Raw genomic sequence first — 57,671 nt, forward strand, 5'->3', positions numbered from 1 at the left:
GGGTCACTTTTTTAAGTGTCCATCTTACGGGTCACAGTTCACCTAAGGGTTAGTTGATGGCATTTATTCAACAAATCATTCGATATCAATTTCATGGGTAAGGGTCATATCTATGATATATCCATCTCGATCAGTGAAGAATCCCTTTTCTCATAAAATTGTGTCCTTTACACCTTCATACGCCTGTCTAGCTGTTCAAGCACAAGCGGCCAAGCTTGTTCGTGCCTGTTCTTCGATTCCTCATCTGGAAACCCCGCATGCGTAAGACGCAGTTGTGTTCCGTTGTCATTAGATTCAAGTTCAATTGTAACAACCGTTTCAGCTCCCTTTGTTCCCTTAGGCCCATTTACCCACGTGATTTCGATGAGACGGTCTTGATCAAGCCTCAAAAACCGTCCGTAATGAGGATGGCGTTCTTCCTCGAATACAGTCTCAAAGAAAAAGGCCGTGTTGACTTCTCCCTGCATGATTACGCTCCCAGGTGCCGCAAACCAGTGGTCGATTTTTTTCGTCCATGCTTGGAAAATCACATCGGGCGGTGCATCCATTATGCGCTCAACGGTCAGATTAAACTGTCTTGTTGAAAGGTCGGGTATAGTAATCGGTTTCAAATAAAGTCCTCCAATTCTATTGTGGATTAAATGGCATCATAGCAGCAATATCTCCTGATTCTTGTCAAATTAAAAACCTCATCGAAAATGATGAGGTCCTTTAGAATACCTGTTTTACATCCATTTCTCTCGTTATACCAATCAGTAAAGTCGATTCTTGTAACTTTCATTTAATTCCATTGCCACTTGTTCAGCTGTAACTTTAGGGATTTTACAATGATCTACATACATTTGCGGGACGGAAGGCAGCAAATCCTTAGACAGCCATGAATCTGAATTCCACAGGTCTGAACGTATGAAGGCTTTGGCACAATGTGCATAGCACTCCTCGACCTCTACGCCAATCCCAAATAAGGGGGTACGACCGTTTACAGCGCTTTTTTCAAGAAGCTCCGGATCACGACATACAAAAGCTTTTCCATTTACTCTCAAAGTCTCTCCTAACCCCGGAATAAAGAATAGAAGCCCCACATTAGGGTTTGTAATAATGTTTTGAATGGAGTCAAGTCTTCGATTCCCCAGACGTTCTGGAATAAAAAGACGATGGTCATCAAGAACGAGTACAAATCCCGGCTTATCTCCCCGTGGCGAAACATCACAATGCCCACTGGAATTAGAGGTAGCCAGGGATAAAAACGGTGACTTAGAAATAAACTCACGGCAATGCTGATCGAGAGAAGAAATTACTTTGTTTACAGCTCTTTCACCCGGATATCCATAAACCGAACGTAACTCTTCAAATTGTTCTTTTGTTGTAATGATTTCCTGAAAATTCGCACCCATCCTATCACCCTTACAATTTGGAATATATATCCATACTACTACATGTCACTGAATGCCACCATCTTATTAATGCGGTAAGCTGTTTCTCTATTAGCTGACGGATGCCTTCCCATGAGTTTAAGCCATCATGTACTCAATCTAAAACGTTATTTCCATGGAATACCTGTTGAGTAACTGCCTTTAACCGAATGGACAGGATAAAAGCAATCAAAAGAAAAGCCAGTATGAACCCTACTACCCCACTCCAGCCTAGTCCTGACCAAAAAAGTCCGCCAACTGTCCCCCCCACACTCGATCCTGCGTAATAGCAGAATAAATAGAGGGAGGAGGCTTGGGCTTTATCATGGGTGGCCAATTGTCCTACCCATCCACTGGCAACGGAATGCCCTCCAAAGAAACCAAAAGTAAAGATGGCAATCCCTGCAATTTTAACGAGGAGATATCCATCCAGCGTAAGACATACCCCCAGAAACATAATGATAAGAGCGCTCCAGATCATTTTTATGCGTCCGTATTGATCAGCCAATCTCCCCATCCAGGCAGAACTAAACGTTCCTACCAAATATACAATGAAAATCCAGCCTACAATTGTTTGGCTCAATGAATACGGGGGAGCGAGCAATTGATAACCAATATAATTGTACAGCGTAACGAAACTACCCATGAATAAAAAGCTTAGTCCAAATAAATATAGCATCCGCTCGTCCTTGCAATGACTCCATAGTGATTTTGCCAAGGTTTTACCCTCTAATTTGCGTGGTGTAAAATTTTTCGAAGCAGGTAGCATCGTCCAAAACAGAATCGTACAGACCAAGCTGAGTACTCCAATTCCCGCCAGAGCTACGTGCCAATTAAAATGGTCTGCTAACGTCCCCGTAATGATGCGTCCACCCATTCCACCGACTGAGTTCCCACTAATATACAAGCCCATTGCTACGCCTAAACTTCGCGCTTCAATCTCTTCTCCTAAATACGCCATGGCGATAGACGGCAATCCAGCTAATACGATCCCCGTCAGAACACGTAATCCTAGTAATACGGGAAAATGTGAGCTGAACGCCGTACAAAAGGCAAATACCGAGGCAGTACATAATGAAATCATCATGATTTTTTTACGCCCCCATGCTTCCGATAGAGAACCCACGAAAAGCATGCTGATTGCCAGAGTAATTGTCGTAAAAGATAATGAGAGGCTAGCTACTGCAGGCGAGATATGAAATTCGGCCGAAAATTCAGGCAATAAAGGTTGCGTACAATACAGGATGGCAAAGGTATTTAATCCTCCTGCAAACAACGCAATATTTGCCCGATGATACTCTTTTGTTCCCTGTTTGATCGACCCCATGATGTAAATCCTCTTTTCACTTAGCTCTGATTTTTCACGTAAGCTATAAATCGTTTTGCCACTGGTGACAAATATCTATCACTTCTCCACGCCAGTCCAATTGTTCGTTCACATATTGGATGCGTCACGCGCAGTAACGAAACATTAGATTTATCCAATACATACGCATTTGGTACGAGACCTACACCAAGTTTTGCGGCAACTAATCCCGCCACAGTAGCAATTTCTTCTCCTTCAAACATAATCTGAGGTTTGAAGCCTGCTTCGTTACATAGCGAATCGGCGATGGTGCGTAAACCGTAACCTTTTTTTAAGGAGATGAATGGTTCGTTCTCAATTTCCTTTAATTGAATCTCTCTTCGCTTGGCGAGGGGATGCTCCTTGGATACAATCAGGAATAATTCCTCGGTTACAAGCGGCTCCCAGTGTACTTTTTCCAATGGCTCTTGCTGTGCAAAGAAAGCGATATCTATCATGCCGTCCTGTATATACTCTACAATTTTATCGGTAGCCGCCTGATGCAAGTGGTATGTAACATCCGGATACTTGGTTCGGAAGGAACTTATTAACTCAGGAACATAGGAAATCCCTAACGAATGAAGAAATGCGATCGAAATGGTACCTCTATCCGGATGAATTAAATCCTGGATTTCTCGTTTTGCTTCTTCCATTTCGGTTAATGCTCGCTCCACTCTTTCCAAAAAAAGCTTACCGTACTGGTTCAGAACAATATTTCTGCCCTTCCTCTCAAAAAGTGGTGTTCCCAATTCTTCCTCCAGCCGTGAGATGGATCGACTAAGTGCAGATTGGGATACATCTAACATTTCTGCGGATCGCGTAATATGCTCTTGTTTAGCTACCATACGAAAATAAGTAATCTGTTGCCATTCCATCTGTTTGCTCCCTCACCTTTTGTGATTACCCTGTATTCTGTATCATACTGTAACCGATTTATTACATCAATTCTCGTAATTGCATCATATTCATGCATAACAGTAATGAATGTACGTAATGGTTTTGCCAAGCCGATTCTTCTATAACAGAAAACCGCTAAGACAAAAATCTTAGCGGCTTTCATATATATTTTTTCCTTGTTGTATCGAACTTCGTAACAAATGAGAACGTCAGCTATTCAATATAACCACTTCAGAAACGACCAACCGTTTACGAGGCTTAACATTTTCAATAATAATGTCAGCAATATCGTCTGGGTCCATTAAGCCTTGTGTCCGTTCTTCTGAAAAAATCCCGTCCCAAAACTCGGTTCTCATACCACCCATATAAACTCCCAGAACTTGTAGAGGGGTATCTTTCAATTCCAAATGAAGACTTTCCGTGAAGCCTCTCACACCAAACTTGCTGGCACAATAAACAGACTCGTTTACCTTACCTACCTTACCCGCTGTAGAAATTATATTGACGATACATCCTTGGTTCGATTTTTTCATGGGTTTAAGTACTTCCTGCGTGCAAAAAATAGTCCCTTTTAAGTTACTATCTATCATGATATGTACATCTTCTTCACTTAGGTTCTCCGCTAAATCGAAGGAGCCAGTTCCCGCATTATTTATCCACAGATCGATCGAGCCACGGGCTGCTACAATCTCCTGGACAACTCTTTCGACATCTTGTTTCTTTGATACATCTACCTCATAGATGGAAAAGCTGTCGAATAACTGATTAGCGGTTCGCTGCAATCGATCTTTTTTTCGTCCCAATAAGCAGATATGACTGCCTTGTGCTGAGTATTTTCTAGCAAGCGATTCTCCCAATCCACTTCCTGCTCCTGTTATGACTACTGTATGACTAGGCTCCATACTGTTCATCCTTTCCGCTTTTATCTATACGCATTTTATCATATAATAAGACATCATTTTTCATGTAACATAATAAGAAAGCGCTTCTTCTAAGTATAAACAGTTTTTCATTTGACATTGTGAAAGTCAATTACGTATGATGTGACTTGGACGATGATGATTGGGAGGTTATAATAATGGAATTCAAAGGTAAAAAGGCACTTATCACCGGAGCAGGAAAAGGAATCGGACGTGCAGTTGCTATCTCTTTGGCAAAAGAAGGAGTAGATCTGGGCTTAGTATCTCGTACGGAATCTGACCTGCAAGAATTGGCAATATTTATCCAGGATTCCTATGGCACGAAAGTAAGTTTCGCAACTGCTGACATTTCCAATCGCGAAGACGTAGAAGCAGCTTATGCCAAGCTAAAAGCTGATCTAGGTTTTATTGATATTCTTATTAACAATGCGGGCGTAGCTTCTTTTGGAACAGTTACCGATATGCCTCCTGCAGAATGGGAACGCATCATTCAAATCAATCTGTTTGGTACGTACTACATGACATATGCTGTGCTACCTGACATGATTGCTCAAAATAGTGGAACCATCATTAATGTCGCTTCCACAGCTGGAGAGCGTGGTTTTGCTACAGGATCTGCTTATTGTGCTTCCAAGTTCGCAGTAATGGGCTTTACTGAGTCAGTACTGCAAGAAGTTCGCAAGCATAATATTCGTGTAACGGCCCTGACACCTAGTACGGTAAATACGAACCTCGCTGTAAGCGCAGGATTAAAAATCGGTGATGAAGATCACATGATGCAGCCTGAAGACGTAGCAGAATTAGCAATGGCTACGCTACGTTTACCAGAGCGCGTGTTTATTAAGTCTGCTGGTATCTGGACAACTAATCCACAATAACTTACACAATAACACCTAGAAGTAGACGCACGTCCTCTTCCTTGTCTGTTGTAAGGATGGGGGCGTTTTTGTGTTGAATGGTATACATTTTTTTGTTCATTTTGTCTATTTTTCTAAGATTCTTCTACTATTATAGGGTAAGATAGTCATAGTGTTTATCAATATGCGTCTTCTCTATTTAAAAATATAGCGTACTACTAAACCAGGAGGTAGTTAAGTTGCTACTCCCGTATAAGAAAAGCAGACTTAGTTCTGTACAAATCATTGTCTTTTTCTACATAAGTAGCGTCATGATTTCATCGTTCCTTTTGATGCTCCCTATTTTTCATCAACCTGGAACTACCATTACCTATGTTGATTCTCTGTTTACTGCTGCCAGTGCTATCAGTGTGACAGGGCTCTCTCCGATTACGATAAGTGAGGTTTTTAACGAGGGTGGGATCATCCTTCTCACATTCCTTTTCCAAATCGGTGGGATTGGTATTATGACGTTGGGTACGTTTTTCTTAATGATGATGGGGCAAAAAATCGGATTGGTACAGCGAAAATGGATTGCTACAGACCATAATCGTCCTACTATGGCTGGATTGGTACAGCTCACCCGTAGCATTTTAGTATTAACGATTATTATCGAGTTAGTCGGTACCCTTCTGTTAGGCGGATATTTTTTATGGTCTGGCTATCAACCTAATTGGATATCAGCACTCTATCATGGCTATTTTGCTTCTATTAGTGCCTTTACCAATGCGGGGTTTGATCTCTATGGTAATTCATTGATTAACTTTGCAGGAGATTTTTATGTGCAATCCGTTACGATACTCTTAATGATCTGCGGAGCAATTGGCTTCCCGGTATTAATTGAGATTAACAATTACTTCATTTGTAAGCGAAATAACCAACGATTTACCTTTTCTTTGTTTACCAAGATTACAACGCTTACCTACTTTGCTTTGATTGTAATTGGATTAATACTCTTTCTTTTATTTGAAAATGATATATTCTTGCAGGGTAAAAGTTGGATCGAATCCTTCTATTACGCCCTGTTTCATTCCACGACGACCCGAAGTGCTGGGCTTTCCACCATGGATGTAAGCACGTTATCTACCCCTACTATATTTTTACTGTCAGCTCTCATGTTCATCGGTGCTTCACCTAGCAGTGTAGGTGGTGGTATCAGAACAACCACGCTATTTGTTCTGATCGCAGCGATTATCACAAACATGCGAGGCCGTACTAGTGTTAAGGTATTTGGTAGAGAATTAGTCCAGGAGGATATCATGAAATCATTCATGGTTTTCTTCGTCGCCAGCTTCTTAGTATTTAGTGCGGTAATCAGCCTGTTATGGATTGAAGGTTTGCCCATGCAGCAGATACTGTTTGAAGTCTGTTCTGCCTTTGGAACGACTGGACTCTCGATGGGGATTACCTCAGAATTAAGCACACCTGGAAAACTAATCCTTATATTCATGATGGTAATTGGACGTATTGGTATTATTAACCTGCTACTCTTCCTGAAAAAAGATGACTCAAAGGATCGTTACCACTATCCGAAAGAGCGCGTGATTATTGGTCAATAATTAATAAGAATGATAGAAGAACCGCGAGAATGTTTATGGACTAACATTCATTTGCGGTTCTTTCCTTTTCTTGCTATCACTTTTTCATTTTTTGTAATAAAATGATTATGCTAAGCATGTATGCTGTTTTTACAGCGAAAGGAGAGATGTTATATGGAAAACAAAATGAATTTGTCGCTGATTGTTACAAGAGGTCACGGGATATCCTGATAAACGAATTAAACGACCTATATCAGGGTTCTCCTGTGATCATGTTCGGTACTACTAAACATGATACTTGAGGAGGCATCCTGTCTTGAATCTTCACACATTAGGCTGGAACCAACATTTTGAACAACATTTTACTACCTTTACTGACCCATCTTACATTGCTGGACGGGTCACGTTAGAACATAAACGAATCTATCGTGTTATGACAGAAAAAGGGGAATTACTAGCTGAAATCACTGGTAAGATGCGTTATCAGGCATTTGGACGGGAGGATTTTCCCGCTGTTGGTGATTGGGTAGTCATGACCCCTCGCTGGGATGAGAAAAAGGCTACCATTCATGCTATCCTTCCAAGATTTAGCAAATTTTCCCGCAAAGTTGCAGGGAATGCACTGGAAGAACAAATTGTAGCTGCCAACGTTAACACCGTTTTTCTGGTTAATGCGCTTAACCTAGATTTTAATCTCCGACGTATAGAGCGGTATCTACTGGTTACCTGGGAATCAGGGGCTAATCCCGTTATTGTGTTAAGCAAGGCAGATTTATGTGAAGATATCGAAGCAAAAATTGCTGAGGTTGAATCAATTGCTATCGGCGTACCTATCTATGCGATTAGCTCCGTTCATAATCAAGGAATAGAACAACTGTTACCGTATGTAGATCCAGGACAAACCGTTGCCCTACTAGGTTCATCTGGTGTAGGTAAATCATCGTTGGTTAATTCTCTTAGTAACCAACATCTGCAAGAAGTTCAGGAAGTGCGTACAGGAGATGACCGTGGAAAGCATACAACCACTCATCGCGAAATGTTCCTTCTTCCTTCTGGTGGCTTGATGATTGATACACCGGGAATGCGAGAGCTACAATTATGGGATGCAGATGAGGGATTATCTGATACTTTTACCGATATAGAGGAGCTTGCTCGTAACTGCCGTTTCTTTGACTGTAAACATGATACAGAACCTGGCTGTGCCATACGCTCAGCGATTGAAGAAGGTTCACTCCCCGAAGAACGATATAAAAGCTATCAGAAATTACAACGTGAAATGGCTTTTCTCGCTCGCAAGGAGAGCAAGCAAGAACAAGCGGCCCAAAAAGACCGTTGGAAGCAGATTACCAAATCCGTTCGAGGTGTTTCGAAAAAGAAATAGGTCTTACACCTTGTTATAACGATTAAATAAATATACGACAACTTAGGAAGAGTATGTTTTGAAAAAAGATTAACCAAAACATGCTCTTCATGTATTTAATAGAATTTTCTTATATGAAAAGCTTACTTATTTTATGTATTTCCGGTTGAACGAACGCCTAAGCAGCTCAATCAATACTTTTTTGTAATTTGGCAAATAATTGTTTTTCGAGGTGATATTCCCTTTAGAAAAGAGGATCATTCACTTGTTGGTTGTATGAGTATTAATATCTCCAAGAAACACAGCTGAGCTGAGCTAGCATATTGGGTAGGGAGAAAGTATTGGAAAAAAGGATATGCAACGGAAGCGGCTTCACGCGTAATGAAGTTCGGTTTTGAGGAGCTAGGTCTCAACAAGATATATGCTATAGCCATGGCCAAGAACCCGGCCTCATCCTCTGTCATGCTTAAACTAGGAATGAAACAAGAAGGAATCTTTTCACAGCACATCCGAAAATGGGATCAGTACGAAGATATCGCCTATTATGGATTGCAAAAGTTCGAATGTCAATTACTCATGACTGAAGTCACGAGCTTGTAGCTACCCAGAAGTACAAACGATTCTTACGAATCTCCTTCCTTCGTGTGGTGTTACTATAGGCAGATTGACAACTACCCAACCACACAAGTCATGCTTGCGTAGTCACTTCAACGATGTACTCCATTCCTTTTCGTTGAAGATTCATGGCACCAATACGATCATCGTTCGTTGTGTATTGACATGTTTTACAACAGAATACATGTATTTTCTTGTTTCGATTGTCTTTCTCTGTATATCCGCATTTTGGACAGGTTTGCGAGGTATAGCGAGGGTCAACTACAATCATTTTTGCACCACATAACATCGCCTTATATTCTAGCATTTGGCGTAATTGGTAGAATGCCCAAGACACCGTCTCATAACGATCTTTCACTCTTACACGTTCAGTGACATTACGTACGCCCGTTAAATCTTCTACAACAAACAGTGTATTCGCACCATACCGATCTACGAGTGCCTTACTGACAGAGTGATTAACATCTGTCATCCAACAGTTTTCTCGTTGACCTATTTTTTTGAGTTTTCTACGAGAGGAAGCAGTACCTATTCGTTGCAGTTGCTTACGTATATGCTTGTACGAAGAACGTTTGTTTTTGATACTTCGACCATCGAAAAAATGAGTTTTTCCATGCGAGTCATAGGTTGTAGCTGTAAAATTTATTCCCATATCAATACCGACTACTTGCTGGATCGCATTTACATTTGGCTCAGAAACATCTTTTGTCACTGGGATATGCAGAAAAAACTTTTTGTGCTTGTGGACAATTTTCGCTGTGCCAAAAGACCAAGAGCCGTCAAAATACCGTTCCATGCCTTTCGCTTCATATGGTACTTTAATTCTGCCTTGTAGTGTATTCACTGAAAACAACCCTTGGACGAGCGAATAGTCACGATTCCATACGAGATCGTATTCCGCTTTCTTAAACGCAATCTTCGTCCAATCATGTCCGTTACTTTTCGCTGACTTATATCGGGCAATTGCAGTCTTCATGACAGATTGTGCCATTTGGGAGCGTAATAAATATTCGATACGCAACACATCGTAAGTCATTTTATGTAGCTTCAGCTGCGACAATTGTTTTGTTTCAAAGATAAGAGAAGAAACATAGTTACAGCCAGAACGATAGGCATATAATGTTTGCTTCAACAGATCAATTTGATCCCATGTAGGTTTGATTTTGAGTTTTGCAGTAATGGTCATTTGCATATTTCTCACCTCACTTTCACTAGAATGATTATGCCATATGTAACAGGAAAGTGAGCAGAATTATAGAAAGAGAAACAGTGGAGTATATCGCTTCATTATTGTGGCAAAAGCCACGCCTGAAACAGCACAGTGTCCTCACACGACTAAAGTCAAGTGTCTCCACTGTGATAATATGAAGCATTAGCTGAGAATTAAACACCTATAATGTAATGAAAAGGGGTAATTTTTTTGAAGCAAGCCTTGCTTGTCATTGATGCTCAACAGGAACTACTGGACGGAAACGAGAACCAACCCGCCATTTTCAATAAGGATCAACTTATCAGCAATATTAATTCCGTTATCGATCAAGCGTTACAATCAGAAGCGTTATTCATTTTCATCAGAGATAAGGATGTGGCTACTGGTGTAGGAGCAGGTTTTCAGATTCACAAGGATATTCATGTCCCGTCTTCCTCCATCGTATTTGACAAGTTAGCAACCAATTCGTTTTACGGTACGCCACTCTTGGAATATTTGAAATCGAACGAGGTTCGACATGTTGTAATGATGGGATGTAAAACTGAGCATTGCATTGACACAGCGGTAAGAACTGCGACGATTAATCGACTGGACGTAACATTAGTTGGAGATGGTCATTCTACGACAGACTCCGACACTTTATCAGCAGAACAAATGATAGCCCATCACAACAACATTCTTCATGGACATTACAACGTAGATCATTTTTCTGTAGTTAGAAATTCCTTAGAAGATTTATTTACCCCAACCCATAACCAATACCGTTAAAATCAAAAAAATCCCCTTCCCTAATAGCGGAAGAGGATTTTTTACTCTATATCAATCTTATTATTTCAACATTTTCCCCATTCGAAAAGCGGCTTGCATGATAGGGGTAGCATATTCTTTCATCTTTTCTTCTGTCATTCTGCTAGATGGTCCAGATACAGAAAGCGCTGCGAAGATATGACCATGTGTATCAAAAATGGGAGCCGAGACTGCAGCTGCGCCTACTTCCCGTTCTTCGCTACTTGTGGCATAGCCCATGTCTCTAATAGTTTGCAACTGCTCCTGATACAGCTTCTGATCCACAGAATCTGGCCAGTTCTTATCCTGTAATAGTCCCTGGAGTACGATTTGATCTTCAAAAGCCACCAACACCTTGCTGGAAGCCCCTACAGCGAGGGACATACGTACCCCAACTGGTGCTACGCGTCGAATTGGCTGATTGCTTTGAACTGCTTGAATCCGAATTCGCTCAAATTGATCTCGAACATAGATACTGATTGTCTCACCAAGAAGATCTCGCAATTGCTCCATTTCAGGCAAAAGTAATTCAGCAGGATCATCAGATCTAGTAAGATTGGCAGATAGCTCCCACACGCGAAAACCTAAGCGATATTTCTCTGTCTGAGAGTTACGTTGCAAAAATCCTTTTACTTCTAATGCTGCAAGCAAACGGTGTACGGTACTTTTGTGCAAGCCAATACGATTGGCAATCTCACTCAATCCCAACTCAGTTGCATCTGTAAAGCACAGCAATACATCTAATGCTCTCTCTACAGAGCGAACAGTTGATTTTCCTTCTTCCATAACCGTTCCCTTCTTCCTCAAATCGTCTCACCCAATGAAACCTTGTTTTATTTTTATCTTCTTTCTAGTATATCTTATATTTGAGTAGATGTAACTATTTTTCAAGGTTGCTCTAAGAACAAAAGTGAAAAAGATTGTCTTCTTCCTACCATGGTGGAGAAAACCAGCTGGTTTTTTCATGCTGTTGTGATTGTTCGAAGATTTTCACTGCAGGCGTTTGCAGAAGAAGCACATTTTTTGTCTAGAACTATTTAAGGTCCTACCTAGCTACTGGCAAAGAGTGCGGAATCAAAAGTGCAACCTATGAGATACTGCGTAGTTTCACATCCTTTTGCACTTTCCGCACTCTTTACCCAGTAGCGGACAGACTTTACTCCCTTGCGGGACCTTAACCGAGTTCACAGACAAAAAATGTGCTTCTTCTGCATGTTCACTACACCAGTCATTATCAGGTCTTTAGCACCTAAAAATTTCAAAAAACAGCGAACGCCTTCCGTAGCGCGTCGCTGTTTCCTGTTAGACCGTTTCATGTTCTATTACTTGGCAACCCTTGTAATTCCAGGATTATAACGCTTCAAATAATCATAAATCGCTTCTCCAGTTACCAGCTTACACTCTTGGATTACTTGATTCTCCATCAGATATTCATGGAGAGCAATCATTCCTTTATCCATTCGACGCTTTGCCATATCGGGAGGTGTCATCATAGCTGGTACCAGGCACTGCAAATACCAGTAACCCGTTACTTCCGCTGATACATCAACAGATAACTCCATATCCGGATGGTCAAACCCGAATAATAAGTCAAATAATGGACTCTCTTCCGTTCCCAGTGCATCAAGTGACATTTTCCAAATGTTTACATAGTATTCATCGTTAAACAATACCATGTCCTCTGTAATAATCTGATATGTTGTCATAAACTGATTTTGTTCCATATGATATCCCTCCTGTACTTTTACTTTCGTGATGAGTATCTAGGAGTAGTCATTCATTTTGCTTAAAACAGTGCAGTTCCTTCTGTTAACGCCTGTGCATCTTCTGGCGTAATCAGAACCGTTCGAGGTTTTCCTCCATTTTGTCCTGATACATATCCGCTTGCTTCCATCATTTCAATCAAGCGCGCTGCCCGATTGTATCCGATACGGAACCTGCGTTGCAAGCTGGAAGCAGAGGCATTCCCTTGCTCTGCTACGTAGACAAGTGCCTCGTGGAAAAGAGGATCATCACCCATTTCTCCAGATGTGACCTGCGCTTCCAACTCTTCTCTCGTAAACAGAAAATCAGGTTGTCGCTGTTTCTTCAGCATTGCCGTTACTGCTTCAATCTCATCATCATTTACATAGTTACCTTGCAAACGAATTGGTGGAGCTCCGCTTTCCAGGAACAGCATATCTCCTCGCCCAAGCAATCTTTCTGCACCACCTTGATCTAGAATTGTTCTGGAATCGGTATGAGAAAATACGGCAAATGCCAGACGAGTTGGTACGTTTGCTTTAATATTTCCTGTGATGATGTCAACAGATGGACGTTGAGTAGCCAATAATAGGTGGATACCACATGCCCGTGCTTTTTGGGCAATACGGATAATGCAATCCTCCACATCCTGTGGAGACACCATCATTAGATCCGCCAACTCATCAATAATTATCACGATGTATGGTAGCGTATCATCCGTTGTCTGGTTGTATCGTTCAATATCACGTACACCTGCTTCAACAAACAATGTATAGCGCTTCTCCATTTCTTCAACCGCCCATTTTAAGGAAGCGGTCGCCTGCTTCGCATCCGTCACAACAGGGGTCACGAGGTGAGGCAGATTGTTATAGGGAGCCAACTCTACCATTTTAGGATCAATAAGAAGCAAGCGAACCTGTTCTGGAGTTGCTTTAAACAATATACTCACAATGATAGAGTTGATGCAGACACTTTTTCCAGATCCTGTAGCCCCAGCCACCAAACCGTGCGGCATTTTCTTCAAATCTGCAATGATTGGTTCTCCCCCAATATCCATTCCGAGCGCAACAGCAAGTGGAGATGGATGCTGCTGAAACTTCTGTGATTCCAGAATGCGACGAATAAATACTGGTTCGCTTTTTATATTGGGAACCTCGATACCTACAGCATTCCTACCAGGAATAGGCGCTTCAATCCGTATATCCTTGGCAGCCAGATTCAGCTTGATATCGTCTGACAGCCCCGTTATTTTGTTAACCTTAACACCAGGAGACGGTTGCAATTCAAATCGCGTTACAGAAGGTCCTTTGACGATGTTAACCACAGTAGCACTTACATTAAAGTTGCTAAGTGTCTCTTCCAATAATCCTTTTTGTTCAAGTGTATGCTCGTAAACATCCTCGGTCATTCTCTCTGTAGGCGTAAGCAGTTCAAGTGACGGAAATTGATATGGCGCATCCGTGATCTCCTCGCTATTTACCTTCTGCGGGGGTAGTGTCACATCTGAAATGTTGCGATAAGTAGCAGTAGAAGCGCTCTCTACATGAATACCTGTCACCTGTGTTACTCGATTATCTGTGAGCACTTGTGGCTCTGATTGTTGTTCTACCGCCGTTACATGGTTTGATGGCTCCATCTCTTGGGAGTCGGATAAAAGCTGATTATCCTGTGAGACAACATGAGCGGTATCTTCAGGAGTAATATGCTGGTTACTTCTGTGGACCGCAGATGTTTCCTCGACCAAAGGCTCCTCAGGTATGTCGCTAGCTATATCCGTTACTACCTGTTGGTCCGCTACGGAATTGGGAGCATCCTTTTCCTGTACCGCTTCTACCTCAGGCATTTTATCTTCAGCTGCTAGTACTTCCATTGTTGCGGCTACTTCATTCATAGACGTTATTACAGTAGCTTCTTCGTTTATTCCTATTCTTTCAATATTTTCTTCAGCTACTTTTTGCTCCGACTCAATTGGTTCTTGCTCCATTATTCTAGCTGTTTCAATAGAAGGTGTTTCCTCATTAGCTGTCTTGTTTGCTACTCTGGTTACCTCTCTATGTGCCAGTCTCTCTTTAAGTGGAATCGATTGTTGCAGTAATTCCTTCATATCCATTGGCAACTTATTCATCGACGATTGCTGTTCGTCAGTCAAGTCACCCTCACTAAGAGAACCATCCATTTGGCTTGAATCATTTGCTAGATGAGCATTATTTATCTCTTTTGCCACGACAACAATTTGTCCATCCTCATTAACATAGGCCTGGCGTACTTTCTTTTCCTGTTCCGCTTTCGTCTCTTCGGTTATTTTTCCATATATCGGGGAAAAGATCTCGGTGGGCTTGAACGGTTTTTTGGGATTGAAATATTGTGGCGTTGAGTCTTGACTGGAGCTGTTTGCGGTACTCGATGCTTGCTTTGGAGCAACAGGCTTATTGTAGCTATCTGAATAGTCAACTTGAGTACTCTGTTGCGGAAATCGATCTTCTGTATTACGCTTACTTATCTCAGTCTCTCTTCTCTTTTCTCGCTTTATCTCATTCGAAGAATTTTCATATAGCTCCATCTGACTAAAAGATGGCCGATTAATCGGTTCTTTCTCTTTCATCGTACGAGAGAGATTACGCAACTGTTGATCCGATTGGATAGCAGAACGAATATCCTGCATGCGCTCTTTTTTCTCCCATTCCTTATCGGATACAACCGGAAAGCGGAATTGACGAGGACGCTGACGCTCAAAAAATTCCTCCATCTGTTGTTCATCATGCTTCTTCGGATAAATATTTTTGGTCCGCATTTTAACTGGTCTACTCGTTCTTGCTATAGCCTGTTCGTCTTTTACCGTATGAATAGCTCTTGGTTTTGATTCTGTTGTTTCTTCATAATATTTATCGTCTTCATCGTCATCTTCTGGCTCAATGTCCATAATATTTCGCCAGAATTGTTTTAATCGTTCAAATAACGAAGGCATATATGTAAGTCCTCTCTTTCTCGCTCATGATCGAAAAGCGTGCTCTAGGCTAGCTCATTGCTTCTGCGGTTGCTTTCCTCTGATGAAACCTGAGAAGCGATGCTGAGGGATTCTCTCATTCCTCAATTTTGGCTATATCATCCATTTTATCATGAAACAGTGCCGCAGAAACCCAAAGATTTTGTTTTATTGGCATCCTTTTACCAAGGTTAACCTGTCAAAACATTGGCTTTTTTTAAAAATACCGAAACCTTTCACCTTCTGACGCGTATTACCCTTTGTAGACATTACAAGTTAGTGATCGTCATGTTCAAAAATGTAGAAAGAGGTGCTTTACAATTATGAGTAAAATTACAGCAGGTTTCGCGTTGTTAGCTACTTCTGCCCTAGCTTTGACTGGATGTACACCTGAAGCTGCTTTAATCCGTGATTCCACACTAAAAACAATGGAGAATACAAGCTATCAATTTTCCAGCACAATGAAACTTACCGGCAATTTTGCTGATGAGCTAAAGAAAGATAAGACATTTACTCCTGAAAATGCGAGCATTTTGGAAAGCGTGATGTCTGGTGTAACGATTGAAGGTACTCAAACTGACCTGACTAGCGGAAAATACACCATTACCCTTAACAATGATAAAGCTCTACGTGACAACAAGCTATGGACTGGTGACAAAAAAGCATCTGTTGAGATGATCGTTGACAACTCAGATCTATACATAAAATCAGCTCTCGACAAAAAATACCTCAACATGAACAACGATACCATGTATGGTGAGACTTTCACACTCAGTCCTGAAGAGATGAAGAAGTTCAACCAAGAAGTGAACGAGCTTTCCATGAAGTTCGCTCGTAACTATGTTAAAGGTTTTGATTTTAAAGGAACAAAAGTAGAAAACAAAGGTGAGAAAACAGTAAAACTTCCTAATGGTGAAGAAGTAAAAACTACACACGTAGCTGTCTCCCTTGATACCAACAAATTGATCGATTTGGTTTACTATGTAGCTAAAGATGGTATCGTGAATCCAGAGGTTCGCACATTTGCGATTGACGTAGCGACTCTTGGAAACAAAATGGACGATCAAATGCAAAAACTTCCTCTGAAGAAAGATGAGGAATATCGCAAGGAAGCCACTACTCAAGTAGATACGCTACTTGCTGAAGCAAAAGTAGGATTTGCTGAACTAGAAAAAGAGTACACTCCAGCTAAACTTGCTGAAGAAGCGAAAAAAGCTGGCCTAGAAGATCTGAACATTACGCTTGAATACTATGTAGATAAAAACAAACTACCAGTTCGTACAACATCTACATTTGACTTGAAAGTGAAAAATACAGAAGAGAAAGATGCAAAATCAATGACAGTAGGATTTGCTGTTGATACGTACGCTTGGAACTTTGGAAAAACGAATCCATATACAAAACCAGGCAAAAATGACTTCGTAACGGTGGACGATTTGAAAAAAGATAAAGAAGCAATCAAGAACTTTGACGAAAAAGGGTTCTTCCACCAGTTCGTAAAAAGTGTGTCTACCGATTTTGATTTCGAAACTTTAGAAGAAGAAGCTGTAGAAACTAAAGCTACTACTCCAGCTCCAGCTACTAAATAATATCCGTATTATAAAAGACATGGTTTCCATAGGAGACCATGTCTTTTTTACTGTATAAGAAAGTATAAACATCACAATGTTACTCCCTGAACGCATGAAAAACTTTCTTTAAAGAAGTATCTGCTTTTTCGACTGGACTTCAATTAATCGTTTTTCTTATTTTATCTGCTCGATGTATGTAATAGGTTCTACGTTCAACTTACTCTGGTGCATATTCCGCTTCACTTACACTGGAGGATATAAGTGTTCCTACGTTTTTCCCTTCACAAATCTGCTTCATACTACCTTTTTTGTCGAAGTTAAACACATGAATGGGTAGCCCATGATCTCTAGCCAGAATGATGGCTGATTGGTCCATTACCTTTAAATCCTTGCTAAGTATATCGTCGTAAGGCAATGATTGATACAATCTGGCATTCTCATCAAATCGGGGATCTCCATTTAGGACACCATCTACTCCATGTTTGGCAGCCAAGATTGCGTCTGCATCAATTTCTAGTGCACGTTGAACACCTGGGTAATCTGTGGTTACGTAAGGTTGTCCATTTCCACCCGCAAAAATAACAACGTGTCCTTTTTCCAGATGATGAATAGCTCGTAGGCGAATATAACTCTCTGCTACGGTATTGATCGGAATGGCCGTCATCACTCTGACTTGTCGATCTGTTCGATTGGTCAGAACTCCACGGAGCATCAAACTGTTAATAACGGTCGCCATTGTCCCGATATTATCTGCCTCCACTCTGCCAATTCCCCATTTATCTGCCATGTTGCCCCGAAAAATATTGCCTCCTCCAATTACAATCGCTACTTCTATGCCTAACTGAAGTAAGGATTCCACTTCATCAGCGATATGTGCCAATCTCCCCGGATCAAATCCAAAATCCTGTTCTCCGGCTACGGCTCCACCGCTTAATTTGACCAATACTCGTTTGTACCGTATCATACCTGCTTCCTCCTCTGAATACGACAACGCATTCAATGGAATAGTAACCAAAATTGTAAGGCCTTGGCAATATTTTTTTCGTAAAACAGGAAAAAAGACTTGTTTTTACAACAAGCCTTTTTGCATAGCCAGGAACAACGCGTGTGCCATCTCACTGTTTTTCCACTCACCTGATATCATATGAGCGAGAACTTCCGGTTTTTCATAAAATTCAACCGCTATCTTTTCATCTTGACCTAGATGCTGTTCTTCCTGTTCTGTTGTCTCTTTTGCAAAAAACAGGTGTGCCACACGGTTAATTAAATTAGAACAAGCGTGGATACTTCCTAAGTGAATGAGCTCCTCACAATCGAGAGCAGCTTCTTCATTTAGTTCACGACGGGCTGCCAGCTCTGGACTCTCGCCTTTTTCGATTGTTCCACCTGGTAGTTCATAACTATCTCCATCAACCGGCTCACGGTAATGACGAAGCACGGCTACTTTCCCTTTATGAAGAGCGAGAATTACCGCTGATTCGTACAATTCTTCTTTTACATGGATTGAATTCTCTGTTAGATATACCTTAACTTTCTCATGAGAGTACACTAGCTCAGACATATAAGGTTCCTCTCTTCCCAGAAAATTTTAATACTTATTAACCAGAAAGCATAATTCCTTCTGTAAGGGGCCGCCGCTCACAATCATGGAGACATTACGCTGTGGATCATATGCCTCGTACTGATACGGCTGTTCATACCAATCACTTAGGACTGCTCCCGCTTCTTTGGCTATTAGAATACCAGCTGCGACGTCCATGATATTGGTTTTGTCCATGACAATGAAATCAATCCAGCCATGAGCCAACAGACAAAAATCTAGTGCTGGGGAATAATTACGCATGACTCTTTTCGTTTGAAGAGTAAGATCGTATGTTTTCTCCAGCTCCTGTTCTTTTGTTAGGGTATCTCTTCCACGAACGTAAGAACCCGTAGCTTTATTCATTGCTATTTTCTTGCTTACCGATAATTTTTTTCCGTTAAGATACGCACCCTTCCCTTTTTCCGCCCAGAAAAGCTGCCCGGTCACAGGATTATAGACTAGACCTAGTAAAAGCTCACCTTGGTGTTCTAATGCCATGGAGATGGAGAAGTAGGGATGCCCAACAAAAAAGTTATTTGTGCCGTCCAGAGGATCAATGATCCAGACATAATCGTCACCACGAATAACAGTTCCAATTTCTTCAGAATGAATGGAATGCTCAGGATAGTGTCGATGTATTACTTCAATAATCCGCTTCTCGCTTTCCTTATCCTCTATCAGCTTCACATCATTATGAGATTCAAGCTCAGGAAACAATTGTTGAGAAAATCGTTGCTTCAGATAAGCACCAGCTTCCTCTGCAGCCATTTTTGCAACTTCCAGCATAGTGAGTAGCTCCTTTACCTCTTTCAGTCACTTTTTACTTTTGATAGCATATCACATTTTACCCGTTACTGAGATAGTGCCATGTGAAGCTGCACTTTTAGAAGTGTAATCCTACCATTGTGGAGAAAACCAGCTTCTCTTTTCACTCTTCGCTAAAGGTCTTCGCCCCGCAAGGGGTTGGACTGTCCGCTCCGCACTATTCATTGGGGAAGCTCAAAACGAAGTATTCACTGTAAGACTTGCTGGGTCTCGCTTCTTAATTCCCAATGAATAATGCTACGCTGGGACGGGCTTCGCCAAGACGCTCTGTGTGAAAAGAGAAGCTGGTTTTTCATGCTTTGGCTTTTTTATTGTTTTTAAAACTTCTTCTGCTCCCACACTACAGCAGGAATATAGAAAAAAGCGGTACGCCCTTTTGAGAATACAAAAAGACGCACCGCTTACTGCTGTACTTTATAGATAATTAAAGCTTTACTTCTTGCATTGGAAGCTCTGAATGCTCTGGAATTGGTATAAAACCTTTTTTCGGCCGAGAAGACCAGTACACACCGATCAACACGAACATTCCACCAATCAGCTGTGCCGTCATAACTTGTTCTCCTAAGAAAAGCACTGCAAAAATAGTAGCAAACACTGGGACCAGATTCATAAATGGAGATGCTTTGGTAGGTCCTAGAAGATGTACACTTTTAGACCAGCAGAAAAACGAAATGACCGACGGGAATATTGCTAGATACATAACAGACCAAAGATTGCTCCATTCCCAAAGAGTAACGGACCTTACGGAAACTTCCACCAACATCATCGGGAAGGATGTCAGTACACCAGCACCTACAATCAGACCAAATCCAATTAATCCCGGCAAACGGTCCGATGTTTTACGAAGCATCACCGAGTAAATCGCCATCAGAAGATTGGAGCAAAGCATTACAATGTCACCGCTATTTAATTTCATATCTGCTAACGAACTTATCTGTCCCTTGCTGACAATCCAAAAGACCCCCAACAGCGAGATGACAATCCCAATTAACTGATTGCTGTTCATCCGTTCATGTAACATAAAATAAGCAACGACGCCAATGAAAATGGGAGTAAGCGAAGATAATAGCGAAGCGTTTACCGTACTTGTATGCTCCATCCCCCAATAAACCAGCCCAGTAAATAGCCCAATCCCTAAAAAACCCATCAATAAGATCTCTTTCCACAAGGCTAGGTAGGTTTTATAGTTTTCACGAAGTGGTTTCCATATAAAAGGTAATAAGATCAAAAAGGCAAAACCCCAGCGCATAAATGTCAGGGTGAAGGGCGGCAAATTATGTAGCATGTTTTTGCCAACCAAAAAATTACTACCCCACAACAGGGTAGCCAATAACGGAATTCCATACACATAAGGTGTTTTTTCTATTGCTTTCATTTATGACTCCCCTCCCTTATTAATTACAATACGGAGTACATTGTAACACCCGGTTCATTATAATCAGGCATGACTGAATTATTTTTCAATTCCGTGTATATTCATTGCTTTTCTACATCAAAGCGTCTATGCATTCCGTTATTACTGGGTTTAACTAATAAAGCTATTGTATTTTTATACATAAATTATCATATTTATTCTTTTTGTTGCTAATTGTTTTTGTTCATTTCTTTTCATTTTTTCACCTTATTTATTCTTCATTTCTCTACCTTTTTACTCTAGTTTTCATTATTATTTGCAAAGCGAACGAATGTTCAGATCATTTCGCTTGTTTCAATCTTCTAGATAATGCTACAATATAAAAATATTGATGAATACTAGGCTTACTCGCCTTTTTACCAGAATCGGTATACACCTAAAGAATAGAGTATTGGAGGAGAGAGAAACATGAACAAAAGAAGAAGTGACATGATCAAAAAAGGTTTTGACCGTGCTCCCCATCGTAGCTTGCTGCGTGCTGCTGGAGTAAAAGAAGAGGATTTTGACAAACCGTTCATTGCGATCTGTAATAGTTATATAGATATTATCCCGGGACACGTGCATTTGCAGGAGTTCGGGAAGATTGTAAAGGAAGCTGTCCGTGAAGCTGGCGGTGTTCCATTCGAGTTCAATACAATCGGTGTTGACGATGGAATTGCGATGGGACACATCGGCATGCGCTATTCTCTACCAAGCCGTGAAATAATCGCTGACAGCTTGGAAACCGTAGTAGCTGCCCACTGGTTCGATGGTATGATCTGTATTCCTAACTGTGACAAAATCACTCCTGGTATGATCATGGGTGCGCTTCGTGTGAATATCCCTACTGTTTTTGTTACGGGTGGCCCGATGAAAGCGGGTAAAACAAGTGATGGCCGCTCCATTTCCCTCTCGTCTGTATTTGAAGGCGTAGGAGCTCATCAAGCTGGACTCATCAATGATTCCCAGCTACAAGAGCTTGAACAGTATGGTTGTCCTACATGCGGTTCCTGTTCCGGTATGTTTACAGCTAACTCAATGAACTGTCTGGCAGAAGCACTTGGTATTGCTATGCCTGGTAACGGTACAATCCTGGCTACTGCGCCTGAACGTATTGATTTGGTTAGAAAAAGTGCTTCTACGCTAATGAACCTGATTGATCGTAACATCAACATCCGAGATATCGTTACACTGGAAGCATTAGATGATGCTTTTGCATTGGATATGGCGATGGGTGGATCAACCAATACTGTACTCCATACACTTGCACTGGCTCATGAAGCAGGTTTTGAGTATCCAATTGAACGTATTAATCAAGTGGCAGAGCGAACTCCACATTTGTGTAAGCTAGCTCCTGCTTCTGATTACCATATTGAAGATTGCCACAATGCGGGTGGCGTTTCCTCTATCCTTAAAGAATTAATGAAACGAGAAGGCATCTTGCACCCTGATCGCATCACAGTTACGGGTAAAACATTGCGTGAAAATGTAGCAGAATCCGAAATCACTGGTGAACAAGTAATTCGCAGTCTGGATAACCCATATAGTGAACGTGGAGGACTTGCTGTTCTATTTGGTAACCTTGCACCTGAAGGCTCTATTATCAAAACGGGTGCGGTAGACAGCTCCATTAAAAAGCACGAAGGTCCTGCTATCTGCTTTGAATCCCAAGAGGAAGCTCTTGAGGGAATTGCAACCGGCAAGGTGAAGGAAGGTCACGTAGTTGTCATTCGCTACGAAGGACCAAAAGGTGGTCCTGGTATGCCAGAAATGCTAGCTCCTACTTCACAGATCGTCGGTATGGGACTTGGAACTAAGGTAGCATTGATTACAGACGGACGCTTCTCTGGAGCTTCTCGTGGTATCAGTATTGGGCACGTTTCTCCAGAAGCTGCAGAAGCAGGTCCAATTGCCTTTATCGAGGATGGCGACATCATCACGGTAGACATGGAAGGAAGATCCATTCACCTGCATGTATCTGATGAAGAAATGGTTAAACGACGCGAAGGCTGGAAAGGTTTTGAGCCTAAGGTTAAAACAGGCTACCTTGCTCGCTACTCCAAGATGGTAACCAACGCTAGCATGGGTGGTATTTTAAAAATCTAGTGTTTCATACAAAAGAAGGCGAGAGGATAATGATTCCTCTCGCCTTTTCATTTTTTATTGTTCACTGTTCATTTTTCATTGTTCATTGCCCCTCCAATCCTGCTCCCAGTAAAAATTGCTTGAATCCTTTTGCCAAGCATAATAAAGTAGAAGAGTTGAGCAAGAACAGCTTAGTAAGCAGCAAAAGATCGCAAGGAGGTTCATCATTCATGCGTTTACGCAATATTCCTGGTGCAGAGGACATGCTGCGCGAGTACCCTACCTACGTTTATCAGCCTCTTGAACATAAAGGAAAATGGAGAAATCTATTCGGTAACCAGAATCCAATTCATGTGGAGATTGGTAGCGGAAAAGGCCGTTTTATCAATACATTGGCTGCAAGACACCCAGAGATTAACTACATCGCAATCGAGTTAAAAGACGAGGTTCTTCTCCGTACAGCACAACGTACAGAGTATAAAGAGATCCCCAATCTGAAGCTGGTTCAATTTGATGCATCCAAGATTACTGAACTATTTGAGCAGAATGAATTGGACCGCATCTATCTTAATTTCAGTGATCCATGGCCGAAGACACGTCATGCAAAACGCCGCTTAACTCATTACACTTTTCTGAATAGTTATCGAGAAGTGCTTAAACCAACTGGAGAGATTCATCTTAAAACGGATAATGAATCCCTATTTGAATACTCTCTCAATCAATTTGCTAATGAACATTTCCAATTACGTAATATTACCTTCAATTTGCATCAATCCAAGCAAGCTGAGAACAATGTTATGACTGAGTATGAGGAAAAATTTTCGAATCGTGGTCAACAAATTTTCCGAACAGAGGCGGGTTGCAGCTTTAATCCAGTTGAATCTGCCAACTAGTTATTACTCATTGTTGTGCAAAAAAAATGTGAAGCCTGTATCGAAAGATTATCTTGTAATCGTGGATACAGGCTTTTTTCTTTTACTCTCTGTTATTTGATTACGGATGGACACTCCTACTGTAGGCGAGACAACCAGCTTCTCTTCACATTTCGCTAAAAGTCTTCGTCTCCAGGGTATTACACTGTCCACTTCGCACAATTCACTCTAGGAAGCTCAGGGCAATGTATTAGAGTTCGATTCTCTCTCCCGATAAATAATGCTCCGCTGGGTCGGGCTTCGCCCAGACCCTCTGTGTGAAAAGAGAGCTGGTTTTTCATGTTTTTGGTTTTGGGGTTGCTTGTGCTTTTCCACTAAAGCCCTTTGCAGAAGAAGCACATTTATTGTCAAAAACATTTAAGGTCCGACTAAGCTACTGGGCAAAGAGTGTGGAATCAAAAGTGCAACCTATGAGATACTACGTAGCATTTTCACCCTTTTGCACTTTCCACATTCTTTACCCAGTAGCGGACAGTCCCAGCATCCTTGCTGGACCTTAACGAGTGTGCAGACAAAAAATGTGCTTCTTCTGCAAGCCCACTACAGTAGTGGTTATAAGAAAACAAAAAAAGGGATGACTGCGACGCTCTTTATTCGAGAACGTTGCAACCATCCCTTATTCATTTTATTCTTCCAGTTGTGGTACTTCTTTTTCTTCTGGGTGCCATTGATCCAGCACTTTTCCTTGTAATACACGACCTTCAATAAAGGTAATCTGGTTCACAGAAAAACCTTCTTTCCATTCCAGTTGCAATTCTTCAGCCAGCTTTACCACAGTGAGCAACTCTGACCATGCAACATAGCGTTTATACCAGAAAAATTGCGGTTGCTCGTTCATATATGGATAAAGGTTATCAAACTCGGTATGCTTACAGTCCAGCGCTCTTTCAAAATGAACTTTGGCTTTTTCCAATTTTTCCTGAAAGAAAGTTTGTAAATCCTGTTTCTCTACTGCAGACATGTTGATTCCCCCCCATTTAACATTTCAAGCTTTTTTCATAACCATCGTTGGTTATTAAATTGTTACTATTAGTGTACCACTTCCGACTCATTGTGGAAATACTCTGAGGTTACGGAAAATTGACCTTCAACACTTTTGCTTACTCTTCTCCAGACACCTTAATGGAGAGGAAAACACCCACCTATTCCAGTGAGTGTTTTCCCTTAAGCGATTTATCCATTTTGGTTAGGATCTGTTACTCCGCCAGGAACCGGTATGTCTGCTGGAGGTTGGGTGTTGTTCAGAGGATTTCCCTGTTCTTGCCCACTTCCGTTTCCATTACTGTTCCCGTTCCCGTTCCCGTTTCCATTTCCGTTACTATTTCCATTTCCATTTCCATTTCCGTTGCCGTTACCATTACTATTACTATTCCCATTGCCATTATCAACAGGTGGTTGTTCCTGGTTTCCGGAATTGGAATCAGAACCACCATTATCGCCATCAGAGTTACCGTTACCCGGCTCCATATTTTCACCGTTTCGCAACAGTTCTTCTAGCTGTTTTGTATCCACATGTTCAATGTTGGATGGCGATCCTGGATTACCTTCTTCGTCATATGGCAAGACATAATACTGATAGAGGATCCCATCTTTTACAGTATCCACGAATATTTGATCTTTCTGCTTAGACGCAACAATTTGAGCACTGCTAGGATCATCCAGGAAGCGGAATACATCATACCCAGATACTTTCTCATTTGAATCAGACCATGTTAACAATACTTTTGGCTGATCACCTTCCAATGTTAGCTGGGCTTTCAATGTAGGAGCTGTTAGATTACTTGTCACTTCTTCTGGTTCCTCTTTTGGTTTATTTGCTCCAGATGGCGGTATGAATTCCATCGGCTCCACATTTTTGAGTGCCTCTTTCATTACGTTGCTAAATAGTCTAGCCGGCTTATCACTGCCATCGCGCATTACATGCTGCTCATCCTCTTTCGGGAAGCCCATCCAGACTGCACTCACATAATTAGGGGTGTAGCCTACGAACCAGGAATCTTTGTTTCCTTTCTCACTTACATTGGATTGAGTCGTCCCCGTCTTACCTGCTACAGGCCAGTTACTTATTCTAGCTGCTTTACCAGTACCACTTCCAACGGCGTTTTCCAGCATGTTGTGCATTTCCCAAGCTGCCTCAGGAGAGATTACATTTTTCTCTTTTACTGTTCTCGCCGCTTCTGTACCATCACGCATATCTACAATTTTAACAATCGAGTGTGCTTCTGAAACAACACCTCCGTTTGCAAACGCTGTGTATGCTTGCGCCATACGGAGCGGAGATGTACCTTTTCTTAATCCACCAAGAGCGATTGCTAAATTGCGATCATCCTTATCAAGCGTAATTCCGAACTCCTTGATATATTTCAATGAATTATCAATTCCTATTTCGTTCAACAACCAGACAGCTGGGATATTTAATGAATTCTCAACAGCATCTTCCATCCGCACTGTATTAGAATAACGGTTATTCCAGTTACGTGGTTCATAGTCCCCGAATTTCTGACGTTCGTTACTCAAACGTGAACGTTCATTCCATTTATTTATATCCATATCAATCGCTGGTGCAAAAACGGCCAACGGTTTAAAAGAAGAACCTGGTTGATGCAGACTGAGCGCATTATTCCAGCCTTTAGTAGTGTAATTACGTCCACCCATCATACCAGCGACACCACCTGTTTTGGCATCCATCACTACCATACCAGCTTCAACTTTATGGTTTGGTCCATCTTTCGGGAAGTTTTTCGTGTCCTTAAACTCTTCACTCATTGCATTTTGGACATCTGCATCTAGCGTTGTATAGATTTTATATCCGCCTGTATACAGTTCATTCTCGGTGATTCCATATACAGCTTCCGCTTCATCCATCAGATAGTCAATGAATGCTTGGTAATCGCTCGTTCCAATTGACTTTTTCTGATTTTCCGGTGATGGTAGTGGTTCCTGTTGAGCTTTTTCTTTCTCTTCTACATTAATGAACTCCTGCTCTGCCATCAGACGTAGAATGGTGTCACGACGCTCTTTCGATTTTTCCGGATTATTGAACGGTGAATAATTAGAAGGTGCTTTTGGAATCGCAGCTAATGTTGCAATTTGGGCTGTGGATAACTTAGTAAGATCCTCTTCGCCAAAATATAGTTTAGATGCTGCTTTTACCCCGTACGCACCGTGACCTAAATATATTTTATTCAGGTACATCTCCATAATTTGTTCTTTACTGTACTTGTTCTCCAAATGGATGGCGATACTCGCTTCCTTCGTTTTACGCCAAAATGTCTTTTCGTGAGAGAGAAAAACGTTTTTTGCGAGCTGTTGTGTAATAGTACTTGCACCTTCCACGGCTGCACCTGCCTTGATATCCGCAATAATTGCGCCACCAATACGAACAAAATCTACTCCGTTATGTTCAAAAAATCGTCTGTCTTCCGTTGCGACAAAAGCGTTAACCATTGTATCAGGTATTTTGTCTATGGTGACATATTCACCCTTTTCAAATACATGCAAACGGTCTAATTCTTTGCCCTTAATATCATAAATTTTAGTTGCTTCCAACTTCATGTCATTCAATTTGTTCAGATCGGTCATCTGTGCCCCGGCATAAAGAAGACCGAAATATCCACCAACTACAGCCAGAATGAGAAAGATGATAAACCCCGCGATTATCAATCCCCATTTGCTCACTTGCTTTTTCTTCTTTTTCTTTTTGGCTACTGCCATATCTTACCTCCAGATTTCTTTCCTCTCTCCACATTTTTAGACGATTGAGTCACAAAAAAGTTTCTTTGAAGGAGTATTGACACACACATCTACATTATTACTACCCTGAGTAATAAATGATGAATACGAGAGGTGATACATTCCCGTTAAAAATATGCACAACTCCTTTATCCATAATAGTACAAACTGACTTCAGTGTACCAAACAAATCCTGGCAACTGGTGTTCTTGTTTTTTTCAGAAATCTTGCTTATACAAAGAAAAAAGGCCGGGTTCATCTCTTTTCCAGAGAATAAACAAGCCTATTTCATGGCATTATATTCACTTTTATCTTCTTGAACATCAAAGTGAACAATCTTGCTTCTCTCATAATGTTTCCATCGATCTATCATGAATCTATCAGCTAAATATGATCAATTTATCATGAGATAATCTGCTTCAAATTGATTTCACCTTACAACCTAATACATTTGTTTGCTTATACTTTGGAAGAGACTGTCTTTCTGCGCGATGGTTGCTGACTTCTAAAACGTAACTGCGGAAGCATAATCCCCAACAGAATAATGATGATTCCAATCCATCTCAACCAGGATACTTGTTCCTGCAACACTATTACTGATGCTACCACTGCAGCCGGTAGTTCAGCAGCCCCAAGAATTGTACCAAGCCCCGTGCCAATCTTTGGCACACCAACGGCGAAAAAGACAACAGGAATAATCGTTCCAAGTAAGGCAAGCGCACCGCCATACTTCCATAATCCTCCTACAATCGTTCCCTCTCCAATAAACGTAGGTGGAAACACCATAAATACGATCAACATGGCTGTTCCAACCATCGTCAAACTCTTCGTGAAGACAGGTACATCCACACCTACTCGTCCGCTGATAAAAATGTAGGAAGCGAAAGTTACAGCAGATATTAGTCCATAAATAATACCTGCTGTAGAGAAGCTACCAAGCGATTCTTCAAACAAGCCCCCGGCGAACAATGTTCCCACTATCAATACAGCAATAGCGAATACTTTCTCCTTACTTGGGAAGCGTCTATCTGCAATGGCTTCTAGCAAAATCCCAATCCAGGTAAATTGGAAAATCAGCAGAACAGAAATGGAGGCTGGCAATTCCCGTACTGCCAAGTTGTAAAAAATTGACGTTCCGCTAAGCATAACCCCTCCAATTAATAATTGTCTGATGGATTTTACCGCCACTTTTTTTCGATTGAAAATAAGCGTTAATACTACCAGGATAAGGAATCCAAAAATAAATTGAGAAGCCACCAATTCACCTACCTGATAGCCCTCCTTCATACCTAACTTCATGATTGTAGCAAGGCTACCATAACTACATGCAGCCACGAATACAAGCATGGAGTAAAATAACGTGTTCACTTTATCTCTCTCCTTTTTCTCGCTATATCCGAATAATTAACAAGCAAAAGCCCCCATCCATAATCTGATGGGGGCGAACGAAAGAAAGGAATCGTAGTCCTTTGGAAAATTCCGCCATTGTTCTCTCTACAAACCTAACACTTGTACAGAACAATTTCATGCTTACTGTACTAATTCTAATGAAGAAGCTTCCACTTTGTCAAATGGAAACCGGGCCCTTCCTATTGGAAAAGCCCGGCTTTCTTTGTTATATATCGTCAATTATTTTACAAGTTTTTTCGCTTGTTCTACTACGTTCTCTACAGAGAAACCATATTCTTTCATCAATAGATCACCAGGAGCAGAAGCACCAAACGTATGGATTGCTACTACAGCACCTTGATCTCCTGTGTAACGTTCCCAACCTAGTGGGTTCGCCATTTCAACACCTAGGCGAGCTTTTACAGTAGGAGGGATTACGCTGTCACGATATTCTTTGGATTGACGCTCGAACAGGTTCCAGCTTGGCATGCTGACTACGCGAGTCGGGATACCTTCTGCTTCCAGTTTTTCACGTGCATCCATGCACAGGTGTACTTCAGAACCACTAGCCAACAGAAGAAGTTGAGGTTCGCCATTGGAAGCGTCTTTTAGTACATATGCACCTTTTGCAAAGCCTTCTTCGCCAAGATCTTTTGTTTCTTGGTAGATAGGAAGGTTTTGACGAGTTAGTACCAATAGTACCGGTTCTTTTTTACTTTCTACTGCATAGCTCCAAGCCAGGTTGGTTTCGTGAGCATCAGCAGGACGAAGAACTGTCAAACCAGGCATTGCGCGGAATGCTGGAAGTTGTTCAATTGGCTCATGCGTAGGTCCATCTTCCCCTACTGCGATAGAGTCATGTGTGAATACAAATGTTGCAGGAAGTTGCATCAAAGCAGACATACGTACTGCTGGACGCACATAGTCGGAGAATACGAAGAATGTACCACCGTATGCTTTTACGCCACCATGCAGCATCATACCGTTAAGCGCAGCACCCATAGCGAATTCACGAACACCGAACCACAAGTTGCGGCCTTCATAAGATCCTGGTAGGAAATCTCCAGCACCTTTAATCAAAGTATTGTTAGAGCCAGCTAGGTCAGCAGAACCACCGATTAGGGTAGGAATACGCTTAGCAAGACCGTTGATTGCATTACCGGAAGCCGCACGCGTTGCGATTTTGCTACCGATTTCATATTGAGGAAGATCAGCTTTATAATCTTCAGGAAGATCACCACTGATTGCCAGTTTAAATTGAGCAGCTAGTTCAGGATGAGCTTTTTCATACGCAGCCAATTGTTCTTTCCAAGCTGCTTCTTTTGCTTGTCCTTCTTCAACCAGCTTCGCAAAGAAGTCTTTCACATCTTGTGGTACGTGGAATTCTTCATGACCCCACTCGTACGCTTGTTTAGTCAATGTAATTTCGTCAGCACCTAGTGGAGAACCATGGCTCGCACTTTTCCCACCTTTATTTGGTGAACCAAAACCGATTGTTGTTTTCACTTCAATCAAAGTTGGACGCTCTAGGTCAGTTTTCGCTTCAGCAAGTGCTTTTTCGATTGCTACAAGGTCAGTACCATCTTCTACACGGATATATTGCCAGCCATATGCTTTGTAACGATCAGCTACATTCTCAGAGAAAGATTGTTTCAAATCGCCATCCAAACTAATGTCATTGGAATCATACAGTACAACCAGTTTGCCCAGTTTCAAATGACCAGCAAGTGAAGATGTTTCAGAAGTAACACCTTCCATCATGTCACCGTCTCCGCAGATGACATATGTAAAGTGATTAATCATTTCAAAATTGTTTTTGTTATATGTAGCAGCCATGTGTTTTTCAGCCATAGCCATACCAGTAGCCATTGCAATTCCTTGTCCCAGAGGACCAGAGGTAGCATCTACACCTGGAGTATGACCAAACTCAGGGTGACCAGGAGTTTTGCTTCCCCATTGACGGAAGTTTTTCAAATCATCAATGGTCACTCCATAATCCATCAGGTGCAGGATTGAGTACAACAACATAGATCCATGACCTGCTGCTAAAACAAAACGGTCACGATCAATCCAGGAAGGGTTTTTCGGATTTACTTTCATAAAGCGGCTCCATAGTACGTGAGCCATCGGAGCAGCTCCCATTGGCATACCAGGATGTCCGGATTTCGCCTTTTCGATTGCATCGATGGAAAGGGTACGAATCGTATTAACCGCTAACTGATCTACTTGCGTTGCTTGCATTGTCATTAATATTTCCCCCCTACAAGTAATTGCAGTGTGATTATATCATAGGTATTACCTATCACAAACAAGTTTCGCATAAAATGATGGGATATTCTATGAACGTTTGTACACAAAAAATGTGAGCGTTTTCATAGTTTTTATCCTTATCATTATACGGACCCTTTATCCCATATAGTTTTATACTTAGGTGATAGTAATATATCTGCCATTATTTGAAAAGTTCTTTTCTCTTTTCAATTGCATTCATAACGACTGAAAATTCCTCTTTATCAATTACCTTGGCCTTTAATAAATCTCGAACTTCATCCTCAATTAACAGCCAGTCTCCCTCAGGATCTCCTGTATAGATCATAATATTGAAGCGTCGCAAAAAATCTTTCAGGTTAAACTCTCCCACACTCATCTATATCCCTCCCAGGTCAGATTCAATCTGTCGACATACCTGTTCAAAATTAAATTCAACCAAAAAACCTTTTATGACAATCATTTTTGCCTGAGGGCAAATAGACTGCCACTTTTCCTGGTTCTCCTCTGTCACGCCAACCAGATAAATGGGGATGCTTTGCAATTGAGTTGAAGAAGCTATAGCTTGAAGTATTATTTCTATTGTATCAGGTTGATTTTCCACATTGATAACCAGAACAGTGCGATCAATCTGCCCCTCTTGTAGCTCTGTTTCTATTCTCTCCAGTGTGCTTACGGTAGGTACCATTGCAATCAACTGTGGAAAGTAGTCCAATAGTTCATCCAGCCAATGTTCTTCTTCCCAAGCTAGATAAAAAATCATGTTATTCATCATCAATTTCCTACTCCTTTTTGCCATCCATAACAGGCATTTTACTATTATACCACGTCATCTGCATACTGGCTTACCTTCGTGTCTTGACTTCTTTTGTGACAATGCGTAGTGTTGAAAAATATACAATAATTATCGAAACAATGGGAAAGAGGGCTTTTTTGTGCAAAAGAAACATCTCTTGCTACTATTCCTGATCAGCTTTTTGATGATGCTTGGCTTTGGGATTATCATCCCTATCCTTCCATTCTTCGTAACGAATCTCGGGGCAACAGCAACAGAATTGGGTATCTTATCAGCTAGTTACAATGTCATGCAATTATTATTTGCTCCTGTATGGGGGAGACTTTCAGATAAATATGGTCGTAAGCCATTCATCTTGCTTGCTCTAGCCGGTTTCTCCATCACGTTTATCCTGTTTGGATTATCAACTACCTATACAGAATTGCTCATTTATCGTGTGCTTGGTGGAATTACTTCTGCCGCAGGAATTCCTACCCTCACAGCGATGATAGCCGATCTTTATCCTGCTCGGGAACGGGCAAAAGGAATGGGGGTTATCGGAGCAGGTATTGGACTTAGCTTTGTTTTTGGTCCTGCGATCGGTGGTATCCTGGGTGAATACAGCTTATCCCTACCGTTCCTTGTGTCAGGTACATTAGCTTTGGTAACCTTTCTCGTTGCTATTTTTTTCTTACCCGAAAGCTTACCGAAAGAAAACCGAATATTGCAACTGCCAAATCAGCACAAAAACTCCTCAGTTGGGGTTATCTTTGGCGATCTAGGCTTGTTATATCAGGTGCTTTTCATTACCTCGCTCGCTTTTGCTGGAATGGAAACCGTGTTTGCTTTATACATTAAGGATCTATACGGACTTACTGCTAAGGATATGGGCTACATGTTCCTCATCATGGGTATTGTCTCCGTTGCTCTTCAAGGTGGCTTCATCGGCAAGCTGGTCAAACGATTCGGAGAGTCCACTTTACTGGCAACGGGCATTCTTCTTTATGTAGCTGGTTTTATTTGTGTGATGCTATCATCAACATTTCTGCAGTTTGCCCTTACGCTTTGTCTCTTTGGAATCGGACAAGGTCTGATGCGGACGACCAACACTGCAATGATTTCCCAACGAACAAATACTGGGCAGGGAGTCACTTCAGGTAACATGACCTCCATGGATACATTAGGTCGTATTGCTGGTCCTGTAGTAGCAGGTTGGTTGTATGGTATCTCATTTAATCTGCCATTTATGTTTAGTGGTTTCCTTAGTCTTTTGCTATTCGGGATGTATGTGATTCGTGCTCGTACACTTCCTGAAATCGTTCACGATGATAAATCTCATCCCGAACACTAAATGTATAAAGACATAACGAGAGCCATTCAGTGTTTTTGTATAAGATACTGAATGGCTCTTGTTTTTATTTGGTTTGTTGAAATGCTGTTTTCAATGTTTCCAGCACCGAACGTTTACTTCAAATTATATTTTGATGTTTCTGTCTTTTCGAAAAGAGGTTTACCTGTTTCTGCATCCAGGAAGTTGACTGCTGGATATTTAGCAGAATCCACTTTTACGACCAAGAAAGGATGGCTGATCACCATTGGGTACATTTTATTTGGATCAGGTGTAGTCTGTTTTACATAGACTGTTAGCCCTCCAGTGCTTACATCTGTTTTGAAGATTTCCAGACCATATCCTGGATTAGGGGCATCACCATGCGCCAAAACATACATATTATTCAGCTTGTGAACGCCGCTATCTTTCTTCACCTTTGCAATGAATTCTTGTTCTTCCGTACTTAATGAACTGAGGTCGGGGAGTTGGAGCTCATTTCCTACACCATTAGGCTGTGGTTTAAGAGTATTGTTACTATCAATAGATATCATGCTCGTCTTCGCATCCCAGGAAACGGTGTTATTTAATTGTTCCAACGTCCAGCGAAGTGGAACATATACTTTTTCGTTATGAATAATGGCGCCTTGCTTCACGGGCACCTCTTTTCCATCAATCATAATTTTTGATTGATTTACCTGAAAGGTGATTACTTTACCATTTGCAGCAAGCTCATACTTCCCTGTCTTATTCGTAATTTGACCATTCACTACCTTAGCAATATCATCTAGGGCTATCAAGTTATGGTCTTGAATCACCAGCAGAGGGGTTGCCAAACTGGTCTCCTTCTCATTAACAACTAATTGGGAAGAGCCTACCTTAATCTGTCCTTCTGCCATAGCAGGAATGGCAGAGGTGAGAAGGGCTACCCCAATACATACGGCTATAGCTTTTTTCTGTACCTTCTTACTCATAAAAATCTCATCCCTTTCATTTTTGGTATCATTATCTGTTTGACTCATCTTTTTACAGAAATGTTTCATTTTTTTACACCATTCTGGTAATTGTTGAAACAGCTGATATTCATCACTTATTTGTGAGATAATAATGAATAATTGTCAATATTGTTTCAATACCTCATATCCGGTAAGGAGTGGTACCATGTCTAGTCAAGCATCGTTTGAACGTGTAGCAGCCATCCGTGAGCAATTACTTAAACATCCGGTATCTACTGCCATGCAAACCCCAGAATCAGTGAAAATCTTCATGGAGCATCATGTTTTTGCCGTTTGGGATTTCATGAGTCTCCTAAAGCGTCTGCAAATAGACATTACTTATGTGCGGGTGCCTTGGGTACCAGTATCCCACGCCTCTTATGCCCGATTTGTCAATGAAATCGTACTCGGTGAAGAAACAGATGAAGATGGAGAAGGCGGCTTCATCAGCCATTTTGAGCTGTATCTGCAAGCAATGAAAGAAGTAGGTGCCGATACGACCAGAATTGAACGATTTATCGATGCCATCAGTAATGGAGTAAGTGTGGATGATGCCTTGCTCTCCTGTGAAGCCCCACCTAGTGTAGAGCGATTCGTTAAACATACGATGTATTTGGCAGAATACGGACAAACCCATCAGGTATGTGCTGCCTTTTTCTTTGGACGTGAGGATATCATCCCTGATATGTTTCAGGTGTTGGTGGACGAGCTAACTAGCAAAGGCGAGACTTCCTCTCGCTTGGTCTATTACTTACAACGTCACATTGAATTAGATGGAGATGAACATGGTCCACTAGCCGAAAAGTTGCTCAGTTCCCTCTGTGGAGAAGATAGCGTAAAGCATGAAGAAGCAGGGGAAACCGCCGCGATGTCCCTTCAAATGCGCATCGGACTGTGGGATGGTGTTTTAGAAGAGATGAGGCTGCGCCAATTGTCGTAGGAGAATTACCTTCTCATTCATGTCACAAAAAAACCAGCTCCTAACGTACACACCACGTACGCTGAGAGCTGGTTTTGCTATCATAATTGGATGAAGATACATCCAATTTCAGAGCTTGCTATGAGTTTTTTCGAATCTTTTCCAGCCTTTTCTCTTCTCGTTGTTCTTTGGTTATTTTTGGACAGCTATAGCAGTAATTACATGTGTCAAAACGCAGGTATGCTTGACAGCAGCTTGCTTTTCTTCTCATTTTTTCACCAGGCTTAAGAGGGTCATCAAGCCAGGTGAATCGGATTAAGAATGGATTTCTTGTTCTGCCAAATACCTCTGCTGAAATCTCATCTCGTAACAGATCTAGACATTCTAATAACGTCTGCCGCTCCTCTTCGCTATCTGCCTCTCGTAGCAGTCGATCATGTACGTTATACATCCGCGTTGCAATCTGACCCCATAACTGACCATTTGGCAAACCAGCAGACTGGGCAGCTGATTGAAGAAGAGGTGTAATGATTTCGGAGTAAAACTGTATTAATGCTTCTTTTCTCCAGCTATTAACCTGCTCTTCCTCTACATAAGGACACTCTTCCATCGTTATTTCATCAAGTACAAAAATAAGGGGTATTTTCTTATCCGCTCTTGTCACATAAAGGCTAATGGTATCCACTGTAACTTGCAACTTCATTCGGTGCATCAGTGCATACTGATAAGCTATACAAAAGAGCCCCAAAAAAGAGCTGAAATAAGTACCAGAAATACGTTTTTCCCTTCCTTCTAACCATTCACAATAGTCAGTCACAAATTGTCCATTTTCTCTTTTTCAAGCAGTTCAGAAGCAGAAAAAATTGCCAAGAGAGAAGGGTGTTTTTCTTCAATATCCCTCTTCGTCATAACATGTAGTTGTTCTGTCCATTGATTTTTTATCTTAGGAATAGCGTTCACACTCACACCACCTATTTACCAAAATTCCAAGCTTCATCATAAGAAAAACATCTATCGAAGTCTTTCGATGAAGCTGGTTCTTCTTTAAGGTTGTTTTTCATGCGTATAAGGAAGTGAAGCCCAGAAGATTATACTTTCTTATACAATCAAAAAGAGCTCGTTAGCAAGATATGCACGAAGCGTGCACCCACTAACGAGCTCTTACCCTGCTGCAATTGTCAATACAGTCTGGAAGCGACCGTCTGGTGGTCAGCCTTCTCAAATTATACAGCACTGTGCGCCAGTTTTCCTTGTTTCTCTGCTTTTTCCGTTTTCGTTCCGAATTCACACGTCCATGTAACAACTTTGCCGGCAATCAAGACAGCGAACAGCGTGTACATAACTTGTGGAACTGGTAAGAAGAATAAAGAAAGTCCAAGGACGACAACATCAAATATTATTAAAATGGTTCCTACAGACAATCCAGTCCATTTACTCAACCATAAAGATAATACATCGTCACCGCCAGTAGCTCCGCCGTATTTCAGTACTATACCCAGTCCAAGACCAGTAAGTAATCCAGATATAACGACCGCAAGCATCATAGCGTTACTAAAATCGAAGACAAGTGGCGAGAATCGCTCGCACAGCTCATAAAAAAAGGAAAATGATATTGCTGCAATTACTGTGTTTACCAAGAATTTTCTTCCCATAATCAACATTGCAACAACCAAGATTGGAATGTCTAAAGCTAACATCGTTACAGACGGTGACCAATCAAATACGTATTTCCCTAAAAGTGACAACCCTACAAATCCACCTTCAACCAAATCGTTCTGGAAGTTAATGTGATAGTAGGTAAAGGCTAATAAAAAAGCTCCAAGTAAAATCATGAAGGTTTGTTGGTACGGTTTCGTCCTCATTGAGGTTTCCCCTTTTCGCAGTTAGTAATCTCCCTCACTAACTACGAAGCAGGTCCTGTTCGGATCGCCTTTTTGCATAAAGCATCTCTCTTTCTTTTCGTAGTTAGTGTCGTTCAAACAGTAAGTGACTTGAACTATCTAAACTGCGACGCTACGTATAAGAGAGATCATACCGTTTCCAAATCGTCCTTCGCGGTAACATCACATATCCGATCCTTTCATTGTAGAGTTACTTCTTTATTGTACCATACACAGGGGGGAGTGAATCAACCAGCTTTACTACTTAGGTGAAAATTTCCATCTTCATCTCTTCTTTTTATTCAGAAAAATGACAATAAACTAACTGAAAACAATATAATTACCAAGCATAACAACAAATGGAATTGTGATTAAACTTATTATTGTCGAGAATACCGTTGCTGCTACCCCTAAATTTTCATCTGCTGCATATTTGGCAAACATGATGGAGGCAAGTGTGATGGTCGGCATAGCAGACATAATTAATGTTACTTGTGCGATCTCAAGTGGTAATTGTAACAGAAGCAGAGTAGTTGCTACTGCAAGTGGATAAATCATCAGCTTAACGATCTGCGCCACACTTATGATAGGAAATATGTAAGAGGGCATTTTTTTCTGACCGAGCAATTGCGGAATGAGAATCCCAATATATAGCATGGCTAGTGGAGCTGCTAGCGATGACAACATCGCTGTCAGTGACTTCACAAGTACAGGTGGCTGATAACCGGTCCATGCTAATACAAGACCCACTACAATAGCGATCATCGGGATATTAACGACAGAGCGCAGCTGCTTCCATGAGAACTTGCCACCTCCTTGCAAAACAAATACACCTACAGTCCAGATAACCAAATCAAGTCCGGCATCATAAATAGCAGCCAGCAACCCTCCCAGTGGTCCAAACAGGGCTGCACATAGCGGTAGACCAATAAATCCGGTATTCCCCAACCCTGCAATAAAGGTAAACTCTTTTCTTTTTAGTACCGGAATACGAAAAATAATGGCAAACAAGTAGGCTAATAGCATTCCTGCACAATTTAGTGCCACAGAAACCAAAATAGTAAGAAATATATAGGATAACAGTTTCCCGTCTTGCGGAGATTGAAAAACACCATTTAAGATGATACAAGGTACGGCAACGTTTAAAATAATGGATATTAATAATTGGCGCGCTTCTATCGTTACCTTCATAGAACGCCCGATCATGGCTCCTATTCCAAGCACACACGCCATAATGCCTATCGACGAAAACAATGGTGCGAACGACACGTCAAACGCCCTCCACTTATGAAATTGCCCATATTTATTGGTTATTGCCTAGTCTCTTTTTCCAAAAGCACCCATTGGAAGAATGCATTATCTTTTAACTCACAGCTTTGTAATAAATCACCTATGAGAGGGATCGCTTTTTCTATGGGAATGGCCCACTCTGCTGGAATGTGGATCTGTTCACCTTCTGTTGTTAAGGAAACACTTCCAATTTCTTCTAGAAAACTTGCAGTCAACACATAATGAGCTTGATCATTGGCGTTTTCTTTCCATTGTATCAAGACATATCCGTTATCTCCTCCTGATACAACAAAATCCAGATAGTGTTCGTACGCCGCATGAACCAGTGTCTTGCTCTGCCCATCCAGACTGGCTATCTCTCGCAATACTTCGTGCCATGCTACTTTTGTACGTTCTTCATTTGCTGCATCTGTAAACAGGCGCCAGTCGTTCATTCATCTCATCTCCCTTATCTATCTGTCTGCATTGTATCACAGTACAAACATTTCAAATAATGAAAACTCTACTTCAGTGCAAAGGAAACATCTTTAAGATACATGGCATTATTGTGAAAAAAATTACATTATCGAAAATCTGTCATAATTTATCCTGATTAAACTCTATCCGATCGTTTACCATGAAGTTGTAAACCATCAAGATTCTAAGGAGGTGAGTTCCATGGTGAAGCGCAGTTTGCGATGGTGCGCTCGCTTTGGTCTCACATTTCATGTGTGTAAAATAGTCCTAGCGTCAGGTGTTTCCTGGTTCCTAGCTTCTATGCTGTTTGGTAACGAATTTGCTTATTTTGCACCACTTTCAACCGTTCTGGTGATGCAATTAACTATTGTTGATACTCTCGAAAAAGGGATATATCGTGTAGTAGGAATTATTGGGGGAGTATTATCAAGCCTGATTATCCTACCACTTTTTGATAATTCGTTATTGGGATTAATCCTGGTGCTCCTGCTTGGTATGAGTACCGCCACAGCTATAGGGCTTAATCCCCAGATCGTTTCTCAAATTGGAGTCAGCTCGGTAATGATTATGACCTTTCAACAGATGCAAGGGTATGCTACAGGCCGGATTTTGGAAACGATGATTGGAGCTATCGTAGCTGTCTTGATTCAAACCCTTATTCGTCCAGAAAACCATATGCCCATTACCATGAGGCTAAATAGCGATGTATGCAGTCGTCTGGCAAATTTGATATCCCAGCTTGCTTTATATTTTCCTACAATTGAAAACCGAACGACTCGTATGCATAATCCTTCTTCTTTACTTTCCTATGGTGCAGAGCTTAACGAGTCTTTAGTTCGAACGAAGAAAAGTTTAAAATACAACCTTTTTTATCGTAAAGATTGGCAAAAAGTGCAGATGCTAGAGATACAGGTTGCAACAATCCAGCGTATGGTAATCGGAGTAGGTAACCTTGTTTACTCCCTACCTGACGTAAAAAAACAAAACGTAGGAAGCAATGTCTCCGTGCTTATTATGGAGGCACTAACTAAAACGAGTGAATGTGTTGCTCTCTATGGTTCCTATCTGGAACAACCCACATCCAGAAAGCAAGATGATTTATTCTCAAAGCTACAGGTACTTAAACTTACTCTTGAAACCTTGTTCGCACATTGCGCCAAAGAGACTGATCTTGTTCGTCTCCGTGAGATAGGTAGTATTTTTTCTGATTTAGAACGAATCATTTCAGAAATTGAGCAGGGAAGCATTGCAACATCAAACTACCTGAATCAATCTCTACTTCCACCTACACCCAACACACAAGTCTCTTCAAAACAGAAATATCCCGCAGCTATCAAATAGCGCTGCGGGATTTTTTTCGGATTAGCTTGCTAGCATTTCTATCCGCAATCTTAATTGTGAAAGGTAAGCATGATCTTCTTGGTACCTACACAGGTATCTTAACAATCATCAAAACAATTAATAACCACCAATATAACGATAATCCATATGATGGTGCTGCCTCCGAAAAAGCCACCAAATCCACGACGACCGCATCCCATGTGCATTTCCTCCTTCTCTTTGATATCTAACTGGAGATGCATGGACTGACATACTCCTGCTAGTACCTTATGAGAGGAGCACACGAGACGATTGGATATTCGTTGATAGACTAGTCAAAAAGGCGTTTGTATCAAGTGTTTTGCCTAGTACATGTCCCGTAGACTCGTAACCTACTTCTATTTTTTTACAGATAGGAATTTATATAAATTCCTATCTGCATAAGTGCAACTAAGGCTTTATCTACGTCAGTGGCTTGGTAAAGCCAAGTTTTCTACTCATCTTTCACGGCTGATTCATTCAGAAACATATTACTTCGTATGTAGCCTTTAAGTTCCGCATAAAATGAAGGGTTACAACCCACCACACTGCTTTTTTCATTAAACGGTAATGGTTTTCCGCCCATGGACGTGACCTTGCCGCCTGCTTCTTCAATAATCAGTTTGCCTGCCCCAAAATCCCATGGGTTCAGCTGCAAGCTGACGTACCCATCCAGACGACCTGCTGCCACATAGGACAACTCCAATGCTGCACTTCCTAACAGACGCATGGCTCTCACTTTCCCTGCCAACTCTTTAAAGATAACATCGATCCCAAACTGTTCAGCTTTTTTATTCCAAAATAAACTTGTACATAGCAAGGCTTCTTCCAATTTCACCTCACGGGTGAGCTCCAATTTCCTGTCATTAAGGAATGCTCCCTTGCCTTTTATTGCATGAAAGAGCTCGTCACGCGATGGATCGTAGACGACGCCTACAGCTGCCTCTCCTTTGTGATAGACAGCAATCGATACGGAATAATTAATTTGTTGATGCACAAAGTTGGTTGTCCCATCAATCGGATCAATAATCCAAACGGTTTCAGCGTCTGACGGGTCTCCTTTAAATCGATTTTCTTCACCGATAATGCCATGGTCCGGATACTTTTTCAAAATCATATCTATTACCAACTGCTCCACTTCTTCATCAACGGCCGTAACTAGATCAGATGCAGAGGTTTTGTAGTTTACTTCATAGGGTTGATTCATTTTCTCCAAGCTTAATTTGCCGGCTGACTTGGCACATAAAATCGCTAAGTCTTTCCACTCTTCCAGTACTTTCGGTTGCACAGTATCGCCACCCAACCCAGACTTTTTTCTTTAGTTTATCACATTAGGCTCACCCGAGTGTAATACATTCCTGAACTTCTCAAAGATAGTCTCATGCTCAGATGTCCCTATCGATTATATTCATTCCTTACCATTCCCCTTACCCTATTCCATCTATGCTAAATAAAAAAACAAAAGTTTTTGAGAGACCCTTAGTTCTGGATAGAAATATACTCACGTAAAAAAGATAGATAAAACAGATTACCTCTGTCTTATCTATCCCGTATAAATGGTCCAAATTCCTGATAAGTAGAAAATCAAGTTAACACACTCGGCACTTTCCTTTTTGGTAAGTTAACAGCACCGATTAATGGTCCCGCTTTCATACCTGTTTTTCAGAGCGAACATATAATACTCTTTTTCTGACATAGGAAATTTACCGGGAGCTCCATGCGTACGGTACCAATGCTCAAGGTACCGATCATAATCGGGCATACCGAAAATAGTCTTAATGGCAGAGCTGACTTTTCTCCATTTTTTTCTGAACGCTCTTACTTTCCTTCTCATGCAAGCAAATCTCCCTCAGTACGTTTAGTAGGAATGAATGGTTCTTCCTTCAATTGATATTTTTTGCCTCGGGCAATTGAAATCCAAAGACGTATTCCATCAATCAAAATAGCGATGGTGATAATCATAAAGATTGCACAAACGATCGTGTTAATGATGTCGTTGTTAATCATCTTCTGTGCATCTTCAAGCGTCTTAGCGCCAGGCGGAAGTGCACCTGATGCCACAATATCCTTGAATTTTTGTGCATGTGACCAGAATCCAATTGCAGGATTATTAGAGAATATTTTTTGCCATGCGGCAGTTAATGTTGCAGAAGCAAGCCAGACCATTGGCATGATGGTAACCCAAGCATGCCGCGCTTTACCCATTTTTATAATCAGTGTGGTTGCTACTACGAAAGCAATAACGGCAAGCATTTGGTTTGCGATACCGAACATCGGCCAGAGCGTTTTAATTCCACCTAGTGGATCTACTACGCCTTGATACAAGAAGTATCCCCAACCAGCTGTAATAACTGCTGAACCAATCAGATTGCCAGGTAGATAATCGACACGCTTCATTTTCGGTATGATATTTCCAAGTAAGTCCTGTACCATAAACCTTCCTACACGTGTACCTGCATCTATCGTCGTTAATATGAATACCGCTTCAAAGAGTATGGCGAAGTGGTACCAGAAAGCCATAAATGTCTTTCCACCGAGAAATTCAGAGAAAATATGTGCCATCCCTAATGCAAAGGATGGGGCTCCACCCGTTCTGGATAAAATACTCTTTTCACCCACATCATTTGCTGTTTGCTGTAACATTTCAGGGGTAATTGTGAAACCCATGCTTGAGACAGCAGCAGCAGCAGCATTTACATCCGTTCCGATGACCGAGGCTGGCGAATTGACTGCAAAATAAAGTCCTGGCGTAAGTACACACGCTGCAATCATCGCCATGATAGCAACCATCGATTCAGTCAGCATCGCACCGTAACCAATTAATGGCGCATCGCCTTCTTTAATAATCATCTTAGGTGTAGTACCTGATGAAACTAAAGCATGGAATCCTGATATGGCTCCACACGCAATGGTAATAAACAGGAATGGGAAGAGATTACCTGTAAACACAGGACCCGTACCATCAATAAATTTGGTCAACGCTGGCATTTGTAGGTCTGGTAACGTAATGATAATACCTACTGCAAGAAGCATAATCGTACCAATTTTCAAGAAAGAGCTCAGATAATCCCGAGGTGCTAACAAGAACCAAACGGGTAATACCGAAGCAATAAATCCGTAGATAATAATCATGATGGCAAGTTCTGTACCTTTGAACGTAAACATTGGTCCATACACTGGAGAAGCTGCTACCGCTTGTCCCAAAACAAGAGAAGCAAGCAACAGTACAATTCCTATTATCGAGGCCTCTAACACTCTGCCTGGCCTGAAAAACCGCATATATAATCCCATAAAAATAGCAATAGGCAAGGTCATAAAGATCGTAAACGTAGCCCAAGGAGATTCTGCTAGAGCATTTACAACAACCAGTGCTAGTACAGCGATAAGAATGACCATGATAGCGAGGATACCGACCAGAGCCAGCGTCCCACCAATAGGGCCAATTTCTTCCTTGGCTATCTGCCCGAGACTTTTTCCGTTACGACGCATTGATCCAAATAAAATAATATAGTCCTGTACTGCACCACCCAACACAACGCCAACAATAATCCAGATGGTACCTGGCAAATATCCCATTTGGGCAGCTAGTGTAGGTCCTACCAGTGGACCTGCCCCCGCAATCGCCGCAAAGTGGTGACCATACAGTACCCATTTATTTGTGGGAACAAAGTCTTTACCATCATTGTTAATCTCAGCCGGGGTCGCTCTTTTGTTATTAAGCCCCAGGATTTTAAATGAGATAAAACGACTATAAAAACGATAACCAACCGCATATGTACATAATGCAGCTGTTAGTAACCAAAAAGAACTTACACTTTCACCCTTCGATAAAGCTAGAGCTCCAAATCCAAATGCACCCAATGCAGAAATAGCAGCCCAAATCAGGATCGACATCATCTTTCTGTTCACGAACGATTCACCTTCCTAGTAATGATAGATAAGGATAGATAAGGATAAGAAATTACTCTAAAATTGAATTTCACCTGAATTCATTTACTAATAATGTAAAGCTCTCTCTTATTCCTGCTCTCTCCTTTCTACTTACAACGTTTTTTGTGCATGACACGAATTAACAAATAAAAACTAAATAATCAGAAAATAATAAAAATGAATGGTTAGACTTATCTTACATTACTTTACTATTCTATGAAAGTGTTTTCTATTTTTTTGTAAAGCATAAAATCTCTAATGCAGTACTTACTTTTTGGGCATATATGATTTTAAAAGATCGTTTTCATCCTACTTCAGTGGAGAAAACCAGCTTCTCTTTTCATCCTTCGCTTAGGGTCTTCGCCCCGCAAGGGGATTGACTGTCCGCTCCCCATTATATATCGTGGAAGCTCAAAACGACGTATTCACTGTAAGACTTGCTTGGTCTCGCTTCTTTATCCCGATAAATAATGCTCCGCTGGGTCGGGCTTCGCCAAGACGCTAAGTATGAAAAGAGAAGCTGCTTTTACATGCTGTTTGTTTTGCTTGTATTTTTTTCCACTGCAGCCGTTAGCAGAAGAAGCACATTTTTTGTCCAGAACTATTTAAGGTCTTACCTAGCTACACTACAAAGAATGCGGATCAAAAAGTGCAACCCATGAGGTACTGCGTAGCACCCCCTCCTTTTGCACTTTCCGCATTCTTTGTAGTGTAGCGGACAGTCCCTCTACCTCGCTGGACCTTAACGAGTTCGCAGACAAAAAATGTGCTTCTTCTGCATACCCATTCTAAATCAGTTATAAAAAAGAAGAAAACCGCGCCTTTTCCTCTTGCTGTAAAGGACGATTTTCCTCTTTATATTAAAACTTGCTTTTACAGATTTCCGCGACGCTCTTGTTCCAGTTCTAGTGCAACAAACAAGGCTTTAAAGTTACCATTACCAAACCCACGACTTCCCTTGCGCTGAATGATTTCAAAGAAGAGGGTCGGACGGTCAACAACGGGTTTACTGAACAGTTGCAGCAGGTATCCTTCATCATCTCTGTCAACCAGAATGCCTAGCTCCTTCAACTTATCCATATCTTCGTCAATCTGTCCTACACGCTCTTTTAGCTCCTCATAATACGTGTCAGGAACGGAAAGGAAGTCAACACCGTTTGCTTTCAAATGGGCAACCGTTTTTACGATATCGTTTGTTAAAACAGCAATATGCTGAACGCCAGGGCCCTTGTTAAAATCGAGGTATTCTTCAATCTGTGATTTACGTTTTCCTTCTGCTGGTTCATTGATTGGGAACTTAATACGTCCTGTGCCGTTTTGCATTACTTTGGACATTAACGCAGAGTATTCTGTTGAGATGTCATCGTCGCTAAAGTTCTGAGAAGCGGTGAAGCCCATTACTTTTTCATAGAAGCCTACCCATTCATCCATCACTTCGACGTTACCCACAAGATGATCGATGCCAATTAAACCTGTTGATTCCGATTTTACTGAGCTTTCATAGCTTGTGAATCCTGGGAAGAAAGGCCCTGAATAATTTTTTCGTTCAATAAAGGAGTGAACGGTATCTCCATAGGTGGAAATGGTTGCTTTTTTGATGGTACCAAATTCATCGCTATATTCAGTCGGTTCCATCACAGAAACTGCACCACGAGAAATTGCTTCCTGGTAAGCCTTTTCACAGTCCTCCACGCGAAGGGCAATATCCTTTACTCCTTCTCCATGTAGCTTTACAAAGTCAGTAATTGGATGGTCAGGAGTTAGGGCACCCGTAAGTACCAGACGCACATGATTTTGTTTTAACACATAAGATACCTTGTCCCGGCTGCCTGTTTCTAATCCTGCGTATGCAACAGCCTCAAAACCAAATGCATGCGTGTAATAAAACATCGCTTGCTTCGCATTTCCAACATAAATTTCAATGTGGTCCCAGTCCTGAATCGGGAAAAAATCAGTTGTGCTCACAACATTCAACCTCCAGAAAATTTCAGAATTTTTACCCTTTTCTTGAGATTAATCGTTCTTATTTTTTCTCGCAAGAATCCTAACTAACGCATAAACGCTTTTATGCAGTAGGGGAATAACGCTGTAACTACGACTTTTGCCCCCTATTACACTCTGAAACAAGCTGATCCTACTTATGTCAATCCAAAGTGTTTGATAGACCGAAAATTTTGATAAAGTAAGTAGAAATACTTATTCTTCATGCGCTACCCGCATGGTAAGGAGGATGCTACAATTGGTATCAGAATGGAATAAACACGTGCAACAAGAGTGGGATATATTTGCATCAAATTGGCAAGAAAAAAGTGAAGAAATGTGGGAGAGAGGTAGTCGGAAAACAATCCTGCCATTGTTTACCAAGCTCCTGCCACCATCAGGGCAAGCTGTACTGGATGCCGGATGTGGGGCAGGATATGCAAGTCGTAAGCTGGCAAGACTTGGCTATCTAGTGGATGGACTTGATATTTCTGGTGAGATGGTTCAGTTGGCAAGAAAGGATTCAGCCGACATTCCACCATCTACATTACATTTTACGCAGGGAGACATTGCAGAGCTACCGTACTCCTCTGACCATTTTTCCGGGATCATTTCAATTAATGCCATGGAATTCTCCTCATCCCCGCTTCGAGTATTACGTGAGTTTTATCGTGTTTTACAGCCCGATGGTATACTACTATTAGCGGTACTTGGACCAACAGCGGGACCTCGTGCACATAGCTATCCACGGCTATATGATCAAATGGCAATCCAAAACACCATCATGCCTTGGGAAGCAAAACGTTTGGCTCACGAAATCGGATTTATTTTAACCAGTGAAGAACATGTATATAAAGATGGAGTCAAACAAGAGCTTGTTTCCACACTCTCGATCGAACTACAAGAATCTCTTACTTTTAACACATTATTAATGTTGAAAAAACCATTGCCGTAACCTTATCTACAGTCATCACTGATAGATATTAGAAAACTTGGCTTTGCCAAGCCTTTGGCGCAGGCAAAGCCTTAGTTGCACTTATGCAGATTAGAATTTCAAAAAAGGAGTAGGATATGACTTTTCCATTTATCATTAACCCAGCACAACAATTACGTAAAGTACGCGATCTGACCCTTTTTCACATCAACAAAGAACAGTTTCTTGTCATCGCCTGTGATTCGGATGGAGGAATCGGATCAAAACAAGGCGACGTCGTTCAGGTTTCAGCTGATACGCTAGGACGCTTCGCTGTACGCGTGCCTTTATTTGAACAAATAGCCTGTGGCTCTTCACCTTTTCTGGTAATCGACTGTCTATCTGTAGAAATGGAGCCTACAGGACGAGAAATCATTCAGGGTATCAAAAATTATGCTGCTGAAGCAGGGCTAGCCGACGAGCTACAATTCACAGGAAGTACCGAAGAAAATGTACCCACCATACAGACGGGGGTGGGAATTACTGTGTTAGGTTTAGTTCCTGCCAAGAGTTTCTATCCAGGTACTACACGCCCAGGTGATGTCATTGTATGCGCTGGTTTGCCAAAAAGCGGACCAAAGCACGAGGTACGTTTAGATGACCCTGAGATTCTCTCCCTCCAGGAATTAATGTGGCTTCGTTCGAAGCAGGGTGTCCACGACATCATCCCGGTTGGGTCAAAAGGAATTCGCTATGAGCTAAATGAAATGATTGCTTATTCTCAGGATTTTCATAGCCACCAAATCGAGTGGATCACTGATTGTCCGCTTGATTTAGCGGAATCGGCTGGGCCATCCACCTGTGCCTTATTCAGTGTGGCTCAAGATGAGTTAACATCTATTCGTAGCCAACTGACTGCTCCTATTCATCCGATTGCTTATGTGAAGACCATATAAATAAAAAACATTCCGTTCCCTTATTTCAGAGGGGGCGGAATGTTTTTTTTCAGCATGATTTTTTATCCATTCTAATCAAACAGAGATATCCAGCTCTCTGCTTTTTTGTGTGCAACTAGGCACATTTTTATTGATCAAAAACATACTCATTAGGGAGTATGCTCTTTCGTTCTTTTCTGATTACGATGCTTTTGTTACAATGTTTTTTGTGTTTGAGCAGCGTATGTTCTCGATTCCTGAATGTCAGGGAGCTGTTTTACCAGCATCAAAATGTTTTCTACATACAAAAAATGACCCTCTAATAACTCAATATCTTTAGGCTCAAACTTATCAATCTGCAAAAATTGTTGCATCTCCAGTATGTATCTCTCCAGTTTAAGTGAAAACTGATTGGCAAGTAGCATCTGATCAACCTCAGGATGCTGTATCTGTAGCCGTTGGATCTCATTATACATTTTGGTCGCTGCGTTAATCAGTTCATAGGCAGCACGCTCTGCCGTAGTTGCTTCTGAACTCTTCTCTTCCCTTCTTGTCTGACGCAAATCTGACATGTACGTGATAAAATGATACATCGTCAAAAATACCGGACCTAAAAAGAGAATAATTCCTGCTTTATACACGTGCTCATTTGTATAACCGGACACAAGAACAAACAAGTGATACAGAATGGCTACCATCCAAACATATATGATCACCTGATGGCTAATTTTCCCCATGTCTCCCTGCTTAGAGAAGACGAGAGTAAAGCCAATCAAATATAAAGCTAATAATGTAAAGCTAGCTGAGAAGAAGGCCATTTCCATTTCCAACAGCCATTTTGCATCTTCTGGTATCGTAATAAAAAACTGAAACGAGAAGATAAGTAATGTAAAGATAAGTCCCATTACCCAAAACTGACCCACTTCACGATCAATGCGCCGTTTCGCGCGTACCTTGGTCCGAACACGGGATCTTTCTGAACGGGAGTTCCTCACGTCTTTCACCTCACTTACACTCAAAATATTTTCGTCATTATTCGTCAATATCCTTTAGAAAAATTGAAGTTTAGTTATATCCATACCTTTCACACTATGTAAAAAGGAGGCTTACATGAACATTGCTTTACCCGAAACATTTACTACCCGAATGAAGCAAATGCTTGGCAAAGAGGAATTCAAAGCCTTTCTGGCTAGCTACACACAAGAGCCTAAACAAGGTCTGCGTGTGAATCTGTTAAAAACAACCCCGAAAAATTTTCTTACTCAAAGTCCCTTTCCATTATACCCAGTCCCGTGGAATCAGTCTGGATTCTATTATGTAACCACAGATCGTCCTGGCAAACACCCTTATCATGCTGCTGGTCTCTATTATTTACAGGAACCAAGCGCAATGTCTGTAGCAGAATCGTTACAAGTTTCTCCTGGAGAACGAATTCTTGACCTGTGTGCCGCTCCTGGAGGCAAATCTACCCAAATCGCAGCAGCCTTACAAAGACAAGGACTTCTTATAGCAAATGAAATACATCCCGTACGTGTAAAAGCATTATCGGAGAACATAGAACGTCTGGGCATTCCCAGCACCATCGTCACCAATGAAAATCCTGAAAACCTCGCAAGCCATTTCCCCAGCTTTTTCGACAAAATCGTAGTTGATGCACCTTGTTCAGGTGAAGGGATGTTTCGTAAATTACCGGAAGCCATCAACGACTGGTCAGAAACCAAGGTATTTGAATGTGCAACGATGCAACACGATATTCTAGATTCAGCTGTAACCATGCTAAAAGAAGGTGGGCTAATCGTCTACTCTACTTCCCGTCTTTGGCCGCATCGCTTGGAAGGAGAGGGACATTATTTGGCTGTATTACGTCACCATCCCTCTTTATTACTTAATCGGGAAGAAGAGTCACCCAAGCAAGCGAACAAGAAAAAAGAAAAGCCAAATAAACAGGCAAGTAGTGTAAAAGAAGCCTTCACTTTTTGGGAGAGCTTTGTATCTGAGAACTTGCTTCAAGCACCTGATTGTGTAGGCGGCGAGTACTTACTGTTTGGGGAGCAACTATATCTACAACCTGAGGAATCACTCTCTCTGGAAGGGATTAAAGTTGCACGACCTGGGCTGCATCTGGGCACGGTGAAAAAGAACCGTTTTGAACCTTCCCATGCACTAGCCCTCGCATTACAACCAGAGGACGCTCTGCACCGCTGTGACCTATCTTCAACCGATGAACAAGTCTATCGTTATCTCCGAGGCGAAACTTGGGTTTCAAACGCACCTGCGGGATGGACTTTAGTAACTGTTGATGGCTATCCATTAGGCTGGGCGAAATCAGCAGGTGGTCAGATGAAAAATCATTATCCAAAGGGATTACGCTGGTTGTAATTACGATGGGGGAAACGACCCATATATGAATGTTTTACGTTATATACCCAAAAGTCGTTTCACATTAGCTAAACTTTTTTAATACTATCAACCATCACTAAAAAGATAGCCCAATCTGCATCAGCATGAGCTGGTCAGATTGGGCTTTTTCTTCTTTACGTTTTACTTATCTTTTACCTGATCTATTCGGAGCTGAATTCCGGCTTGGACCAGTACCTTGACCACGTCTTGGAGCTTGACCTCTGCTTTGACCTTGGTATCCACCTTGACCGCCTTGACCTCTGCTTTGACCTTGATATCCACCTTGGCCGCCTTGACCTCTGCTTTGACCTTGATCTCCACCTTGGCCGCCTTGGCCTCTGCTTTGACCTTGATATCCACCTTGGCCGCCTTGACCTCTGCTTTGACCTTGATATCCACCTTGGCCACCTTGACCTCTGCTTTGACCTTGGTATCCGCCTTGGCCGCCTTGACCTCTGCTTTGACCTTGATATCCACCTAGGCCGCCTTGACCTCTGCGTTGACCTTGATATCCACCTAGGCCGCCTTGACCTCTGCGTTGACCTTGATATCCACCTAGGCCGCCTTGACCTCTGCGTTGACCTTGATATCCACCTAGGCCGCCTTGACCTCTGCGTTGACCTTGATATCCACCTAGGCCGCCTTGACCTCTGCTTTGACCTTGATATCCACCTTGGCCGCCTTGACCTCTGGCTTGATTACCTTCACCTTGACTTCGGTTTTGTCCTTGTGCTGGCTTTTTGCCCTTTGAAGCTTTGGCTGCCTTGGCAGCTTTTTTCGCTTCCTCACGCTTTTGGTTACGAGTATATTGTGTTTGCCACTCTTCCAACTCGCGTTTTAGTTTTTTCTTATAGCCAGGCTTAACTTTTTTATTCTTTGTCAATGCCTCTTTTAACGGTGCTTCTTTCTCCGCTTTTTCTTTCTGCTTTTGGACAGCTTTTTCTTTACGTAGCTCTGTATAGTGTACTTCACGTTCCCCAGAACGAGCTTTGCGACCTGCATCCAGATGGCGCGTATGCATTAGCAATTTTTCCGTAATCTCCGCCTTCGTCCCTTTGGCAAAACGAGCCATTGTGCTCTTTTGACGAGGAGTAATGAAAGAGATTGCGTTTCCTTGCTGATTAGCACGACCTGTACGTCCCACGCGGTGGATATAGCTTTCCACATCACTTGGGATGTCGTAGTTGAAAACATGCGTTACCCCTTCAACATCTAGTCCACGCGCAGCAATATCAGTAGCAACTAACAACTGGAACTTCACTTTGCGGAAATCTTTCATCAATGTTTCCCGCTTGTTCTGAGACAAGTCACCATATAACGCTCTCGCCTCATAGCCTGCTTCTTGCAAGCGAGCAGTCAGGATTTTAACACGCTGCTGGGTATTGGCAAAAATAATCCCCAGGAATGGTTTTGCCACTTCAATCAAATCGAGAAGAGCATCCATTTTATCCGATTGGTTAATCACATAATATTCCTGTGTGATATTTTCAACGGTTTTTTGCTTGGATTCGATCTTAATGTGTGGAGGCTGTTTCATGAATCGTTGTGCCAACTTTTTAACTAGGTCAGGCATAGTTGCAGAGAAGAGCAACACCTGTCTGCTACTTGGTGTAGACACAATAATTTTTTCCACGTCTTCTAAAAAGCCCATCTCCAGCATTTTATCCGCTTCATCCAATACAAGCGTATGAATGCGTCCAAAATGGAGAGTCTCACGACGCATATGATCCAGAACACGACCTGGTGTACCCACCACAATCTGTACGTTCTCCTTCAGTTTGTTCATCTGACGCTCAATATCTGTACCGCCATGCAGTGATAACACATTAATATTCAAATGTTTACCCAGTTTCTGAATCTCTGCTGCGATTTGGATAGAGAGTTCACGTGTCGGAGTTAAAATAAGAACTTGAATGTCCTTTTTGTCCTTTTGCAGTTTTTCCAAAGTTGGCAGGACAAAAGCTGCGGTTTTACCAGTACCCGTCTGGGCCTGTCCAATCACATCTTTTCCTTCCATAATCAATGGAATAGCTACTTCCTGAATCGGTGTTGGTTCTTTATAGAACAAATCGGAAATACCTTGCATGATTTCCGGTCGAAAACGAAATTGTTCAAATGTAGTCATATATTCACTTCCTGTAAACTTATCGTCCTTCTTGACAAACACTTTCTTTATAGTATATAAGTATTTCCTAAAACACAAGAAAGATATAGTACAGATGCTATTCCTTTGCTAATTCATATATTGCCTGAGCATAGAGTGTAGTAGCTCTCAGTAAGTCTTCGAGTAACAAATATTCGTCACGCTGATGTGCTGTATCTTCCCTGCCAGGGAAGAGTGGGCCGAATGCTACTCCCACATCTAAAGCGCGCCCGTATGTTCCTCCACCAATTGCTACTAATGTTGCTTCTTCGCCTGTTTGCTCTGTATATACCCGTTGTAGCGTAGTAACCAACTGATGATTAGGATCGACACGATGAGGTCGTTGATGTTTTTGCATCTCCATCTCGTATCCGTGTGCAATAGCGATTCCTCGTACACGAGGCTCCCAGAATTCGAATTCGGCTGAGTGTGGGTACCGAATGTTCAAGTATATTTCTGCTATTCCATCCGCCTGATAAGTAAGAATACCAGGATTAACAGTAAGATCGCCCATTTCCAAATTGGTTTGTGCAATCGTTAACGCTTTTCCGTCGTGTTGCTCATATAGATATTTTTCCAGAAACGCTACAAAAGCTGCTCCACGTTCATCAAGCGAATAACCTGACAGGAAATGTGCAAGATGTGTTCCAGCATTTAATCCCTTAGCAGGGTCCATCCCATGTACCGATATTCCTTGCATAGTGAGAACAAGTCCATTTTCAGTCTTGACCACGTCCCCACGGTTTCCTCCATCTATTAAAAAGTTACGAAATGCCTCATCGATGGATTCGGCTTGCTCTGGAGCACAAACAAGCTCTGCCCGAGCGAGATCTGGAACCATATTTACTCGTAGACCAGAATGGAAGGAACGCAAGAAAGCAACCTTCCCTACCTGCTTACTCGCAGCTAACCGAGCATCCTGTCTGGTGTTAAAACCGTCTGGTGTTTGTGTTAACGCCACAACTGTTAAGCCTTTTTCAGCAAAAATGATGGGAAAATCAGCGTCTGGTGTAAAGCCCATTGTTGGCATTTCTTCATGTTCAAAATAGTGTTGAACACACTGCCAGCCTGATTCCTCATCCGTACCAAAAATTAATCGAACCCGTTTTCCAAGAGGTAATCCTGATTCCTTAACAATCTTGGCAGCAAAAATAGCCGCCATAGCTGGTCCTTTATCATCAAGTGCACCACGAGCAATGATTTTGCCCTCGATGATTTCTGCTGCGAATGGAGGCACGTTCCACCCATCTCCTGGGGGCACGACATCCACGTGACTAAGTACACCTACCAGTTCCTCGCCTTGACCAAATTCACCGTGTCCGGCATACCCATCCAGATTCTTCGTAGTCATTCCCAGCTTTTCACATTGATGTAAGGCAAACTCCAAGGCTTGACGAATTCCTTCACCAAATGGTGCTCCTGACTGTATCGTTTCTGGATCATACACACTGTTAATACGAAGAAACTGCTGAGTTTCCTGCAGCAGTTCCTCTTTATGTTTTTCTACCTCTTCTTTCCAATTAATTACGCTCATCCCGTTCCTCCTCTTTCACCTGTTGCAATGCTCGACTATGCTCATGTTCAAAAAAACTAGATTCTGTCCCCACATCAACATCAAGTTCTAATTCCACTATGCTTAATAACGGGTCGATCGGTGATTCTTTCTTACGTGTGAACTCCACTTGCGCTTCTTTAATTTCATCACGTATTTTATTCATCTCATTATCTAAAGTATACGATGCTTTCGCAGACTCAATCAGACGTTGTTTAATCTCTTCTGGAATGATGCCCTCATACTTATAATTGAGAGAATGCTCGATAGTTGCCCAAAAATTCATCCCGAGCGTCCTGATCTGTATTTCAACCGGTATGGTCTTAGGTCCATCTACAGTCATAATCGGATACTCGACAGCTATGTGGAAACCTCGATACCCTGTCTCCTTTGGTTGGCTGACGTAATCCTTCTCCAGATAAATCTTCATATCTTGTCGGTTTCTGAGCATTTCAACTACAACCGAGATATCATCGATGAACTGACAGATAATGCGTAAACCAGCAATGTCACGTATCTCCCAGGCAATGTTTTCATTAATGGGAAAATGAAGACGACTCGCCTTGTTATATATGCTGTTAATTGATTTTACCCGTCCCGTCACGAATTCAATCGGAGAATGATTCGTACGCTTCCTATATTCAATTCTTGAATTCTTCAATTTGACTTTTAACTCTTCTACTGCTTGTTCATATGGCAATAGGTACAAGTCCCAATCCATCTTTTGCACACTAATTCCCTCCGACTTGGATTCCTTGTCCTTATAATTATTTTACACCAACATCTGGATATCCTGCTTGAGACTACCTTTGTGATGGTTGAACCGTTGAGAAAAACCTAGCTTTCCTCCAACCATTGTGGAGAAAACCAGCTTCTCTTTTCACCCTTCGCTAAAAGTCTTCGCCCCGCAAGGGGCTGTACTGTCCGCTCCGCATTATTTATCGGGGAAGCTCAAAACGATGTCTTCACTGTAAGACTTGCTTGGTCTCGCTTCTTTATCCCGATAAATAATGCTCCGCTGGGGCGGGCTTCGCCAAGACGCTCAGTATGAAAAGAGAAGCTGGTTTTTCATGCTGTTGTTTCTTATTCTGTCTTTCCACTGAGGCCCTTTGCAGAAGAAGCACATTTTTTATTTAGAACTATTTAAGGTCCTACCTAGCTACACAATAAAGAGTGCGGATTAAAAAGTGCAACCCATGAGATACTTCGTAGCATCGCACCCTTTTGCACTTTCCGCACTCTTTGCCCAGTAGCGGACAGTTTTAGCTCCCTTGCGGGACCTTAACGAGTTTACAGATTAGAAAACTTGGCTTTACCAAGCCTTGGCGCAGGCAAAGCCTTAGTTGTACTTATGCAGATAGGAATTTTTATAAATTCCTATCTGTCAAAAAATGTGCTTCTTCTGCATACCCACTACAGTAGTACCTACCTTCTTATATAGTCAAAAACGGGAAGAGTCCAGACAAGTCTGGCACATTCTTCCCGCTCTCCTGTTATATTATTCCTGAATATCTTGCTGTGTATAACGTATCATGGCGATTTCATCGCACATCGGAAGTTTTGAACAATTTATGCAATCTTTCCACACTTTTTGTGGCAAAGTTTCTTTTTGTACAATGTGAAAATTACATTTATGAAAAAAATCAACCTGATACGTAAGGGACAGCACCCGCTGAATGCCTAAATTGGTAGCTTGCTCCACTAGTGCTATCACAATCTTTTTACCTATACCAAGGCCTTGAGCACGTTCAGCTATAGCTAGTGAACGTATTTCAGCAAGGTCTTCCCAGAGGATATGCAGACCTCCCATGCCGATAACCCCTTGACCGTCATACGCTACGATAAATGATTGCAGATGCTCGCAGATTGACAGTTTCGTCCGTGGTAGCATCAGCCCTTTGGCAGCATTAAAATTAATAATTTCTAACATTTGATCCACATCTTGTATGGTTGCCTGGCGAACGACCAGCGTACCTGTCATACCCACGAAAACATTCCCCCACTCATGTTGAATACTCTATAAATGTATAATAATTCATATTTACAAATAAATATACAATCAAATGCCTTTTTTTGCAAAGTCTTTTTTGGGGTAAATTGCCTTCTTCTGCAAGTTTTACACAGAAAAAAAACATTCCTATGTTATACTGCTGATTAGGAGGTGTTCCGTGTGACGACTCGGAGAGAACGAAAAAAAAGAGAGACCAAGCAGCGTATCTTCAATGCCGCCATTAAGCTATTTAAAGAACATGGTTTTGAAGCAACGACAATTGATATGATCTCTGAAGAAGCAGATGTAGCGCGCGGGACAATTTTTCTACACTTCACTTCAAAAGAAGCGATTCTTGCCAATTGGGGCTATGAACGATTACAAGAAGTTGAGGATCGTCGCGAAGAATGGGATTACGGTAATAGTTGCAAACAGAAGGTCCTGCGTATTTATAAAATTCTGAATGAAGTTAACATCCAAAACTACGATTTTCTTAAGGTTTTAATCGAGTCATCGATGAAGCATCGTAAGGTTTTGGAGTCGGAGAAGAAAAACATGTACTTCGAACTACGTGAGATCTTCTCTGATCTGATTGAAGATGCCCAGGAAAAAGGACGATTGAATAACAAATTCAATCCGCTGATTGCAGCAAACATGCTGGAAAACATCTACTACAATGCGCTTTATGATTGGGTCCGTAACGACGGCGGTTGGCCATTGGAAGAAATTATGGAACAAAAGGTATCCATTGTCTTTGAAGGACTGGATAATGGCAACGATTCGCAACCTTAGTATACTAACACATCGATGAAAGAAGCCCTTGGCGAATTTTCTCCACGGGGCTTCTTTATTTGTCTACTTATCTATTTTCTACATGGGTAAACCAAATACCAGAGTAACGAGTATGTGTTTGATATTTTTTATTCACTATTATTTAATTTTGGCATAGAATATATTTTTGGTACAGATTAATCTAAAAAATCTTTTCCCAAAAATAGGGGACAATAAGGAAACCTTCTTTTGATAGCTCTTCGAAGAAGCTGGTATTTCATTAGAAGATGTTCATTATAAGAAAAGGAAGATCGCCAACCCAATGATATGGATAGGAGTCTTGGTATGAAGAATATCATTCAGATATACATAAGAGATGTAAAAAGAATCGCATCAAATTGGGTAGCTGCTGTCATAATCGGGGGACTGGTATTTTTACCTTCCCTATATGCTTGGTTTAATATTGAAGCTTCATGGGACCCTTACAGCCAGACAAGCGGTATAAAAGTAGCTGTTACCAATCTTGATCATGGTACCACGATACGTGGTACCATGCTTAATCTCGGAGAAGAAA

At 41.6% G+C, this 57,671-nt stretch carries 50 protein-coding genes and 2 pseudogenes (1 of these 52 running past the window's edge); 16 read left to right on the plus strand and 36 right to left on the minus strand.

Features of this window, described 5'->3' with window-relative positions; genetic code table 11:
• Positions 1-167: 167 nt before the first annotated feature.
• The 6 genes from LM917_RS20275 to LM917_RS20300 form a co-directional block, all read right to left on the minus strand.
• Positions 168-548, minus strand: coding sequence for an SRPBCC family protein (locus LM917_RS20275; RefSeq protein WP_232699613.1), 381 nt, complete (start codon positions 546-548; stop codon positions 168-170).
• A 204-nt stretch (positions 549-752) separates the two neighbouring features.
• Positions 753-1,394, minus strand: a complete 642-nt coding sequence (locus LM917_RS20280) for a pyridoxamine 5'-phosphate oxidase family protein (protein WP_232699534.1) — start codon at positions 1,392-1,394, stop codon at positions 753-755.
• A gap of 133 nt (positions 1,395-1,527) precedes the next feature.
• Positions 1,528-2,739, minus strand: a complete 1,212-nt coding sequence (locus LM917_RS20285) for an MFS transporter (RefSeq protein WP_232699535.1) — start codon at positions 2,737-2,739, stop codon at positions 1,528-1,530.
• Between the two features lie 20 nt (positions 2,740-2,759).
• Entirely contained in the window at positions 2,760-3,632 is an 873-nt protein-coding gene (locus LM917_RS20290; RefSeq protein ID WP_232699536.1) for a LysR family transcriptional regulator, read from the minus strand.
• Positions 3,596-3,817: a hypothetical protein gene (locus LM917_RS20295; protein WP_232699537.1), complete on the minus strand. Its 222-nt coding sequence runs from the start codon at positions 3,815-3,817 to the stop codon at positions 3,596-3,598. The genes LM917_RS20290 and LM917_RS20295 overlap by 37 nt, the downstream gene beginning before the upstream one ends.
• Before the next feature lie 46 nt (positions 3,818-3,863).
• Positions 3,864-4,556, minus strand: coding sequence for an SDR family oxidoreductase (locus tag LM917_RS20300; protein WP_232699538.1), 693 nt, complete (start codon positions 4,554-4,556; stop codon positions 3,864-3,866).
• A 176-nt stretch (positions 4,557-4,732) separates the two neighbouring features.
• Between LM917_RS20300 and LM917_RS20305 the strand changes: the two genes are divergently transcribed.
• The 4 genes and pseudogenes from LM917_RS20305 to LM917_RS20320 all read left to right on the plus strand — a co-directional run.
• On the plus strand, positions 4,733-5,452 hold the full coding sequence (locus LM917_RS20305) for a 3-ketoacyl-ACP reductase (protein ID WP_232699539.1): 720 nt from the start codon (positions 4,733-4,735) through the stop codon (positions 5,450-5,452).
• 218 nt (positions 5,453-5,670) lie between these two features.
• A complete protein-coding gene (locus LM917_RS20310; protein WP_232699540.1) occupies positions 5,671-7,029 on the plus strand; it encodes a TrkH family potassium uptake protein in 1,359 nt (452 codons plus the stop codon).
• A gap of 295 nt (positions 7,030-7,324) precedes the next feature.
• Complete coding sequence (gene rsgA / locus LM917_RS20315; protein ID WP_232699541.1) at positions 7,325-8,389, plus strand: ribosome small subunit-dependent GTPase A; 1,065 nt, start codon at positions 7,325-7,327, stop codon at positions 8,387-8,389.
• A 300-nt stretch (positions 8,390-8,689) separates the two neighbouring features.
• A pseudogene (locus LM917_RS20320) lies at positions 8,690-8,968 on the plus strand (GNAT family N-acetyltransferase); the annotation flags it as partial.
• Positions 8,969-9,056: 88 nt separating this feature from the next.
• Here the strand turns inward: LM917_RS20320 and LM917_RS20325 are convergent.
• Entirely contained in the window at positions 9,057-10,175 is a 1,119-nt protein-coding gene (locus LM917_RS20325) for an RNA-guided endonuclease InsQ/TnpB family protein (RefSeq protein WP_232699542.1), read from the minus strand.
• Positions 10,176-10,403: 228 nt separating this feature from the next.
• Between LM917_RS20325 and LM917_RS20330 the strand changes: the two genes are divergently transcribed.
• Positions 10,404-10,961, plus strand: coding sequence for an isochorismatase family protein (locus LM917_RS20330; protein ID WP_232699543.1), 558 nt, complete (start codon positions 10,404-10,406; stop codon positions 10,959-10,961).
• A 60-nt stretch (positions 10,962-11,021) separates the two neighbouring features.
• Here LM917_RS20330 and LM917_RS20335 read toward each other — a convergent pair whose 3' ends face one another.
• The 3 genes from LM917_RS20335 to LM917_RS20345 all read right to left on the minus strand — a co-directional run bounded on the left by LM917_RS20335 (position 11,022) and on the right by LM917_RS20345 (position 15,687).
• Entirely contained in the window at positions 11,022-11,765 is a 744-nt protein-coding gene (locus tag LM917_RS20335; RefSeq protein ID WP_232699544.1) for an IclR family transcriptional regulator, read from the minus strand.
• Between the two features lie 536 nt (positions 11,766-12,301).
• Entirely contained in the window at positions 12,302-12,703 is a 402-nt protein-coding gene (locus LM917_RS20340) for a hypothetical protein (protein ID WP_232699545.1), read from the minus strand.
• Positions 12,704-12,765: 62 nt separating this feature from the next.
• Positions 12,766-15,687, minus strand: coding sequence for a DNA translocase FtsK (locus tag LM917_RS20345; protein ID WP_232699546.1), 2,922 nt, complete (start codon positions 15,685-15,687; stop codon positions 12,766-12,768).
• A 341-nt stretch (positions 15,688-16,028) separates the two neighbouring features.
• Between LM917_RS20345 and LM917_RS20350 the strand changes: the two genes are divergently transcribed.
• Positions 16,029-17,294, plus strand: coding sequence for a hypothetical protein (locus tag LM917_RS20350; RefSeq protein WP_232699547.1), 1,266 nt, complete (start codon positions 16,029-16,031; stop codon positions 17,292-17,294).
• 199 nt (positions 17,295-17,493) lie between these two features.
• On the opposite strand, the gene pyrH is transcribed toward LM917_RS20350, so the two are convergent.
• The 4 genes from pyrH to LM917_RS20370 form a co-directional block, all read right to left on the minus strand.
• Positions 17,494-18,240, minus strand: coding sequence for a UMP kinase (gene pyrH / locus LM917_RS20355; protein WP_232699548.1), 747 nt, complete (start codon positions 18,238-18,240; stop codon positions 17,494-17,496).
• 105 nt (positions 18,241-18,345) lie between these two features.
• Positions 18,346-18,837, minus strand: coding sequence for an NUDIX hydrolase (locus LM917_RS20360; RefSeq protein ID WP_232699549.1), 492 nt, complete (start codon positions 18,835-18,837; stop codon positions 18,346-18,348).
• Positions 18,838-18,864: 27 nt separating this feature from the next.
• Entirely contained in the window at positions 18,865-19,644 is a 780-nt protein-coding gene (locus LM917_RS20365) for an inositol monophosphatase family protein (protein ID WP_232699550.1), read from the minus strand.
• A 463-nt stretch (positions 19,645-20,107) separates the two neighbouring features.
• Positions 20,108-21,058, minus strand: coding sequence for a DMT family transporter (locus LM917_RS20370; RefSeq protein ID WP_232699551.1), 951 nt, complete (start codon positions 21,056-21,058; stop codon positions 20,108-20,110).
• Between the two features lie 447 nt (positions 21,059-21,505).
• Between LM917_RS20370 and ilvD the strand changes: the two genes are divergently transcribed.
• Together ilvD and trmB are read left to right on the plus strand one after the other, a co-directional pair.
• Complete coding sequence (gene ilvD, locus LM917_RS20375; protein ID WP_232699552.1) at positions 21,506-23,182, plus strand: dihydroxy-acid dehydratase; 1,677 nt, start codon at positions 21,506-21,508, stop codon at positions 23,180-23,182.
• A 209-nt stretch (positions 23,183-23,391) separates the two neighbouring features.
• The gene (trmB, locus tag LM917_RS20380; protein ID WP_232699553.1) at positions 23,392-24,054 is read left to right on the plus strand and encodes a tRNA (guanosine(46)-N7)-methyltransferase TrmB; all 663 of its coding nucleotides are present in this window, start codon (positions 23,392-23,394) and stop codon (positions 24,052-24,054) included.
• Positions 24,055-24,718: 664 nt separating this feature from the next.
• On the opposite strand, the gene LM917_RS20385 is transcribed toward trmB, so the two are convergent.
• From LM917_RS20385 to LM917_RS20410, 6 genes are all read right to left on the minus strand, one after another.
• Entirely contained in the window at positions 24,719-25,054 is a 336-nt protein-coding gene (locus LM917_RS20385) for a hypothetical protein (protein ID WP_232699554.1), read from the minus strand.
• A gap of 212 nt (positions 25,055-25,266) precedes the next feature.
• Positions 25,267-27,807: a transglycosylase domain-containing protein gene (locus LM917_RS20390; protein ID WP_232699555.1), complete on the minus strand. Its 2,541-nt coding sequence runs from the start codon at positions 27,805-27,807 to the stop codon at positions 25,267-25,269.
• A gap of 477 nt (positions 27,808-28,284) precedes the next feature.
• The gene (locus tag LM917_RS20395; protein ID WP_373688813.1) at positions 28,285-29,193 is read right to left on the minus strand and encodes an EamA family transporter; all 909 of its coding nucleotides are present in this window, start codon (positions 29,191-29,193) and stop codon (positions 28,285-28,287) included.
• 261 nt (positions 29,194-29,454) lie between these two features.
• The gene (tkt, locus tag LM917_RS20400; protein ID WP_232699556.1) at positions 29,455-31,461 is read right to left on the minus strand and encodes a transketolase; all 2,007 of its coding nucleotides are present in this window, start codon (positions 31,459-31,461) and stop codon (positions 29,455-29,457) included.
• Positions 31,462-31,666: 205 nt separating this feature from the next.
• The gene (locus LM917_RS20405; protein WP_232699557.1) at positions 31,667-31,861 is read right to left on the minus strand and encodes a YqgQ family protein; all 195 of its coding nucleotides are present in this window, start codon (positions 31,859-31,861) and stop codon (positions 31,667-31,669) included.
• On the minus strand, positions 31,862-32,257 hold the full coding sequence (locus tag LM917_RS20410) for a hypothetical protein (protein ID WP_232699558.1): 396 nt from the start codon (positions 32,255-32,257) through the stop codon (positions 31,862-31,864).
• 160 nt (positions 32,258-32,417) lie between these two features.
• On the opposite strand from LM917_RS20410, the gene LM917_RS20415 reads away from it, so the two are divergent.
• Positions 32,418-33,608: an MFS transporter gene (locus tag LM917_RS20415; protein ID WP_232699559.1), complete on the plus strand. Its 1,191-nt coding sequence runs from the start codon at positions 32,418-32,420 to the stop codon at positions 33,606-33,608.
• A 113-nt stretch (positions 33,609-33,721) separates the two neighbouring features.
• Here LM917_RS20415 and LM917_RS20420 read toward each other — a convergent pair whose 3' ends face one another.
• The gene (locus LM917_RS20420) at positions 33,722-34,558 is read right to left on the minus strand and encodes a stalk domain-containing protein (RefSeq protein WP_232699560.1); all 837 of its coding nucleotides are present in this window, start codon (positions 34,556-34,558) and stop codon (positions 33,722-33,724) included.
• Between the two features lie 187 nt (positions 34,559-34,745).
• Here LM917_RS20420 and LM917_RS20425 point away from each other — a divergent pair, with 187 nt between their 5' ends.
• Positions 34,746-35,519: a DUF3050 domain-containing protein gene (locus LM917_RS20425; protein WP_232699561.1), complete on the plus strand. Its 774-nt coding sequence runs from the start codon at positions 34,746-34,748 to the stop codon at positions 35,517-35,519.
• A gap of 118 nt (positions 35,520-35,637) precedes the next feature.
• Here LM917_RS20425 and LM917_RS20430 read toward each other — a convergent pair whose 3' ends face one another.
• The 5 genes from LM917_RS20430 to LM917_RS20450 all read right to left on the minus strand — a co-directional run bounded on the left by LM917_RS20430 (position 35,638) and on the right by LM917_RS20450 (position 39,102).
• The gene (locus LM917_RS20430; protein ID WP_232699562.1) at positions 35,638-36,315 is read right to left on the minus strand and encodes a hypothetical protein; all 678 of its coding nucleotides are present in this window, start codon (positions 36,313-36,315) and stop codon (positions 35,638-35,640) included.
• Complete coding sequence (locus tag LM917_RS20435) at positions 36,312-36,458, minus strand: hypothetical protein (RefSeq protein ID WP_232699563.1); 147 nt, start codon at positions 36,456-36,458, stop codon at positions 36,312-36,314. Before LM917_RS20435 ends, LM917_RS20430 begins: the two co-directional genes overlap by 4 nt.
• A 263-nt stretch (positions 36,459-36,721) precedes the next feature.
• Positions 36,722-37,360 carry a YitT family protein gene (locus LM917_RS20440; RefSeq protein WP_232699564.1) on the minus strand — a complete coding sequence of 213 codons (639 nt, stop codon included), beginning with the start codon at positions 37,358-37,360 and terminating at the stop codon, positions 36,722-36,724.
• Positions 37,361-37,699: 339 nt separating this feature from the next.
• Positions 37,700-38,647: an AEC family transporter gene (locus LM917_RS20445; protein ID WP_232699565.1), complete on the minus strand. Its 948-nt coding sequence runs from the start codon at positions 38,645-38,647 to the stop codon at positions 37,700-37,702.
• Positions 38,648-38,688: 41 nt separating this feature from the next.
• Complete coding sequence (locus LM917_RS20450) at positions 38,689-39,102, minus strand: hypothetical protein (RefSeq protein ID WP_232699566.1); 414 nt, start codon at positions 39,100-39,102, stop codon at positions 38,689-38,691.
• A gap of 223 nt (positions 39,103-39,325) precedes the next feature.
• On the opposite strand from LM917_RS20450, the gene LM917_RS20455 reads away from it, so the two are divergent.
• On the plus strand, positions 39,326-40,465 hold the full coding sequence (locus LM917_RS20455; protein ID WP_232699567.1) for an FUSC family protein: 1,140 nt from the start codon (positions 39,326-39,328) through the stop codon (positions 40,463-40,465).
• A gap of 98 nt (positions 40,466-40,563) precedes the next feature.
• Here LM917_RS20455 and LM917_RS20460 read toward each other — a convergent pair whose 3' ends face one another.
• From LM917_RS20460 to hppD, 5 genes are all read right to left on the minus strand, one after another.
• Positions 40,564-40,707 (minus strand): hypothetical protein, encoded by a 144-nt coding sequence (locus LM917_RS20460; protein WP_232699568.1) that lies wholly within the window; start codon positions 40,705-40,707, stop codon positions 40,564-40,566.
• A 230-nt stretch (positions 40,708-40,937) separates the two neighbouring features.
• Positions 40,938-41,771, minus strand: coding sequence for an inositol monophosphatase family protein (locus tag LM917_RS20465; protein ID WP_232699569.1), 834 nt, complete (start codon positions 41,769-41,771; stop codon positions 40,938-40,940).
• Positions 41,772-42,104: 333 nt separating this feature from the next.
• Positions 42,105-42,317, minus strand: a complete 213-nt coding sequence (locus LM917_RS20470) for a CstA-like transporter-associated (seleno)protein (RefSeq protein WP_232699570.1) — start codon at positions 42,315-42,317, stop codon at positions 42,105-42,107.
• Positions 42,314-44,380, minus strand: coding sequence for a carbon starvation CstA family protein (locus LM917_RS20475; RefSeq protein WP_232699615.1), 2,067 nt, complete (start codon positions 44,378-44,380; stop codon positions 42,314-42,316). Before LM917_RS20475 ends, LM917_RS20470 begins: the two co-directional genes overlap by 4 nt.
• A gap of 906 nt (positions 44,381-45,286) precedes the next feature.
• On the minus strand, positions 45,287-46,378 hold the full coding sequence (gene hppD / locus LM917_RS20480) for a 4-hydroxyphenylpyruvate dioxygenase (RefSeq protein WP_232699571.1): 1,092 nt from the start codon (positions 46,376-46,378) through the stop codon (positions 45,287-45,289).
• Positions 46,379-46,652: 274 nt separating this feature from the next.
• Between hppD and LM917_RS20485 the strand changes: the two genes are divergently transcribed.
• Together LM917_RS20485 and LM917_RS20490 are read left to right on the plus strand one after the other, a co-directional pair.
• Positions 46,653-47,348: a class I SAM-dependent methyltransferase gene (locus tag LM917_RS20485; protein WP_232699572.1), complete on the plus strand. Its 696-nt coding sequence runs from the start codon at positions 46,653-46,655 to the stop codon at positions 47,346-47,348.
• Positions 47,349-47,464: 116 nt separating this feature from the next.
• Positions 47,465-48,262 carry an AIR synthase family protein gene (locus LM917_RS20490; RefSeq protein ID WP_232699573.1) on the plus strand — a complete coding sequence of 266 codons (798 nt, stop codon included), beginning with the start codon at positions 47,465-47,467 and terminating at the stop codon, positions 48,260-48,262.
• 194 nt (positions 48,263-48,456) lie between these two features.
• Here LM917_RS20490 and LM917_RS20495 read toward each other — a convergent pair whose 3' ends face one another.
• Positions 48,457-49,236 (minus strand): hypothetical protein, encoded by a 780-nt coding sequence (locus tag LM917_RS20495; protein ID WP_232699574.1) that lies wholly within the window; start codon positions 49,234-49,236, stop codon positions 48,457-48,459.
• A gap of 115 nt (positions 49,237-49,351) precedes the next feature.
• Between LM917_RS20495 and LM917_RS20500 the strand changes: the two genes are divergently transcribed.
• Positions 49,352-50,620: an RsmF rRNA methyltransferase first C-terminal domain-containing protein gene (locus LM917_RS20500; protein ID WP_232699575.1), complete on the plus strand. Its 1,269-nt coding sequence runs from the start codon at positions 49,352-49,354 to the stop codon at positions 50,618-50,620.
• A gap of 694 nt (positions 50,621-51,314) precedes the next feature.
• Here the strand turns inward: LM917_RS20500 and LM917_RS20505 are convergent.
• The 4 genes and pseudogenes from LM917_RS20505 to LM917_RS20520 form a co-directional block, all read right to left on the minus strand.
• Positions 51,315-52,766: pseudogene (locus LM917_RS20505) on the minus strand (DEAD/DEAH box helicase); the annotation flags it as partial.
• Positions 52,767-52,863: 97 nt separating this feature from the next.
• Positions 52,864-54,318, minus strand: a complete 1,455-nt coding sequence (gene pepV, locus LM917_RS20510; protein ID WP_232699576.1) for a dipeptidase PepV — start codon at positions 54,316-54,318, stop codon at positions 52,864-52,866.
• Positions 54,305-55,066 carry a GTP pyrophosphokinase gene (locus LM917_RS20515; protein WP_232699577.1) on the minus strand — a complete coding sequence of 254 codons (762 nt, stop codon included), beginning with the start codon at positions 55,064-55,066 and terminating at the stop codon, positions 54,305-54,307. The genes pepV and LM917_RS20515 overlap by 14 nt, the downstream gene beginning before the upstream one ends.
• Before the next feature lie 768 nt (positions 55,067-55,834).
• Positions 55,835-56,317 (minus strand): N-acetyltransferase, encoded by a 483-nt coding sequence (locus tag LM917_RS20520; protein WP_255668467.1) that lies wholly within the window; start codon positions 56,315-56,317, stop codon positions 55,835-55,837.
• 189 nt (positions 56,318-56,506) lie between these two features.
• On the opposite strand from LM917_RS20520, the gene LM917_RS24670 reads away from it, so the two are divergent.
• Both LM917_RS24670 and LM917_RS20530 read left to right on the plus strand, forming a co-directional pair.
• Entirely contained in the window at positions 56,507-57,118 is a 612-nt protein-coding gene (locus LM917_RS24670) for a TetR/AcrR family transcriptional regulator (protein WP_232699579.1), read from the plus strand.
• 324 nt (positions 57,119-57,442) lie between these two features.
• Positions 57,443-57,671: the start of a YhgE/Pip domain-containing protein gene (locus tag LM917_RS20530; RefSeq protein WP_232699580.1), read on the plus strand. 1,919 nt of this gene lie beyond the right edge of the window; the window shows 229 of its 2,148 coding nt (coding positions 1-229); its start codon is at positions 57,443-57,445; the stop codon falls past the right edge of the window.

The sequence above is a fragment of the Brevibacillus daliensis genome, assembly GCF_021245735.1.
Taxonomy (GTDB): domain Bacteria; phylum Bacillota; class Bacilli; order Brevibacillales; family Brevibacillaceae; genus Brevibacillus_B; species Brevibacillus_B daliensis.

Excerpts from the sequence above, each read along its gene's own strand:
- LM917_RS20455 (WP_232699567.1), top strand. The coding sequence starts at position 39,326 with ATGGTGAAGCGCAGTTTGCGATGGTGCGCTCGCTTTGGTCTCACATTT.
- LM917_RS20365 (WP_232699550.1), bottom strand. The coding sequence starts at position 19,644 with ATGCTGGAAGTTGCAAAAATGGCTGCAGAGGAAGCTGGTGCTTATCTG.
- LM917_RS20520 (WP_255668467.1), bottom strand. The coding sequence starts at position 56,317 with ATGACAGGTACGCTGGTCGTTCGCCAGGCAACCATACAAGATGTGGAT.
- LM917_RS20440 (WP_232699564.1), bottom strand. The coding sequence starts at position 37,360 with ATGAGGACGAAACCGTACCAACAAACCTTCATGATTTTACTTGGAGCT.
- LM917_RS20425 (WP_232699561.1), top strand. The coding sequence starts at position 34,746 with ATGTCTAGTCAAGCATCGTTTGAACGTGTAGCAGCCATCCGTGAGCAA.
- LM917_RS20450 (WP_232699566.1), bottom strand. The coding sequence starts at position 39,102 with ATGAACGACTGGCGCCTGTTTACAGATGCAGCAAATGAAGAACGTACA.
- LM917_RS20290 (WP_232699536.1), bottom strand. The coding sequence starts at position 3,632 with ATGGAATGGCAACAGATTACTTATTTTCGTATGGTAGCTAAACAAGAG.
- LM917_RS20500 (WP_232699575.1), top strand. The coding sequence starts at position 49,352 with ATGAACATTGCTTTACCCGAAACATTTACTACCCGAATGAAGCAAATG.
- LM917_RS20280 (WP_232699534.1), bottom strand. The coding sequence starts at position 1,394 with ATGGGTGCGAATTTTCAGGAAATCATTACAACAAAAGAACAATTTGAA.
- LM917_RS20285 (WP_232699535.1), bottom strand. The coding sequence starts at position 2,739 with ATGGGGTCGATCAAACAGGGAACAAAAGAGTATCATCGGGCAAATATT.
- trmB (WP_232699553.1), top strand. The coding sequence starts at position 23,392 with ATGCGTTTACGCAATATTCCTGGTGCAGAGGACATGCTGCGCGAGTAC.
- ilvD (WP_232699552.1), top strand. The coding sequence starts at position 21,506 with ATGAACAAAAGAAGAAGTGACATGATCAAAAAAGGTTTTGACCGTGCT.
- LM917_RS20475 (WP_232699615.1), bottom strand. The coding sequence starts at position 44,380 with ATGATGTCGATCCTGATTTGGGCTGCTATTTCTGCATTGGGTGCATTT.
- LM917_RS20325 (WP_232699542.1), bottom strand. The coding sequence starts at position 10,175 with ATGCAAATGACCATTACTGCAAAACTCAAAATCAAACCTACATGGGAT.
- LM917_RS20405 (WP_232699557.1), bottom strand. The coding sequence starts at position 31,861 with ATGAGTGTGGGAGAGTTTAACCTGAAAGATTTTTTGCGACGCTTCAAT.
- LM917_RS20470 (WP_232699570.1), bottom strand. The coding sequence starts at position 42,317 with ATGAGAAGGAAAGTAAGAGCGTTCAGAAAAAAATGGAGAAAAGTCAGC.
- LM917_RS20410 (WP_232699558.1), bottom strand. The coding sequence starts at position 32,257 with ATGATGAATAACATGATTTTTTATCTAGCTTGGGAAGAAGAACATTGG.
- LM917_RS20295 (WP_232699537.1), bottom strand. The coding sequence starts at position 3,817 with ATGAAAGCCGCTAAGATTTTTGTCTTAGCGGTTTTCTGTTATAGAAGA.
- LM917_RS20370 (WP_232699551.1), bottom strand. The coding sequence starts at position 21,058 with ATGAAAGCAATAGAAAAAACACCTTATGTGTATGGAATTCCGTTATTG.
- LM917_RS20335 (WP_232699544.1), bottom strand. The coding sequence starts at position 11,765 with ATGGAAGAAGGAAAATCAACTGTTCGCTCTGTAGAGAGAGCATTAGAT.
- LM917_RS20385 (WP_232699554.1), bottom strand. The coding sequence starts at position 25,054 with ATGTCTGCAGTAGAGAAACAGGATTTACAAACTTTCTTTCAGGAAAAA.
- pyrH (WP_232699548.1), bottom strand. The coding sequence starts at position 18,240 with ATGATACGGTACAAACGAGTATTGGTCAAATTAAGCGGTGGAGCCGTA.
- LM917_RS20345 (WP_232699546.1), bottom strand. The coding sequence starts at position 15,687 with ATGCCTTCGTTATTTGAACGATTAAAACAATTCTGGCGAAATATTATG.
- LM917_RS20420 (WP_232699560.1), bottom strand. The coding sequence starts at position 34,558 with ATGAGTAAGAAGGTACAGAAAAAAGCTATAGCCGTATGTATTGGGGTA.
- LM917_RS20340 (WP_232699545.1), bottom strand. The coding sequence starts at position 12,703 with ATGGAACAAAATCAGTTTATGACAACATATCAGATTATTACAGAGGAC.
- pepV (WP_232699576.1), bottom strand. The coding sequence starts at position 54,318 with ATGAGCGTAATTAATTGGAAAGAAGAGGTAGAAAAACATAAAGAGGAA.
- LM917_RS20390 (WP_232699555.1), bottom strand. The coding sequence starts at position 27,807 with ATGGCAGTAGCCAAAAAGAAAAAGAAGAAAAAGCAAGTGAGCAAATGG.
- LM917_RS20350 (WP_232699547.1), top strand. The coding sequence starts at position 16,029 with ATGAGTAAAATTACAGCAGGTTTCGCGTTGTTAGCTACTTCTGCCCTA.
- LM917_RS20490 (WP_232699573.1), top strand. The coding sequence starts at position 47,465 with ATGACTTTTCCATTTATCATTAACCCAGCACAACAATTACGTAAAGTA.
- tkt (WP_232699556.1), bottom strand. The coding sequence starts at position 31,461 with ATGACAATGCAAGCAACGCAAGTAGATCAGTTAGCGGTTAATACGATT.
- LM917_RS20300 (WP_232699538.1), bottom strand. The coding sequence starts at position 4,556 with ATGGAGCCTAGTCATACAGTAGTCATAACAGGAGCAGGAAGTGGATTG.
- LM917_RS20360 (WP_232699549.1), bottom strand. The coding sequence starts at position 18,837 with ATGTCTGAGCTAGTGTACTCTCATGAGAAAGTTAAGGTATATCTAACA.
- LM917_RS20305 (WP_232699539.1), top strand. The coding sequence starts at position 4,733 with ATGGAATTCAAAGGTAAAAAGGCACTTATCACCGGAGCAGGAAAAGGA.
- LM917_RS20275 (WP_232699613.1), bottom strand. The coding sequence starts at position 548 with ATGGATGCACCGCCCGATGTGATTTTCCAAGCATGGACGAAAAAAATC.
- LM917_RS20460 (WP_232699568.1), bottom strand. The coding sequence starts at position 40,707 with ATGCATCTCCAGTTAGATATCAAAGAGAAGGAGGAAATGCACATGGGA.